We start from the raw sequence: 57,671 nt of genomic DNA, 5'->3' as shown, positions 1-57,671 counted from the left end.
AACGGATATCGTCGCGGTCTGTCCCGATACCTTTCGCGATTCGCTCGAGCCTTGGATGCTGCATCGCCAGCGAGACGGGTTATCGATCAAAGTCATCCCCAGTTCGCCTGCCGCCGCGACGTTGCATCAAGCGATTCGCGCCGCAGCCGATTCCAAGACTCGCTTTGTCGTCCTCGTCGGCGACTGTCCCGTGATTGGCACTCGCGGCGATGCCTCACGAGAAACCCCGACGAACTATTTGGCCACCACGGTGACGGCCCAGTGGGGAGCGCCCCCCACATTGTCGACGGACATGCCCTTTGGGGATTTCGACCAGGATGGAACCCCAGATGCGGTCGTCGGCCGATTGCCGGTGAACAACCCAGCCGAGCTGGATCATCTGGTCAACCGCATCATACGCTATGAAAGCAATCCCGATTTTGGTGTCTGGCGAGGCAACGTCCAATTGGTTGGCGGCCTCGGCGGCTTCGGCAGCCTGATTGACACCGCGATCGAATCGGTGACTCGAACCGTTGTGACGGGGGTGTTGCCCGCAGAAACTCGAACGTTTGTTGCCTATGCCAGTCCCAATCATCGCTTTTGTCCGAAGGACCAACCGTTCACCGATGCGGTCCTCGCAGATTACCGCCGCGGTGCAAGGTTTTGGGTCTATGCGGGGCACGGCTACGTGACCGAGCTCGACCGAGTCCCGGCCACACTGCTGGGTCGTCCCGTTCTCGATTGTGAAACGGTTTGTCGGCTGGATCGTCCCGCCTCAGCCCTGCCCATCGCTCTCTTGTTGGCCTGTTACACCGGTGCGATCGATGCACCCGAGGACTGCTTGGCCGAACGCATGCTCGTCACCGAGGGGGGCCCGATCGCGGTGTTCGCAGGCAGCCGTGTGACGATGCCCTACGGTAATGCCACCGCAGCGATCGGATTGATCGATTCGGTGTACGAGAAGAAGATGCAGCGGCTTGGTGATGCATGGCTACAAACTCAGGTTCAAATGAGCCGTGAACTCGATACGCCGCCCTCAACGGCGCGAATGATGATCGATGGTTTGGCGACGATGATCAGTCCCGCGGGAACGGATCTGCTTGATGAACGACGCGAACATGTGCGGCTCTACAATTTGCTTGGCGATCCTGCGCTGCACCTACACCCGCCGCAATCGGTTTCGCTGCGGGTCGCAACCGGTTTTGATCCCGGCGAAACGATCTCGATCGACGCCATTTCGCCGATCGACGGCGAATTGACCGTTACGCTTCACCGGCCACTCGGTAGCGTGCCCGACCACGAAGCCGACCCCAACGCGACGGCGGTTGCGTCGATCACTCGGTCGGTCACCGCAGAAGTCCCCAGCCAAAGCCGAATCGTGCTGCCCGAATCATTCCGTGGCCCGTTGACGGTGAGAGCGTTCGTTTCGGGCAGCTCGGCATGGGCCACCTCGGCTGCCAAAACGCGAATTCGCAATCTAACGCGTTAAGACGGAGTCCGGGATCTCGCATGCCTCTTGATTCGCTGCAATAATGATTCGTTTCACCCGCTTACTCGAACCATTGTATGCTGATGTCGGACCGCGAAGTCCCGTACGACTCTTTCCTGCTCGTTTCCTTCGGCGGCCCCGAAGGCCCTGACGATGTGATCCCCTTTCTCGAAAACGTGCTGAGGGGCAAACCGGTACCGCGCGAACGAATGTTGGAGGTTGCAGAACACTATCAACAATTTGGTGGCGTCAGCCCCATCAACGAGCAGAATCGCCAATTGCTTGCCGCGATCCAGGCCGATTTTGAGGCCAACGAGATCCACTTACCCGTCTATTGGGGCAACCGAAACTGGGGCCCCTATTTTGCCGAGACGCTGCAGCAAATGCGCAAGGATGGATGCAAGCGGGCGCTGGCGTTTTTCACCAGCATGTATAGTTGCAACAGCGGTTGCCGCCAATATCGTGAAGATATCGCCGCCGCCCAAGCGGAAGTCGGCGAGGGGTGCCCCTCCGTCGACAAGGTGCGAATGGGATTCAATCATCCGTTGTTCATTGAAACAATGGCGGACAACGTCCAAGCGGCAGCGGATTCAATCGAAGTCGAGTTGACCACGACACACGTCTTGTTCACGGCCCACAGCATTCCGATGGCAATGGCGGAGAACTCGGACTACGAAAAGCAGTTAAAGGAAACCTGTCGGTTGGTCGCTGAAAGGAGTGGTGCGGACCAATGGTCTTTGGTCTACCAAAGCCGTTCGGGCCCACCCCAGCAACCGTGGTTGGAACCCGACGTCTGCGACGCGATCGCGGCTATGGATGATGAATCGCACATCGATGCCTTGATCATCGTTCCCGTTGGTTTCATCAGCGATCACATGGAAGTGCTTTTTGATCTCGACCACGAAGCCGCCGACGTCTGCAAACATCGTGGGATCAAGATGGCCCGCGCTGCGACGGTGGGCACCGCGTCAAAATTCGTTACCATGATTCGCGAATTGGTCCAAGAGCGAACGATGCCGGCACCGCAGCGTCTCGCACTCGGCAACCTCGGACCCTGGCACGATGTCTGCCCCGCCGATTGTTGCTTGTACACACCCAAACGACCAGCGCATTCCTCCTGAATGCAATCCCCACCATCGACTCAGGTCCCAGAATGACTCCTTCCTTTTTGATTCGATTTGCGTTGACGTTCCTGCTCGCCACGACCACGGTGTCGCTGTGCTTTGCCAAGCCCCCGAATATCCTGCTTATCATCGGCGACGATTGCACTCACAGCGACTTGGCCATTTACGGTGGCGAAAACGCGAAGACCCCCAACCTGGATCGCTTGGCCAGTGAATCCTTGGTGTTCAATCACGCGTACCTGGCCGAGGCAATGTGCCAGCCATGCCGCGCCGAACTGTACACCGGGCTCTATCCGATGAGCAACGGTTGCAACTGGAATCACTCCGCAAGCTTGTCCAACACTCAGAGCCTTCCCCACCATCTTGGACAACTCGGATACCGGGTCGGCTTAGCAGGCAAGGTGCACGTACTGCCTAAGAAAGCGTTTCCCTTCGAATCGGTCGCCGGTTTTGATCCGAATTGCGTACGGAATCCGACCCAACCTCACGATCTCGCCCCGGCACGCGAATTTATCACGCGAAGTGACGAACCCTTTTGTTTGGTGGTCGCTCTGGTCGATCCGCACGTGCCATGGGTGATGGGAGATGCCTCGGCTTACCCACGTGACGAAATCAAATTGCCGCCGAACCTTGCCGATACCCAACAAACGCGAGAAGCGTTTTCGGATTACTTGGCGGAGATCACCTACATGGACGGTCAAGTCGGCGAACTGCTCTCGATGGTGGACGAAACCCATCATCGCGACAACACGATGGTGATCTTCACATCCGAACAAGGTGCCCAGTTTCCTGGATGCAAATGGACCAATTGGGACACTGGACTCCACACAGCCTTGGTGGCCCGTTGGCCCGGCAAGATTCCCGCTGGCACGCGCACCGATGCCTTGGTGCAATACGCTGACTTGGTACCCACCTTTCTTGAAGCAGCCGGGCAATCACCCGATGGTGATCGGTTTGATGGCATCAGCTTCTTGAACGTGTTGACGGGCGAATCCGACTCACACCGCAAGTACGTTTACGGTACGCATAACAACATTCCGGAGGGCCCCTCGTATCCCATCCGTAGCATTAGTGACGGAAAGTACCGCTACATTCGAAACCTAAGTCCCGAGAATCTCTACATTGAAAAACATGTGATGGGTCCCCCCGTCGAAGACAACATCAGCCGCTACTATTGGCGCAGCTGGGTTTGGGAATCCGGCAACAGTGAACGGACCTATGACTTGGTCGAACGATACATGCGGCGTCCCGCGGAAGAGCTTTACCATACCGCTCAGGATCGCTACGAAATGAACAACCTGATCGATCAAGATTCCGTTCAATCAATCCAACAGCAACTCAGTGCTGAGTTGGACCGTTGGATGGAATCACAAGGCGACCCGGGTGCCGAGCAAGACACGGTTGAGACACACCAGGCTGCCAAAAAAGGCGACCACCGCTTTAAGGGTCGGCTGTAACCAAGGGGCGTCGCTCCGGCGAGTGGCGGAAAAAACGGGACGGATAATACACGATCCAACGATGGCCTTCCAAGGCCGTCGCACATCGGGCGATTGGGATCCTCTCAGCGGCCGATCGCCTTAACTCTGCTCCGCTGCGACAGCGGATCGCCCCACCCCTATTTGTGCTACACAGCAAACCAATGCCAAAGCAACGAACCACTGGAAACGTGGTTGGTATTGATCGATGGTCGCCATCTCGAATTCGGTTTGCGGAACACTCGAAACGTAGCCTCGATACACATCGCCCATATCCACTTGTTTGGTCCCTGCTGGGATGAAGGCCCCGTCGGTCTCCGTCGCAATCGCTAGTAGAATCTGGCCATCGAGTCGGGACCAAACCTGTTGACCTTCGTATTGCAAGTAGTCACCTTGGCGGCGCGAATCGGCGGGGATTCTTGCTCCTTGCTCCATGTCTCCGAGCCCGATCGTAAAAATGCGAATTCCGTGATCTTGGTAGGCGCGCTGGGCCATTTGGACGGGTTCGCTTTCTTGGTCTTCGCCATCGGTCAAGATCACCATCGCTTTATGATCATTCACTTGGGTCAGAAACCCCTCCGATGCAATACGGATCGCGTCACCCAACCGCGAACCACCACGTGAAACGCTTTCTGGGGAGATACCTTTGAGTGAACGTCGAAAATCATCATAGTGGCTGGTCATCGGGACCTCTTGACGCACATCCCCCGCAAACAGCACCAACCCCACGCGGTCGCCTGCCATTGCATCGAGCATGTCGTTGATCTGCTGCTTCGCTCGTTCCAATCGGTTGGGTGTCACGTCTTGGGCCAACATCGATCGCGAGACATCGAGGACGAACATCACCTCGATCCCCTGTTGTGGGACTTGGCGTGCTTGCTTGCCCCATCGCATGTCCACCAATGCGATCGACAACAAGATCATCGCGGCCGTCAACAACAGGATCCTTAACGTTTGGCGAGCCACACTGCGACGAGGCACCAATTGATCGACCAAGTTTTCCGTGGCAAAAACTCGCCAACGTCGCCTATTGAAGATCACGCCTGCGACCATCACGCCCCAACACAACACTGCTATCCATAGCCAATGCAACGCCGCCCCGTTTCCATATTGGATGTCCATTGTTCTGTTTTGAGACCTCTACACCAGCAATCGGAACAAGAGTTGTTTCAGCAACACACTGGCCGCGAGCGAAACCAATGCCACCAGCACGATCGGCGGAAAGCCAAACGATCTCCACGTGAACGACTGGACCGCCAGTTCCTTGTAGTCGGTGAACTGGTGTGATTCGATTTTCGTCTTCTCGAGTTGGTCAATCGTTTCATAAATCGCCGCTAGTGATTCGGTATCGGTAGCACGAAAATAGGCCCCCTCGGTGGCTTCCGCAATTTGTCTTAAGGTTCCCTCGTCAATGTTGACCGGCATGGCTCGCATCACAATCTCACCGCTAAAGGGACTTCGCGTGGGATAAGGTGCATTGCCCTTGGTTCCAACGCCTATCGTATAGATTTTGATCCCCTTGCTTTTTGCCAGCTCTGCGGCTTGCACCGGATCAAAAACACCCGCATTGTTTTCGCCATCGGTCATCAAGATAATCACCTTACTGGCCTTCTCCGCGTGCGGGTCATCGGAGCGATTGACGTCAAGTGAATCCAACTTGTCCACCGCCAAACTAATCGCATCACCGATTGCCGTGCCATCCTCGGACTGCTGCGATACAATTTGCGTTCGGTTCAACTGCGCAAGCAGGAACGAATGATCGAGTGTCGGAGGGGTGATCGCGTCGGCAAAACCAGCGAACGTGACCAAGCCAATCAAATCACTCGTTCGCCCCGACAAGGGACGCAACTCGGACGTATCACCCTCGATAAAATCCGCAGCAACGTTCTTGATCGCGGACAGCCGATCCACTCGACGACCGTCAATCTGAAAGTCCATGGCCAACATGCTTCCCGATCGGTCAACGACGATCTCAATCGCGATCCCCTCGGAATCAATCACCGTCTGCTCGCGTCCCATCCGCGGCCGAGCCAACGCAAAAATCATGGCGCTGATCCCCAGCAACAACAGCGCATCAGGAAGCCAAGCGATGCGTTGACGCCACGATGGCCGAATGCCGCGAAGCGGTGTGATCGAAGGGAACCGGACCGCCTTCGCTTTTTCGGTAGCGAACAACGATCGCGCCAGAAACGGCAAACCGGCCAGCAGTAGCAAAACCCAAGGATGCTCAAGGATCATGGCGTCTCCTCCGCACGGCGGGACCGCTCAAGCGTCGACTGAACGAGATCGCGGACAAACTGTCCTGCGGTTCGATACTGCAAATCAAATCCATCCCTGTCATCTTGGTTGGCAAACCGGAGCGAGTCGGCATGATGCAGCAGGCGTGCCAGTTCTGCTCGCTGCTCAGGCCTCATCCACTGCCCCGAACCGATCGCCGCAAGGACTTCATCGGTCGTCATCGTTTCAGACCGGTGCCCGTGTTCCCTCGCAGCAAAGTCATGTGCGATCGATGCGACTTGAATGTAGGCTTGCCGGGCATCGACGTCATGGCTTTCCACTGCTGCGCGGAGATTGTCGAGGCGGTGCAGTGCCGATTCGTAAGCGGTTGGCGACTTGGGCCGTCGCCGCATCCACAGCCAAGTTGCACAGCCCACCATCGCGATCAGTCCCACGGCGAAAACGACCCAGAACAGCCTCGAAGGCGTTCGCGATGCCGGGTCGATCGGGATCTCCGATTTCATCGGGCGATAATCTTCGAGATCTTCGTCGCCATTAAGCACGCTATCGACTTGAATCGAGATCGGCTGGGTACGTGTGGAACCGTCGACCTTGTGTTCGCCTTTTCCGATCTGGTAGCGGATCTCGATCTCGGGAATCGTGAGCGTTCCAGTTTCCATGGTTTCAAGTGTCAGCGTTTGCAACCACCGTCTTTGCGAGTTAGCAAGAGGAATCGACCAGTGGCTCGTCGTTGAAACCACTTCGAACGGCCCCAGCGTTGAGTCGAGAGCCGAAAAATCGACCTGCGCATCCGCTGCCGCGTCAATGCGAAGGGTCAACACAATCGGCTCAAGAATACGGACCGCATTGCGATCGACGGAAGCGACCACATCGACGTCCGCAGCGACCGCGTAAAGCGAGCCGAGAGCCCAGCAGAGCAGAACGAATCCAACGTATTTCACCGCCCGAGTTCCCGTTGGTGAAAGTACTGCTGCAGCGGGCGGACGAAATCCTGTCCCGTTCCCAGATAGATCGCTGACATCCGCATCCGACGTAGCGATGCATCGAGGTTGTCGTTCCTGGCTCGCGTCAGCGCTTCATATTCTCGCCGCACGCGGCGGCTGGAGGTGTCAATCATTTGGGTTTGGCCTGTCTCCGCATCGCGGAAACGCACCAGCCCAACGTCGGGCATCGTCAACTCTCGCTGGTCACGAACCACCACGGGAATGATCTCATGCCGTCGCCGGGCAACCTTCAACGTGTTCTCGCTGTGATCATCTTCGAAATCGCTAATCAAAAACACCACCATGCGACGATGAGAGGTCCGATTCAAATGCTCGATCGCCGCGGTGATGTTGGTGCCACGGCCAACCGGTTCGCAATACAGCAGTTCACGAATCAGCCGTAAACAGTGCCTCGTTCCCTTGCGCGGAGGAATCGACTTCTCCACAGTGTCCGAAAACAGGGTCAGCCCTACTTTGTCGTTATTCTTGATTGCAGAAAAGGCAAGCGTCGCCCCGAGTTCCGCGACCAATTCTCGCTTGGTTTGGCTCTGAGTACCAAAGAATTGCGAGGGGCTGATGTCGACCAAGAGTTGCACGGACAATTCGCGTTCTTCGCGAAATAGCTTCACAAACGGCTCGCCCGCTCGAGCCGTCACGTTCCAGTCGATCGTTCGTACGTCGTCGCCAATCGCGTAAGGACGCACCTCCTCGAATTCAATCCCGCGTCCTTTGAACGCCGAATGCCAGCCGCCAGCCAACAAATCATCGACCACATGCGAGGTACGGATTTGAATGCGCCGAATCTTCTTGAGGACTTCAGGTGGAATCACGGTCGGGACACAAAAGAACACAGAGGATGAAGAACGAGGTGTGCTGCGAAAGATACAGCGAAGCAACGTGACCCGCTAAGGGACGGGAATGGCCTCGAGAATCATGTTCACCACGTCTTCCGAGGTTTTTTCTTCCGCTTCCGCCTCGTAGGTGATCATCACACGATGCCGCAGAACGTCCATGGCGATGTCCTTCACGTCTTGCGGAACGACAAAAGCTCGGCGATGAAGAAACGCATTGGCTTTCGCCGCCAACGTCAAGTTGATCGTCGCTCGTGGCGAGGCTCCGAATTGAATCCAGGGCCCAATTGCTAATCCATACGCCTCACATTTTCGTGTTGCCATCACCAAATCGACGATGTACTCCGCAATCTGCTGGTCGACAAAGACGGCGTCAACCAAGTCACGTGCATGCAAGATTTCCTTGGGCGTGGTCACGGTACCGATCGCGATCTGTTGGCGTGTCCGTGACATTCGGTTGAGAATCTGCAATTCCTCATGACGCGTCGGGTAGTCCACGACGACCTTCATCATGAATCGGTCCATCTGAGCTTCAGGCAGCCGGTACGTGCCCTCCTGCTCGATCGGGTTTTGAGTTGCCATGACCAAAAACGGATCGGGCAAGGAAAACGTCTCGCCACCGATCGTGACTTGACGTTCCTGCATCGATTCGAGCAACGCGCTTTGAACCTTGGCCGGAGCCCGGTTGATTTCATCCGCCAAAATGAGGTTAGCGAAGATAGGACCTTTTTGGACGACGAACTCTTGCTGCTGAGGCCGGTAGACTTGCGTCCCAATCAGATCGGCCGGCAACAGATCGGGGGTAAATTGCAGGCGTTGAAAATCGGCATCGATCGCTTTGGAAAGTGTCGCAATCGCGGTCGTTTTGGCCAGCCCGGGAACACCCTCGATCAACAAATGACCACCGGTGAGCAACCCAATGAGCAATCGGTGGACCAAAACATCTTGGCCGACGAGCGCCTTGCCCACTTCCAGCACCAATCGCTGCATCGGCTCGGCCGACGCTGTAATTTCTGCGGCAAGTTCAGCGTTGGAGTGATTCGTTTCAAGCATCGTCAAGGTTCAACCATCAGCAATCGGGTGAGTTCTATTTAACGAGCGACGCGTTTGGCCCCGGGCGGCAGTTCGCCCCGTGCGGTCACGCCGCCCTTCCTGAGAGTGGGCCTCTCCCACGGCAGGAGGCTCGTCGACACCCTCTTCAATACGAACTCGAAATCGATTGGTTCAGTATTGCGATGCCCTTTACATCATGCCACCACCCATGCCTCCCATGCCGCCGCTATTCGGGTCTTCCGCAGGCATACCCGTCAAGGGTTCCTTGGCACCCGATTGAACGCTCTGCAGAAACTGCTCAATTTTCCGGTGTGTCTGGTAGGTGGTACGAATGCCGAACCCCGAGTTTTTGAGGTCTTCGGCATTCAACAAGCTGATCGTCCCGGTTCCACCCATCACCTCCCACGAATCCGGCTCGATCAACGTTTGGATGAGTTGTGCACTCCCAGAGGATGCTTGCAAGCCAAGCTCACCGGTCCAGTAAATGCGAAGCAGGGGATGTTGGCTTTCATCTGCTTCCTTCGTCGTGATCGTCACCACCTCATTGTCAACCGTGTAGGTGAGATCGTTGCTGTTGAGCATCAAGTTCAGCGCCGAGGCAAGCGAGACGTGGCTGATGGAAAGATCAATCGGAGTATCCACGCTGAGCCCGATCTCTTCCAATGCGCGATCGTCGACCAACATTGGGATGGCGTGGTCCTGAGAAATTTTCATCACCGCTTCCTTCAGCGGCATGTCAAAAAAGTCAAACTGCACCGACTGGGAAAGAGCCTGTTCGATTCGCTGGTGAAAAGCCGCATTCCCTGTGGCCCATGTCGCTGTTCGTGGCTCCTGTTGTGGCTCCTGCGTTGGTGCGGAGCCAAACGGTTCGCCGCCGTTGTCGCCGAACGGATCGACCTCGGCGGGCTTCACTTCCGCCGCTGGTTTTACGCTCTTGGGAACCGATGGCGCGCCAAACGGATCGCTGCCCGCCCCCTGGCCACTAAACGGATCGATCGACGCAGCGCCGCCAAATGGATCGACCTCAACCCTTGCCTGCGGCGCCGAGGAAGCGTCTGCCTTCATTTCAACGGTTTGCGGGCCGGCCGTTCCCGCCGGATCCGATCCTGTTTGCACCATCATCCAACCGGCAACGGCAATGGCAGCGGCGCCCAGGGTTCCAAGAGAGGTTGTCGAGAGCAGCATCGGTGTTTCCTTTGTGAGAAGAGATTCGAGGTTAGAAGAGACTGGATTGCCAACCGATGGGCCAGCGCATCGAGCGACGGTTTGTTCGAGCAGTCCGGATGGCAGCGATTGGCCGGCCGTCGCTTGCTGCTTCGAGAGCACCGCAACCGATCCAATGACGGCCGAGAGCGAGAAACCGCGACGGGTGAGTCGCCGTTGCAACCTTGCCCGCGCCCGTTGCAAACGGCCTCGGACCGCTGGCTCGGTCGATTGCAGCATCTCGGCCGTTTGTTCATAGGTGCAACCTTCAAAGTAGTGGAGCACGATTGCCGTGCGATACGCTTTGGGCAACTGGTCCAGTTCTTCGTCGAGCGCCCGCAGCCGATGGCGGTGGGCGATTGCGGCAAGCGAATCGCGTGGATCGGGTGGTTCCTGAACGAGCGTTTCCATCATTTGACTTCGTTTCCTCGCTCGACATGCGGTTCGATAAGCAACCTGGTGCAGCCAACCCGCCAAACACTCCTGCCGCCGCAAGCGGTTCGCGTCACGAGAGAGCGTCAAAAACGTCGCTTGAAACGCATCCTCGGCATCCTCGTGCGTTCGGCACTGTCGCCGACAAACACTCATCACCAACGCGGAATATCGCTGGACCAAATGAGCCAGTGCGTCCGCATCACGATGACGAGTCCAAGCATCAAGCAACAACCGATCGCTGCAATCCGCAGCCTCCGCTGTGTCGATGTCCGAGACGATGGTGAGTTGGGGTGACGCGGTCAATGCAAGCTCCTGGGGTTTTCCATCACTATTGTAGTAGTGCAGCAGAGCAAGAAATCCTCGCGCGCCATTTTTCGTTTTTTTGAAATTCTCCACAGGTTGGGAATCGCCGAGGCCAGCAAAGACGACTGGATTGGCGATCGAATCGATCCCCGGTCGCCGGTCTCAATGCGAAAATCCTCGACTTTCTGTCGTTTTTCTTACAATTCCTTGAGGGAAAAGAAGGGATAAAAATCGCATTGTCTTACGGTCCGTTGCTCCCCGAATGGAGCAAATGGCGTTGCACACGGCGTCGCCATCGGTATTCAGCCAGCATCGTGAGTCACCCATGCGCACCGACAGCAACGAAATTCGATTCCATTCGCTTGATGCCCTGCGGGCGTATGCCATGCTGCTGGGCATCTTTTTTCACGCCGCCTGGTTCTTCGTACCACACTATTACGGCACCACTCGCACCGACGTTTCAGCCAATAACGGATTCCATTTCTTCTTCTACTGGACCCATCTGTTCCGCATGCAGATTTTCTTCCTGATCGCGGGTTTTTTCGCCCGGTTGGTTTTTAAGAAACGTGGTCGAGTCGGTTTCACCCTCCATCGGCTGCAACGTATCGCGTTGCCATTTGCCGCCGGATGGATTGTGATGTACCCCCTGTTTACCTTCCTCTACCTATGGGGCGGCATCGAATCTGGGCGAATATTGAACCGCGAACCCTTCTGGTCGCTGTGGGCACAGCATGTACGCGAGTGGGAACTCAATTGGTTTGTCCTCACCCATCTCTGGTTTCTCTATTACCTGTTGCTCCTCTACGCAATGGTGCTTGCACTCGAAGCATTGCTTGCCGGGGTGGTTGATCGTCACGGAAAGATTCGCGACTGGCTGAACCGACAATTTCAAAACGTCATTCAGTCACGCTGGAACATGGCCATGTTGGCGATCCCGCTTTGGGTGACCCTTTGGTGGAACGACAACTTGTTCGGCATCACAACGCCTTCCGCCTCACTCGTGCCAATGTGGTCCGTCCTCGCAGCTTATAGCCTGTTCTTTCTCGTCGGCTGGCTTCTGAATGCAAGTCCCGAATTGCTGCGTGTCTTTGATTCCAGATGGGCAAGCAAATTAGCATTGGGCACACTGCTCTCGATTCCCCTGTTTCTCTACTTCAACGACAAAATTACTCATGGTCAAGCCAACTCACTCTATCCGATGATGTGGCCGGACGAACTCCAAGATTACTCGTCATTTCGAGATCAACTGCTAAGCGCTGAGGAGTTGCCCAGCAGTGACGTGCATGCACGAATCTGGGGTTCTTTGTCACCGGAGTACCAACGGTTTTTGAAAGAGCACGATACGACGACGCTGGACGAGCATGCCGGGTTGGTTTCCTACCTGAATCGACATGTGATCCTCGAAGCGGATCTTTCGAATTCAACGGTCAAACATGAAGGGGACACGCCTGATTCGGAGGTCGACGACCAGGGGATGGCGAACCGAGCGATCTTGGAGTCTGCTTTTCCTAGTGGCGTGATCACCCAAAACTTCTTTGGAAGACCAGAAAGCAAAAGGGAGCGATTTCTGTTCCTGGGCGCTTATGCCTTGTCGACATGGCTGTTGATCTTTGGCTTTGTGGGCCTCTCCAACCGATTGTTTGCAAATCCGAGTCCAACGGTTCGATACGTCGCGGATTCGTCGTACTGGCTATACATCATTCATCTCCCGATTCTCTTTCAAATCAACATCCTCGTCGCAGACGAACCGTGGCATTGGCTGCCAAAGTTCGTTCTCTACAACGTGGTTGCGTTCGCCATCATGCTCCCCAGCTATCACTGGCTGGTTCGATCCACCTGGATTGGAAAAATCCTGAATGGACGACGCTACCCCTAGCTCCTCACCCTTTGTTAACATCCCACACGGCCTTCAGACAACCGGTTCGTTCGAATACACTCAACGCACCAAACAACAAGAAGGTAGGCGAGATGAATCGAAGGCTGCTCACGAAACTATTGCTGACGTTGTTTTGGGGATCGACGTTGCTTGCCGACAAGATCGAGCGTGCCAACCCATCGCTACCAGAGGGCTTCCTTGACATCACGAAAGCTCCGTACTTTGCCGATGCCTCCGGCACAACGGACTCGACCGACGCGATTCAGCGAGCGGTCAACGATGCTCGCGATCAATGGAAAGCGTGTTTCTTTCCTGAGGGGACGTACCTGATTTCCGATACGATTTCTTGCGAGCAACTGGTTCGCAAGCTGGATCGGCCGCGATCGACCGACAACCGTACACAGCACTACTGGGACCTGGACAATCGCATCGTCATGATCGGGTCGACCCGGGGTAAACGTCCGGTGTTGAAGCTCTCCAACGATGCTGAGGGATTCGACGATTCCAGGAATCCAAAGCTGGCCGTTTGGATCTGGGCGCAGACTCGCGATGATGCCCCAGGGAACCAGGAGCCCATCTGGGGAAAAGAGCAACCGAATATTTCCTTCAGCCATATTTTCAAGGGAATCGACATCGACATCCGAGGTCATGCCGGCGCAATCGGGATTCGGCACTCCGGTTCGCAAGGTTCGACGCTACAGGATGTCACCGTGAACGCCGAAGGCGCGTACGCGGGATTGAGCAATTGCTGTGGCCAGGGGGGTGGCACCTACAACGTTGAAGTCGTCGGCGGAACCTACGGGATCACGATCGACCGCGAGAGTCGTTTTCCTCTACTGGTCGGCTGTTCGCTTCGTGACCAGACCGCTGCGTGCGTGCATCTCGTCAAGCCCAATCAAATGCCAACACTGATCGTAGGCAGCTCGCTCAAGCCCGCCGGGACAACCGCAATCCAGTTTCCAACGCTGGGCGATTGTGCAGGAGTCAGCTTGGTCGATTGTGTCGTCGAAATGCCTGCCGTCGGCGACTTGTGTGCATCGCTCCAGAACGAAAACATCTTTCTTGAGGATGTGATCGTGCGAGGTGTCGGTGCCGTGCGATCATCAAGAAAACCAAGACTGCCATCCGACCGTTGGACGCACATCCATCAGTACAGCGAAGCCCGTGGCGATGCCGTGCGAATGGTCAACGGCGAAACCTCCGCGGAAACCGTATTCGTTTTCGAAGCGGCAACGGAGGCGTCTGTGTTGGATGCGATGCGGCAACGTCACTACCCGCCAATGCCGTCGTTAGAAGATAATGAGGTGGTCAGCGTTCGCGATTTCGGCGCCAAGGGAGACGGTAAGACCGATGACACCCAGGCCTTTCGTTCGGCGATCGCGGCAAGCGATCAAGTGTTTGTTCCCCCGGGCAACTATCACATGACCGGGCAGCTCGCCCTACGGCACGCAACCCAGTTGTTTGGCGTCGCAGCAGGGATCACTTCGATTGGAAACATGGCCGTGACTGAGCGAGGTTCCAAACGAGTCAGCAACGCATCGGGGTTCACGATCACCACGCCCCGTGATCCGAACGCCCGTCCGCTACTGGCTTTTCTCTCCGTTCGGGGACAAGTCCAATGGAACTCCGGCAAAGGGACCTGCATGCTTGCACCGGCTCGAATGCAATTCTCGGCAACTGGGGGTGGAAAGATCTTCGGCGCCATGGCGCGCGGCGGACCGATGGTATTCAAAGGCACCAGACAACCTCTCGAGTTCTACGCACTCAACGTGGAACGAGTCAGTCAGAATCCACAGTCGATCTTCGACGACTGCCGAGACGTGCGAGTCTATTTCTTCAAAGTTGAAGCCGGCTCGCTCAATCGGGAAGAGCATCCGGACGCCAACACACCCTGTCGAATTCAGGATTCGCGAAACGTTCGCGTTTACTGTATGTACGGCGTCGTCCGGCACCTGACGCCGGATCGTCCGATGATGGAAATCGTCAACTGTGATGACGTACAAGTCTCCCAGTTGCAGGCATTTCACCCTGGCGTTTTCCCGCACCTTGTTGAAGCCAGCGGTGGTCAGCAGTTCAAGATCCCGTCATCAAGTCCCTGTGCCCTTTTCCTTCGCGATCAGGAATGAGTGCTTGAACCAATCGAGCTTGCGGCTAACAAGAAGATCGAGATCACCATCCCGGTGAGACGATTCAAAACCGCCGACGGCACTAGGTCGCAGCAACCGTCCGACTCGAGGGGACGATTCAACCTCTGCTCTCTGCACGCTTTGCTTTGACTTGATTTTTTCGGTGTTCTGGGTCGGTTAATCCGATCCAAACTCAACCTTTCGATCATTGGCAAGTTTGGGGCCGGGCGTACATCGGCCCTGTTCGACTTGCTGCCCAAGCAATGCGAGAAGCTGTTCGACCTTTTCGGGATGCTGATCCGCCACATTGGAGTGCTCGCTGGGATCGCTGTCCAAATTGAACAGTTGCATCGCAGGAAGGCCTTGCTTCTTCGCGGCCGGTTCCCTGGGATCACTCCAGCCACCACTGCCATGGGACAAGCATAGTTTCCATGGTCCGCGACGGATGGCAAAGGATCCACCGATGCTATGGCTGATCAACGAGTCGCGAGGCGTCGCGGTGGTATCTTCAAACAGCGGTGACAAGTCGAACCCATCTTCGCCGCCAGTCCCTTCGCGTGGCTGGCCCGTGATCGATTGAAGTGTCGTGTAAAGATCGGTCAGGCAGGCGACCGCGTTGGTTTGACGACCCGCCGGAATGACCTTTGGCCAACGAATGATCAGGGGAACGCGATGCCCGCCCTCATAAAGGTCCGCCTTGTGACCGCGAAATCCCGCACTCGGATCGTGGTCATGCTGGGCAAGTACCTCGAAGTTGGCTTGTGGCGAACAACCGTTGTCGCTGGTAAAAATCACGAGCGTGTCCTCGTCAATGCCCGCATCAGCCAACGTTTTCATCAACTCGCCCACGTGGTGATCGACTTGAGCGACAAAGTCGGCGTAGGGATTGATCCCACTGGATCCCTTGAACGGTGGCAGCGGTACGATTGGTGTATGAGGAGCCGGCAGCGGCAGATACAGAAAGAACGGCTTGCCATTCTTAGCAGCTTCGGAGCGTTGGCGGATGTAGGTCATCGACTTGTCGAACAAGTGAGGTAGCACCTGTTCGATCTCGAAATCGTCGCCAATCGGACCGTTGCGGTACCAACCGTACGGCGATTCCGCGCGCGACACGCCCCCTTCACGCGTGGGCACCGAAGTCGGCATTCCGGTATCCACCCAAACATACGGCGGCATGTCCAGCGAACCACAGTGTCCGTAGTACTGGTCAAAACCGTTGATGTCGGGACCGTTGACGACAGGTTTGGAAAAATCAATCTTCGCACCATTCTTGTGCCAATCCCACCCCAAGTGCCACTTGCCAATCATCGCGGTGTGATAACCCGCTGATTTCATCAGGTGCCCTAACGTGGGTCGGTCCGCCGGAATCAAGTGCTCGCTGGTACCACTGAGAACTCCTTTTGCTAAACGCGACCGCCAATTGTAGCGTCCGGTTAGCAACCCGTACCGTGTTGGAGTACAGACCGAACTCGGCGTATGAGCGTCAAGGAAGGTGAGCCCTTGGTCAGCAAGTCGTTGCAAGTTGGGCGTCTGAATCTTGCAGCCGGCAGACGTCGGCGTGATGTCGCCAAGCCCCAGGTCATCCGCCATAACCAAGACAACATTGGGGTGCATGGCTGAATCGGCTGCCCGCGAGCTATTGACGGAGACAAGTGCGGATGCGAGCAGCATGAACGCGAGTAACAGACACACCGGTGCGGCGGAGTTCACTTTCCCGAGCAAGGTCACTTTTCCGAGCAAGGTCATTCGTCGTCGGGACATTTTTGACTTCATCGTTCTAGACGTCTTTCATGAGGTGGGTTGTGCAGCAGAGTGATCTACGTCGCTACGCTTGCCGTATCCGTTCCCGGTCTCCGCCGCGTACAGGTGGCCCCTAATCTTACTCGCATTCGTACTCTCAATCCAATCCGGTACAAGAAAGTGGCAAACTTACTCGCGAAAGACATCGCCGCGCAGCAGGAGCCGGCGTTCTTTGGTGCTGGAGACAACATGGTAGAGTAGCTGCTGATATGAAGCCATGACGAGATTCCTAATGGAGTGACATGTCGGCCTCCGGCCTAACGACTTGCAAATACTTCAGCAGGCTCCGTTGCCCTGGGCCAAATTTGTGGTTGCCCCCCCTTCGGCAGGTCGCGGTTTGTATCCGAAAATCACAATGCTCTTGTCAAATATCCCGGGCGGGGGTCGAAAGATGGCGATAAACACCGGGAAAAACAGCAGTCTGATTCCTCGGCGGTGTCACGGGCGGTGTCATTCGTGCAGGGAACCGACGACGAAATCGCTGAACTGCTGAGCCTTTGGCAATCGCTAAACGCCACCGCCAAGCGGGATCTACTGCAAGTGGCTCGTGGTCTTGCTCATTCCAAAGAAAGGCCGTGAGGCCATCGTGAAGCGTCCTTGTGGGTCGCTAGAACCAAGCGGCGAACCAACTGTCCAAGTCGCCAAGCCCGGGCTGTCGCGACGAATTGACGCAATACCGGCAACCGGGCGGAACGTGGCCTTGTCGTCTGCGGGAACCGATGGTGTCAGTCTGCACGCGGGCGCAACCGCGATGCCGTGCCAAGTGATTGCCAACGCCCGCACAATCATGTGTATGGTCTCCAACAAAAGCGGCGGGCACATACGTCATCCTCATCACCGAACGCACCATGCCCGCCAAGAACTCACCGCAACGATGAGCGAAATTGGCGCGACGTTGAAGCGAACAGCCAACACCGTCGGACAGATGTTGTTCCGAATCCGCAGGACACTGATCGAATGCGTCTCGGACGAAAGTGAGGTCTCAGATGTCCTTGGATGAAGCGACTAGCAAAGAGCTTGAAGACATTCTGGCCTTGATGGGCGGCGATGCATTTGACGACGACGCCAGGCAGCGGCTGAACATGCTGGTGTCAGGGTCGGACGACGCCCGACGTATCTACCTGGAAAACTGTCAGATGCAGGCGATGCTGCAGCAATCGACACTGCTAGCATCGCTTGATGCGGAGAAGCGTCCGGCAAAGTCCGAAGTCAGTGGTCGCAGTCAGCGCTCGTTGTTTTCATGGGTGGGCTGGGCTGTTGCGGCGAGTGTCGTTTTCGTCATTGGCCTGGCAGCCGCCGGATTTTTTGGTGATTCCGGTGGGACGGTCTCGGCGCCTTCGACAATGATTGCCTGCGTCGAAGAGCTGGATGGTCTTGCCTGGTTCGATGAGTCCGAACTGTCACGAGGAGAAAACGTGCCCAGCGGAGCCGTTCGCCTTGAGTCGGGTTCCATGGAGCTGCGATTTGATCATGGGACGAGACTGCTGGTTCACGGGCCCGCGCAGCTATCGATTGATTCGGACATGCAGGTATCGCTGGTGCGCGGCCAGATCGCGGCGCAGGTAACGGAGGTCGCTCTCGGGTTCACGGTCCTCGGTCCCGATGCTGCCGTTGTTGATCTCGGGACGGAATTCGCGATGGCTGTGACCGGCGGTGAAAGCTGGGTGGAAGTCTACGACGGAGAAGTCGAAGTCGTGCTGCTCGACGAGGACGGACGCGCATGGAAGAGTCGCGAACTACTGACGTCGGACGCTGTTCGGATCGATGCCTCCAAAGGTCAGATTATCGATGAAGCATCCCCGGTTGCGCTGCCGCGTCTTGCTGAGGCTTCCTTGGAACCGCTTAGCGTTCCGGGCGAGTACGTAGAGAGTGTCCAAAACGCCGATCCCACACATTACTGGCGATTCGAGACGACAAATGAGAGGGGAATCACTGACACCATGGGCGATGCGGACGCCGTTCTTCATGGCGGGGCACGACTGCAGAATGGCGGTGTGTATTTTCCACCTGGTCGTCGAAACCACGGCTACGTGTTGATAGACAGACCGATGACTTCACTGCTGAACGACGAATTCACTCTGGAGATGTGGATGAACCCGTCCTTCACGCAGCGGACAACGCTCATCGATATCAACCATCGTCAACCCGAATCCGGGTCGCGTGAAAAGCTGTACCGCATTTCCCTGATGCCGATGCACGATCAACGAGTTTTCCCGGACCAATCCGTCCGCTTCATCAGTCAATTGTGGCCGTACGGTGAGCAGGAGTCGGTGAATGACTTTTCATCGCAGCGATACACACCTGGCTCCTGGCATCATGTGGTTGCGGTGCGGCGTGACAATCAGATTGAGATTTATTTGAACGGCAATGCGGTCGAAAGCGCGCTAGCGCCGCCAACCGGCGACCCGCTTGATGCGATGATTGCCATCGGAGCATTTCTGCGATCAGAAGGCTCAGACTCCTTAACCGGCCAGATATATTTCAAAGGGATGATCGACGAATTGGCACTGTATCCGAGGGCTCTTGCTGCCGAGGACGTGGCCGAACATTACCGCCTGATGCGCGGCGAATAGCTGCGGCCCGGCACGACTTGGCTTCTCGGCGAAGAATTCTTTGTCCAATTTTCGTAAAGATCTTTTGTCTCGTGCTATTTCCCTGGGACAAACCTGGACGCGTGGCCACACACGAATTAGCACCAAAGAGAAAAGTAATGAGAACGACACTTCTTGCCATTGCGATGTTTGCATGCACTGGTGCAGCAAACGGTGCCGATTCACGACCAAACATCATTCTGTTCCTGGCCGACGACATGGGACAGGGGGACACGTCGGCATATCAGGACTTCACCCGCAATCCGGACAAGTCACAGGTTCATACACCGACGATGGAACGACTTGCGGCCAGTGGGTTGCTATTTACCGACGGTCATTCGCCAGCAGCATACTGCAATCCCACCCGCATCAGCCTGTTGCGGGGTCGTCGTACGGTGAGCAAACCGGAGCAATTCGGTACGCCTCTCCCGGCGATGTTGCAACGAGCGGGGTATCGAACCTACGGCGTTGGGAAGTGGCATGTATTTTTTCAGAAGGGCGCAGATTTTCATGCCAGCTCTCCAATCAAACTGTGCGCCCTGGACTTCGGCTTCGATCACTACACGGGCACGCAACACAACATCACCAAGAGCCCTGCGTTTCATGTTGATCGCGCGTACCAGCGGTATGACGCGCAAACCAGGTCGCTCGTGCCCAATCACTCCAAAGACGCGCCGGGCTATGGAAATCCCGGTGGACCGCATGAGCCAATCTGCCAACAGATTTGGCTGAATACTGCACGTGGTTACATGGACGCGCATGCGGCTGCGGGCGGTCACGCCGATCAACCGTTCTTCCTCTATTACCCATCCCACGCGAACCATAACAAGCTGCTTCCGGCAAGCGACCTGGATGGCGTCCCGGTCAAGGGAGCCTGCCAAACTGCGGACGGCCGTGCGCTGTCGACAGATCGCGATTCGCTGAGGCTCGATCGATCGGAGATGATCTACGAGAACGATGTGGCCATTGGGCGATTGCTGAAGTGGCTTGGCGAGACCGACGATCCGCGAAATCCGGGCGAGAAGATGCTTGCCAATACGCTGTTCATCTTCAGCAGCGACAACGGGGCCAATGAACAAGCTGGCAGGCTGGCCAATGGACGACTATCGGAAAATAAAGGCAGCATCGAAGAAGGCGGGCATCGTGAGCCATTCATCGTTTCCTGGCCGAAGCGAATTCCGGCAGGCGTGACTTCGTCAACGCAGATCAGTTTGCTCGACATGTTCGCCACGCTGGCGGCGGTTGCCGGCGAAGAACTTGCCGACGACGAAGCACTCGACAGCTTCAACATGTTGGACGCGTTTCTTCACCCCGAGACCGCACAACCGCGGCCAAAGGGCATTTACGCGGCGCAGTCGTTGCGCCCTGCTCATCTGATGATTCGCGACGGAGATTTCAAGATCGTCTGGGAGACAACCAAACCACTTACGTTCACGGGCTTGTATGACCTGCGGAAAGACCTCGCCGAATCCCGCAACCTGCTGGGTAATCCCGAATTTGCTCAAGTCGAAAAGAAACTGAAACAACAGGCGAGAACCTTCCTGAAAGACGGTCGTTCGCGTCCTCGCAACGGCGCTGCCAACCAGCACAATTAAGCCGATGGAAGATGAGCATGAGACTTGATTTCATGAACCGAAAACTGTTTGTCGCGACGGTGACTTGCCTTGCAGCAGTCTCAGATCTGCCGCTTCAGGCAGCCGAGCAAAAGCCGAATGTTATTCTCATTCTGGCCGATGATTTGGGTTATGAAGACCTGGGGTTTCAGGGTTCCGATCGAATCAAGACGCCTCACCTTGATCGCTTGGCGAACATGGGAACGCGTTTCTCGGATGGTCATGTCAGTGCCTCCGTTTGCAGTCCCAGTCGGGCCGGACTGATGACGGGGCGCTATCAGCAACGATTCGGTCACGAAGGCAACTCGCCGCGTCGCCCAGATGGGATGGACACCAGGGAACAAGCAATAGGGCAGGCGTTTCAATCTCTCGGTTACCGCACAGCTATCTTCGGAAAGTGGCACCTGGGCAGTGAAGAGAAACACTACCCAACCCGGCGCGGCTTTGACGTATTCTGGGGTTTGCGGGAAGGTTCGCGAACGTATTGGTACGACGAGAAAAAAACCGACAAACCCGGCAGCGACAAAGCCATCGAACATAACGGGACGCAGGTGACATTTGATGGTCATCTGACAGATCGTCTCGGCGACCAGACAGTCAGCTTCATCGAAGACAGCAAAGACAAACCGTTTTTTGTTTACCTCTCATTCACTGCTCCGCATGGGCCGCTGCAATCCAAGCCTGAAGATATGGAGGCGTTAGGCACGGACGACCATTACCTCGGCTTGATCTACGGGATGGATCGCAATATCGGCAAAGTGCTCAGTGCGCTCGAAAGACACCAGTTGATGGACAACACGATCATCTGGTTCCTGAGCGGCAACGGCGGGATTGGTCCAACTTTCTCGAACTATCCACTGGGAGGAAAGAAGGGATTCAAATTCGAGGGCGGACATCGCGTCCCGTTCCTTCTGTATTGGAAGGACCACGTTCCCGCCGGGAAAACGTACGACCGGATGGTGTCTGCTCTGGATATCTATCCCACGAGTCTGGTCGCGGCGGGTGGTTCACTGATTCAGCCGCGCGAAGTCGATGGCGTCGATTTGATGCCGTATGTGACGGGCGAAAACGATGGTACCCCGCACCAGCGGCTTTATTGGCGCAAGCTGGAATGTGCCGCCATGCGCGACGGGCATTGGAAACTCATTCGCGTCGATGGCTATGGCCACGCGCTCTACAACCTGAAGGACGACATTGCTGAGCGAAAGGATCTTGCCGCGCAGCAGCCGGAACGAGTCAGTCAGCTGAACGGGCTGCTGGAAGCATGGGAGCGGGACAAGATGGAACCGCTGTGGGAGGAAGTCGCACGCTACACGGTCATGCGATATCAATACCACACCCAGCGATTCAAGACCGGTGAGATCGATCCGATGGTTAGTGGAAACGCTCCCAAGCGGAACTCCGGCAATACTAACAAGCAGTGATGAGTGTCGTGGGCATTGACCTTGACCTTCGACGCAGCACCTGGATATCGAAATGAAACAGACAACCTACATCACATCAATCCGTTTGCTTCTCATTACGATCGTCACGACGTCGTTGGTCGACTCGATACATGCAGCAAGCGAACAGAAGAATCGACCCAACATCGTTCTCTGCATGGCGGATGACCTTGGCTGGGGGGGATGTTGGATACAACGGGCATCCGCACATCAAAACGCCGGATCTGGATCAAATGGCAAAGTCCGGGGCGCGGCTCGATCGTTTTTACGTCGGTTCACCGCTGTGTGTACCGTCGCGAGCGGGATTGCTAACCGGACGCATCGCGACCCGTTGTGGCATCAGCAATCATCGCGGTGCTGTCAGTCATTTAAAAGCCGACGAGTTCACCATCGCTGAACTCGTCAAAGCTAAAGGCTACGCGACGGGGCACTTCGGGAAGTGGCATCTCGGCATGCTGACGCCGGACTACAAGGGGGACAAAAGCGTCCTGATGACGCCGGGTATGGCCGGCTTCGACGAGTGGTTTGCGAGTCCGTCGTCGGTCCCGACGCACAACCCTTACACCGATCCTGGAGGGATCGGGCGAGCGCTCAGCGGCGTCTCTTCGCCAACGGCGATTGATCTGCGAGCTGGCTACGTTCACAACGGCAGGCCATTGGAAAAACCAATCGAAGGCTGTGCGGCCGAGATCGTGATGGATCGAGCGATTCCCTTCATCCGTGACGCCGCAAAAAGGAAGCAGCCGTCTCGAAGTCATCGATCGTTAGGCCATCGATGCTCAACCGTCTGTTGTGCAAGACGACGGTTCGTCGTGGATATCTGCGAAAATAAGGGGCCTTTACTCTGGTTTCGGAAATACTATTGGCTCGCATCTCGGGCGAGCCCCTGCGACGCGGTGGATGAGCGATGGCGCCCGAGGATGGCTGAAAAAAAACAATGGACCGTAAAGAACTCTGGAATTGCAGAATTCACCCATCTGCCGCGATTCCCATCGTGATTGGCGGTTTACGGCCTTCGCCGTTCTCCGCTATTATTCGCGGCTATCGGTTTAGCTGTGACTATCCTTCAGACAAGGGATGGTTGATTTTGGCACCCACCCGCTGATTCAAGTAAGCAGTAGCAGGGCCATATTCCCGCTAGATCTGAGCACAAATTTCAACAACTCTGCGACCACCGATCGATTTGTGACCTAGAGTTTAGGTTGTGGAGACCGAGTCGCCACGACGTGTCGCTTTCCCTAATCAAATCAACCCCTTTCTATTTCACCTCCGAAGAAAGTCACGATGTCCCGAAAACCACTGCGTAAGCGATCAGGTCAACAACAGAAAGTCCGTCGTCGGCTGTTTGCCTTCCAGACTCTGGAGCCGCGTGTCGTGTTGAGTGCGATGTCGCTAGTTGACCATGATTTTCCCGTGGACGATGGATTGGGCGAGTATCATCATGACATTTATGGCAACGAGTATCACCAACTGCCCACGGCGATCGGCCACGCAGAGGCTGCTGGGGCGACCGAGGGGCCGGCGAGTCTCGACGGGATGACGCTGGCCGACACGTTCTCGCTTCACAGCAATCCTGGCGCATCTCACACTGTTTTTCTTGATTTTGACGGACACGTCACGTCCGGAACGTCCTGGAACAGTTTCAATGGCGGAGCGGACATCGTCACGCCCGCCTTCAATACCACCGGTGACGCCACGCTTGCCGACTCGGAGCTGAGTCGAATTCAAGCCATCTGGCAGCGAGTCGCCGAAGATTTCATTCCCTTCGATGTCGATGTCACCACCGAAGAACCTAGTTTGGATCGTCTGATCAAGAGCGGGTCGGGCGATAATGAATGGGGAGTCCGCGTGTCCATTGGTGGCAACGGATCGTGGTACGGAAGCGCCGGTGGCGTGGCCTATATCGGCTCGTTCAACTGGAGCAGCGATACGCCGGTCTTCGTGTTCGAAGACAACTTGGGCAATGGCAACGAAAAGTACACCGCCGAAGCGATCACCCACGAGGCTGGCCACGCATTGGGGCTCAACCATGACGGACGCACCTCGCCTTCGGAGGGCTATTATCAAGGTCACGGCAGCGGTGCGACTGGATGGGCGCCGATCATGGGGGTCGGCTACTACAAGGCGTTGACTCAGTGGAGTCGCGGCGAATACGCCTACGCCAACAACACTCAAGATGATCTTGCGATCATCACCGGTAACAACGGCTTCGGATATCGCGCGGACGATCACGGCAACACGACACTGACCGCGTCGGTGTTGTCCGCGGAGCAAGGCTCCGTTGCCGATTCGGGAATCGTCGAACGGAATGATGACGTCGATGTGTTCACCTTCCTGACCGACGCGGGCACAGTCAGTTTTGACGTCACGCCGTTTGAGCGAGGGCCGAACCTCGATATTTACGCGGCGCTGCTCGATGCAACCGGGGCCTTGATCGTCTCGTCCAATCCAATCGGATCGCTGTCCGCGACCGTTTCGGCAACGTTGGCGGCGGGGCAATACTTCGTCCAGGTCAACGGTGCCGGACAGGGCGACCCCGCATCCCTCGGCTACAGCGATTATGGCAGCCTTGGATCGTATTCGATCAGCGGATCGCTGGTGCATACCAATGCGGGATACGTCTCCATCAGCGCGACCAGCGGCGATCAAACGGAAGGCGATGCCGGTGCCAAGACGTTTACGTTTACGGTGACGCGAAGTGGTGATACGTCATCCGCAACCGAGGTCACCTGGGCGGTCAGCGGCAGCGGGGTGTCCGCCGCGGATGCATCCGATTTCGCTGGCGGGGCCTTGCCGAGTGGGATCGTCGCATTCGCAGCGGGAGAGACATCGAAGACGATTTCAATTGACGTGTCGGGCGATACCGATTCTGAGTCGGATGAGTCGTTCGTGGTCGCTCTTTCCAACCCGACAGCGGGAACTCTGATCGCGACTTCAACAGCCAATGGCATGATTGTCAACGACGACGCGGCTCCAAAACCTCCCGGAATCACGGTCTCGCCCACAAGTGGGCTGACGACCAGCGAAGCCGGGGGATGGGCTACGTTCAGCATCGTCCTTGACTCGGCACCGACTTCCGATGTCACGGTCTCACTTTCATCCAGCGACGTCAGTGAAGGGATTGTCGACAAAACGACTTTGACCTTTACACCTGGAAATTGGGGGACCGCTCAAATTGTGACCGTCACGGGCGTGGATGATGCGGTTCGCGATCGCAACGTTTCGTACGTGATTCAAACCGGCTCGGCCCAAAGCAGCGACGAGGCCTATAGCGGACTCAACGTGGACGATGTCCAGCTCACCAACCAGGACAACGAAAAAGGCGGAGGTGGTGGTAAAGGGAAGAAGAAAACGCCGGCGGCGGCGTTAACGATCGAGGTGGTCGCCCCGACGGACCTTCATCCATCGATCGAGGCGGTCGCCCCGACCGATACTCAACGATCGATCGATCGAATATCCAGCGCCCCAGATCGCTTCGAAGAAGAGGTGAATCGAACCTTCATGGGGACGTCGAAAGCGAAAGCGAGCAAGTTCGAGCAAGTCGATACCTTATTCGCGGCCAGGACCGCCAATGATGCCAGCGAAACCGAAGTTGATGAGACATCAGAAAAAAAAGAATCGAGTCTCTCTTTCGAGCGACTCGATTCCCTTTGGGCAATGTGGGGGTCGTGAGTGACACGACCAATAACTCAGACCGTCTAAGCGTTTTTCTTGCGGCGTCGTCGAACGTCTGCGCCGCAGCCAACTGCTAGCAGCGACCAAATCGCAAGCGTCGCGGGTTCGGGAACGGTAACAACTGGGGATGGGCTCGCATCTACATACAAGCCAAACGCAAATCCGCTATCGGTGTTTGTGCCGTCTCCGGGGTTTTGGGTCAAGCTTTGTAAGTGCGCCCCTAACTGTCCGAATCCAGCATCGTCGTTCCCGATCTCGGTGTTGGCCTCCGTGAATATCGACGTACTCCAATACCCGGATAAAAGCGTCGAAGTAAATGTTAGGTTCGTTGAATCGTTAACGTCATTATTCGGTTGCCCGGGCTGATCATTGGCTATGAAGGTGAAGGCTGTACCACCAACCCCCGGGTTGCTATCCTCCACGGTAATATTCCAGCCAGCCGGTGAAAAATTAGAGAAACTTACGTTGGAAGACGACACGTCCAAGTTGAAAAGGAACGCATCGAGTTTGATACCGGGATGAAGCGGAGAGTTGATGTCGATAACCCAATCCGCTGTCGTATCTAGCGCATCGTCAAACGTCACCTTGACATTGACAATCAAATTGTCGGGATTTTCTGGTCGTAAGTCGCCAGTCAGCGTCGAAGTGATCATACCAGCCGACGCCGCGGAACTGGAGAACAGAAACGCTACAACGAACAATGAAGCTGCCCGTCCATACTGAATTTTAATTAGTCTTTTCATCTGACAATCGCCCCGTTAAGAAGGATCAAAAAATTGACTACAACAAGAGGTTGCAGCCATCGCGATGGGGATTTTCAGTAACTCGATAGGTACTGGGGCGGGTAGTTTAGGATCTAGCGACAGCGTCACTTGCTCACTCGACACACGCGCGGCAGCCTGCCAATCACCCATCCCTAATAAGTCAGGGAATTGTGGCCCATTTGCAGACGAATCTGCTTGCATCGTACCCAGCAAGGATGCACCGACTGAGTCATCTGCATCTGTTGATTCAATGACCAATTCATGAGCGATAACTTCCAGCGACGAACACTTGCAGCTGATTTCCGTATCGTCCAACCGGTTTGTGACCAGCATCACGCCAGCTTGTCCGCTCGTTACCCAGGCAAGAGCCAACGCTACCGACGTCACGGCCTGCTTGATTTTCGCTATGCGAGGTTGTTGGCTGTTCACAGGAGATAAACTGAATATCGGGGGGGACTGAAGTGGCCATCTTCGTTTTACTACGAACGATCTGACTCTGCAAGCATTTTTCGCCTGCTGTCGCGGATACACGCTTTACGAGGAAAACGTCCATTCACTACAGCGGTGTCTTTTTTGCCACTAATGCCAGTGGGGGGAGCATCGGATGCTTTGAGTAGGCCCCATTGTGGTGCTGGAAGAACCCTAAAAAGGGCAGTCTGGATGTTTACCTGCGGAGGCTGGGTGATTTTGGCAACTTGGGCCAGGTTCCCTTAGACGTTGCCGAGTGTTTGGAGAATTATTTGGAAATTTACGTTTCGCGTAGCTCAGAGTGGTCGCATTCGAGTCGATTACGCTTGCACTCTTCCGCTAAGATGTTCGGCGAGCGAGCGTGATTATTGTCGACGCCAAGGACCTTGAAGAAGACGAAGCAATCGTGACGATCCTGCACGAAGCGGGACACGCCTATTTACAGTACGGTTCTTGTCCGAATGTTCCGAAGGCCTTGATGGAACGGCAGGAACATGAGTACTGGGACTTGGTTCGTAAATGGCTTTCTGATCGCTTCGGCTCTTGCATCGATCAAGCTGAGCGACAGGGCAGTGGTAGCAGAGGAATCGCAGAATAATCATTGCTGCGAAAGTTTTGATGAGGATTGCCTCGCTGCGTCACCGGATCCTGTGGGAAGCCTGGTACACAGAAAATGATGGGTTGGTAAATTCGACAGCAAGCGGGCTTGATCACCCGCCTTCAACGCCGTCGTGGCGACCGTCTCCCAGCGGCCCCTCTGTATTACAAACTGTTGAAAGCTTGTTTTGGCAGCAAAGATTATGCGGTCATTGCGAGAAGTTCGGTATCGCGAATTTTCTGAGCCGCCGTCATAACTTTCTGCCCTTTTTGTGTAATTCGATAGTAGAACGTGCCTGAGACTTTTCGGATCAATCCGTGCGCGCGAAGCAACCGTAGCAACCGAGTGATACGCCAAGCGGCCCGCTTCCGCTCGTTGTCATTGCGATTGACATGTGGAAAGAGCCTTGACCGTAGGTCTTTATTGCGGAACCCTTGCAAGAGAAAGGTCCCTTCCTGCAGAACCGAGAACATGCGAACTTCGTTCGGTTCGATCGGGCGCAGTCCCCGATATGGTCGTCCCTGTCGGATGATCCGGCGACTTACTGGATCAAGTATTTTGTGCGCGGGAGATGATTCTCCCACGACAGCGAGTGCCTCAAGATAGCGCTCATTCGCGGCGTGACATATTTCCACACGCCGGGCAACGTCAGCGACGCTCTTTCGCATCGGAAACCATGCAACAACAACTTCGCCGCCACGGGTCGCTTTTCTCCGAACGTTGAAGCGTCTCGGATTGTTAATCGTGGTCTCGATTCTCAGTACGCTGCCCGCCTTGTCGTACATTTTGATCGAGTTCTCATCGACCCAGTGCTTCATTCTTACTCCTTCCACACGATGCTTCACATCGCTTGTCTCTTCCCCGTCAAATTCAGAATGAAAACGACGGCCCATAGATCGCATCACATCGCGACAGCTGAAGTGCTGAACTGCGTGATTGACAAGAGCGGGGTAGATGGCATTAAGAGATGCCTCATTAGCGAACATCACATCAGTCGCGTATTCACTTTCGCGCATGCTCCAGTAATACGCTGGGAACTTCAGTTGACTTTTCAGTTTGAGCCAGGGATTGAACCGACGGGCCAACGCATTCAGGAAGTGAACCCAGTTTCGCTGGTGCAGATCGTCAATCATCTGCTGCGCCTTGGCGAGGTCATCAATATGGGTAAAGCAATTGCTCTGTTTGTTGTAACCGATGCCAGCCTTATCCAGTCGACGCGCAAGGTATTCACGCCCATTCAAACAAACCTGGATGGTCATGGGAAGCCAAGTCTGCAGTCGGATGTGCATCAGGCCAAAGTCCCGATCGACAAAGTAGAAATAGAGGAACAAGCATTTCCTTCGGGCATATGCCAGTTCAAGACGTTTCCCTTTCCGATCTTTGCGAAGCTCGTAGGTTTGGCACGATTCCACACATGACAAAACGCAAACCAATCCCTGCTGAATTGAGTCTTGCCCCATGATGCTTCGCGCGCAGTCTTCTTTGGAAATGGATGAAGACGCCAAGTATCGGAACGGCCGGCCATGTGCCGCAGCATATTCAGCCGCGTGTTCCTTGATTTTGTTTGAGATGCGTTGGACGAAACCGCCGAAATGATTGTAGAGGACCCCATGTACGTTCAGATACTTATCCATCCCGTCCACGTAACTCAACGCCCGTATGGTCCCACGAAAAAGAATTCGGTCGAATCCCGACAAAACACCGATGATGCGTTCAAGATCCACCGTAACGATGAGTGGCAACTCGGCGGTCACGGATGCCGCCGCATGAAGCCCACCGATGTCATGGAAGGCAGTCAGAGTGCAGGCCCAAGGATGGGCCGTAGCGAACGACCGAGGCGAGCGCAGCGTGACGAGTCGGTGGTGGTGAGTCGGCCACCAGTGAAGCGAAGGATGAGCGGAACGCTGAGTGAGGGAGATCGGCATCGGTGGTAGGAGTCCAAGACTATCCATAGCGAAACGTGATCCGAGTACCGTCGATGGTGGTCGACCGTGCGAATGGCGGACGAACGAGGGCAGGATGCCCGATCAGGGCGGGAGGCAGGATGCCGTACGCCGCTAAATAGAGCGCACGTAACGCAACACCGCCCGCCGCAAGTCGAACGCGACGCGGAACAAGCTCGGAAGGGAGGAACGAACTGCGGTTGCGAAGGCGAAGCGGTCTACCGGACAAAGGACTCGGAGGCGAAACGACTGGCCGCGAGAGATGGATTCGCTGAGACGATCTTCAATCCCAAGGCGGACGCACGAATGTCCTGTTGCAGACGGAAGGCCGTGCCCCGACCCCAAGCCGTGATCAAGAAACGTGAAACATGCACTGTCGGCAACGATTCACGAGCTCGGGCTTGGCAAACGCAGCTTTCAGGACGAGATCGAATCTGAGTCCGATGCTGCGACAGCACGGCGACGACGGAGTCTGTTGTTGGATCATTCGACTAATGCGGGCGTGGTATACGCTCCTTCGATGACCCCTTCGGTGACGCTCAAGTCGGAACTTGGCTTCAGTATTCCATTGTATGTGTAGGATTTTTGGATTTCGACATAGGTGTTTTTGGAACCATGAAAATGTGAGTCAAACACCACACACACGGCCCATCCGGTGATGTGGAACTCCAACACGCTTCCCTGGTTGGTCACGCCATCGAACAGGGGAATCAGCTTGGTTTCGCCCTTCACCGTATGGAGTGAGGACTTCATCCCACCGGAGAGCCCTTGGTCACCATTTGCATTGAAGTCATGGCTGCTCCTGATCTGGTTGCTCTGAGGAATGCGGCCCTCTGCGTAGAGTCCATCCAGGTGCACCTGTTGGAGACCGTTGAGAACTTGATCATTGATTGTTGCCGTCGAGTTTGCAGACGTGCCGAGGTTGAGAGTCCCCCAGTTGCCGGGGAGTTGACCCCCAGAGCTGTCCTCCATACGTCCGTCGCCGTAAATACTCCAAACATTACCGTCAGGCGTTGCCTTCCAAAGATCCTCTGGGATAGAGAAAGGCAGCACGCCCACACCGGGTTCCAGAATGCTTGCCTTTTGCAGCACTGCCGTCGCCGTCGCACTCACGTCCGAATCATCCATGCCAAAGATCCTCGCGAAAAACAGCGAGACGGGGGAGTTGGCGGAAGAATCACGACGAAAGGTGACACGAACCGTGTCAAAGACACCCGTATCCAGAAGCTGAACGTCACTATAAATGGTTTCTGGATCGTATCGCCCGATCTCAATATCGGAGCCAAGAACAGTAAAGCTCCCCACATCCCTTACGTTCAAATTGGCAAAACTTCGGATCGTCGCACGGACCTTATCCAAGTCTTGATCCCCATAGGCGTCCGGCACCAGATCGCGAACGGCTGCAAGTGCGGCAGCATCGGCGGCGTGTTGCAGTCTGGATCGTTTCTTCAACAGGTATCCGCTATCGACGGCGAATGCCAGCATGGCGATGAAAATTGGAAATAGAATAGCCGCGATTACAACGATCGCGCCCTTGCGTTGCGAACGACGCCGCATGGATGGTCTGTGTAACATGGTTTCTGTTCCTCTTAGTCCGGAATGACAAATCCAACGAAGCCGATGACAAACTTGATTACTCTCGCCGCATCACGGTCGTGGCCGTGATGGTGGAAGTGCCAAAACCTGGCAGGCCTCCCATCCAGCGAACTGTTTCGTAATCAAGGGCTACCTGAACCGAAACGTTGGCACCGGACTCAATGGTTGTCAGGTCTCCCCCGGAAACCACCGAACCGGCATCGCTACCAACATTGACTGTCAGTGCCATGCCTAAATCGCCGCTCGAAGTACTTGCAAATGCATCTGCTACGTAAGCCTGAACGGCAGATTCCACTTGCTGTTGAGTTGTGGTTTCCAGGCGAGAAGCAAATCGGGCGCCCTCGCGAGATGCATTATCTAAGATCTGCGCCACATTGATACTTTGACCGACGTCGATCGCCCCCAAAACGATAAGCATCAACACGGGTGCAATCACAGCAAATTCAACCGCTGCCACTGCTCTGCGATCATGATGTCGCACCGTCGAGAATCTGATTTTAGATTTCCTGGTCATTGGAGACTCCAGTACAAAATGAATGGCCGATTGATTACTCACGCTTCATGGTTGACTTCGCCCGCAACATCACGTCGTCGCCGAAACGCGGGGCTATCCACGAGATGTCGGAGCAATTCACTTCGACGGAAGTGGTAATTTCCGTTCCCCGCTCCACGCTACTGAGATCGCCGGGGCTGATCGAAACATGACACCGATCGGCCATCGCGTCATTGAGAAGAACCGCCCTCAAGTGATCGCGGACTTTCGATTCCGCATCTTTGCGGTTGAGCGTGGTGGCAAGAATCGCTTCGCGACAACCTGCGCGAGTTGCATCGGTCAATCCCTGCTTCACCATTGAAATGCGGCTAAACTCAACCAATGCGAAGGTGAACAGGAAGAACAATGGGGCGACAATGGCCATCTCGACGGCAGTGGCACCGCGACGGTGCCTCGACTGAGGCGATCGGTATCGTGTGCGCATGATGCTCGATTCCCATTTCCAAACGAATTGTAAAACTCAACCGGCACTGGCGAAAGAAGCGAATATGCGATTCCTCGACAGCGCCCCGAATCAAGGACGTGGTTGCGACGCAATATCGCCCTTGTTTTCAGCACGGTGGTCATTCGGTTGCCACGATCTCGCATTCACGCCCTTCGGTAACCTGGCGATCCACGTTCTCATGGACCCATGGCTTTGCGTCCCAACCTCGCGATTGGTTTGCCTATTAAGGAGAAATGACCGATAGGTAGAGGAGAGATGAAGAGCAAGTATGACAGGTCAACATTAAACCTAGCTCCGATTTCCCCCGAAGCACGCGGGATCGAGCGACTTTGCATGAAGGAATTCTCCCGTATGTCCTTCGTCGCGTCCGAATGATCCAATCGAATGGATTATGCTGGCGGCTGCGTGCGTGTTCGTCCATTACACAGTTGTGACGATGTTTTATGACACGATGCCCGCATCGAGCGGCCATCTTCGGAAATGATTCGTCAGCGTTCTATCTGTTCGGGGCGGTGAGGTCAATTAGTTCCTCGACAACGACTCGTCACGCCGCTTTCGGAGACCGTGCAATTCACGCCCGAACATAAACCGATTTTCTACCTGGTTCAAGTTAAGTAGCGGTGTGGCGAAGGTAGCTCGCTTCTCGACACAATACAATTTGGAATCGAGAAATGACATCGGCAGCATCCGCCTGCGGCGAAGCGGAAAGCCGCACAAACTCCATTCGTGGTCAGCCATGGTCGTCGGTCGGAAGTTTAAATGAACGCAGTGCTAACGCCCCAATCGGAACCATTCCAGATCATCGCTCCCAACAGTTTTTGGCGCGTCGGCTGGACCAGCTTAAGCGAGTTACTGAATCGATAAACTGCTGGCGGTCTAGACACCGACGCGTCCAAGCGGATTGCAGAAAACTGCAAGGAGGCAGCCAGAGAAATACCCTACCTACAGGGATGGGAACAACAGTTGGAAGCGGTTGTCATTGCTTCTCCTGGATTCCCCGGTCTTTCGCGGCAGCGGATCGGGCCGCTGCCGCTTTCTTCACCGACTCCGCCCACGGTTGCCCGTAAACTGGCTCTTCCAATACTCCCCTGAAGCGGTAGGATTTCCTGAACGCGGGATTAGCTACCCGCCTTCAACGCCGTCGTGGTGCGACTCATCCCCGTGGGTTGCACGCGATGGCATCTTTCAACGGGGAGCAATGGAATGAGCAAGCAATCGCTACCAAGCTGGGCGAATCAACCGGCAACCAAGGCTGCGCTACTTACTGAACTATCAGCATACTTGGATGACGTGTCACGTCTTGCGAGTGTCGCGAATCGCAACGTTTCCGATGGTATGAAGTGCGGATTCTGCGAACCCGAGCCGCCGCTTAGGGCACCGCGACTAGTAAGAAAGCTTGCGGACGATTTGCCTAGATTGAAAGCGGCGATCGCGGCAAGCCCTAGCCGAGCAGACCTAGATGAGTTTCTTGGCAATACCAGACCCGAGCTTGCGCGACCAAAAGCAAAAGAACATGCTGACCACATTGCTGCGTTAGCAGTAGCATCGGAACAGCTGAAACAATTGGTAGCGGACTGTATCGCTGTGATTGAAAAGCGGGGACCGATGACTGCTGAGGAAATCGCTGTTGAGGCAAACGGTATCTTGGCTACCGAAACGAAATCGAAGAGAAGCGTACCGATCAAGAACGAATTAGCCCGCCGTGTAGGATGCTCGCCAAACGCACCAACGCTAATCAAAGCGTGGGATGACTATCGGAAAGTGGGCGGCGGTTCGCACGCCAAACCAAAATCGCTAGCAATCGATGACGGCATCGGCGGCGAAGACAAGGAACTGGAAAGGCTGATCCGCGAGCAAGAAGCGGAGGTGAAAGCAGACCTGCGAATGCCCCGGGGAAAGCAGCGTGCGCGCACGGTAATGGACGACTGATACCGATTTTGCAAGGCGATTTGCGACGTTTTGCGATTTTTGCGCGCATGATCTGACGACTACTGAAACCCCACATCAGTACTCGTACATGAGCAATCGCAGTGTCAGACCCTCCTACCCTACTCACATCGGGCCGCATGGCCCATCTACTGGGCGTGCCGCCTGATCGGGTGCGCCACGTCCTAGCGACTCGTGAGGACATCCACCCATCGGCATACGCGGGGCACGTCCGCCTGTATGACCGTCAGGCACTTGCCCGTGTACGTCACGAGCTCGCCGCTATTGCTGCCCGTCGTGGGCGCCAGGCGGTGGACAATGGCTGATTTGATCTTACGGGACACTGATCCCGATCAATTTCGTGAGCAGATCGTCTCCGACGTGATGCGACAATTGGGGAGCCTTCTGCACGAGTCATCCGAACCCCGCCTCGTCGACGGCGACCGGTTGGCGGAGTTGCTTGGCGTTAGTCGTTGCAGCGTGGACCGACTGCGAGCTGATGGCAAGATCCCATCCGTGATGATCGGTCGGCGTCGGCTGTACCGACCCGATGCTGCGATTGCTGCCCTGGAGACCAGGGACGAAAAAAGGGAGGCAACCAAAAATGGCTAACTCCCAAAGCGTTTTTGACGATGCGACCCGTCATTCACATTCTAACAACCAGTACTCGGCAGGCAAGATAGACGAACTGCGTTGGGAAGCCGAGGTCGCTGTATGGCGTGCCGTATCGTGTACCCATCATGCTTGCGTCGAGGATGGCCAACTGGTCGTCGCGGGTGGTCACGCATGCGAAATGCAGGCGCGGCTAGCGCGTTTTAATGTAGTGCGAGATGGATTTTGTCGCAGTCTCGCGGCCTATTTTTTTATTCGTGATTTTGGGGGTTCAGACAATGGCTCCTGAGATAACCAATCGGATTGATAGTTTGCTGCGAGGTGCAATGGATGCAGGGTTCGCGCTGGTGCCGCACGAGTGGGGTGTAGAGGTTGTTGGGCAAGGTGAGGGTAATAGCTGGGACTTTTCACAGCCGTTGTTCGATGATTTTGCACCCGAGGATGTATTGGAGCGTTACCGGGTTTTGGGTATTGCTCCTTCGCAGGTTCCCGAGGGGTTTACATTACCGGGTGAGGTTTCTGAGTCGGTTCAATGCTTGGATTCATTATTGGATCGATTGAGACGCAAGGAGGGCGATTACCTTTATCCGACTGGTGATTGGATTGATGGTTTTGAGTGTGGGCCAAATAAGATCACCATTGTTGCTGCCCCCCCTGGTTTCGGCAAAACGACCTTTGCAATGCAGTATGTGTTCGATGTATTGGATCACGATAGTGAGATCACTGTATTCGTTGCAAACGCTGAGACTAGTTTTGACGTACTGCTGGGTAGGGAATTGACACGTCGTTCAGGGGTGCCCGCGAAGGCACTCCGGTTTGCGGATTTGACTCCCTCCCAGATGCAAGCGGTTGAAGATGCGGCTGATGACATTAGACCCTACTTGGATCGTATAGAGGTTATGCCTGGGCCTTTTGGTTTAGGTGACTTGCAGAGCTTTACCGAAGGGCGTTGTGGGTTGTTGTTGCTCGACTACTTGCAATTGTTCGCGCCCGGGGATGATGCCCGCGTCGGTGTCAATCAGGTGATGAGGTCGCTACGGCAGTTGGCGAATCAGGGATGGGGTGTCTTAGCTGTCTCGGCAGTCACTCGCGGGCGTAATAAGAACGGTTCGAGTTACGAGTCGAATCAGCTATCGATGGCTTCGCTGAAGGAATCGGGCGAAATCGAGTTCATGGCCGATTCGATCTACTTGCTACGCGACGAGGGGCCAGTCGATGACAACGACAAGGTTCGCAAGGTAGACCTGCACTGCGGTAAGAACCGGCACGGAGAACGTGTTTCGCATGACTTGGTGTAACATGCCAGCGATGCGTTTTGAGCTTCCTGGGCCGATTGTGGAGCCACACAGCGAGTTCCTTGGGTACGGCGACGCGAATCCGTTTGCTGCTGAGAGCTACGAGGAGGCGTCCTTTTAATGGCTACGTCAAAATCAAAATCTCAGCGACGATTCGAACAGTTGAATCACATCGTTGACAAGCTGTTGCGTCAGCTACCGGCACGGCATGGGGTGGCGCTGTTGGTGTGCTACCGGCACGCGCAGGCCAACCGGCAATTCCGAGTTTCCGAATCGGACTTGGCAAAAGCTCTTGGAGTTGATCGACGAACCGCGCGACGGTTGTTCGATGACCTCGAACGATGGCAGGCAATCAAGCTCGTCAAACCGAAGCAGGGGACGATCCCGAGGGTGTTCGTCATCACGGGAAAAGTGATTAGTGAGGACACCACCGCGCCTACTAAGGCTAGACGGCGCTCTCATGTCCAATAGACGGCGCTCTCATGTCCGCTAGTGGGGACACCACCGCGCCTACATACAGACACATTACGAGCGTCACTCATGCACGCTTCGCTATGAGTCCTCTCGACTACGGAATCGACGACGACCGTTCACGCGGTTGACCAAAAGGAGTTGAACAATGATCAAACCGAAAGACCGAACTCTTTGGGCGGTCACCCTTCGGCCCGAGCCGTGGGTGGGCGATGACGATGCGGTGCTTCGCTCGATGCGCCGCTTCCTGAAAGCCGCATTGCGATCCTACGGGCTCCGGTGCGTCGATGTGAGACAGATTGCACCCGAACAGGCCGAGGGCCTTACGCGTGATTCTCGACGCCCTGATGGCTCGATGCGATTGACCGACACGATGGAGGACTACCGATGCGGACCTTGATGTGTTTCTTGTCTCGATGGATCTGGGTTCTTGCACTGGGGTTTACGGTTGTTGACGTAGGTGGTGGTTTTGGGTGGATGCTTTGGGTGGTCGTTTTATGTGCGTGCTGGTGATGCACGCAAACGCTATTGAACCATCAGGAAGCGTCACGAGACGTCCTGATGCACGAGACGTATCTGAAACGGGCGAAAAAGGTTGTGGCTGATGGGTGGTGATTGGCCCTGAGGGAATTGGATGTATACATTTCTTTACGCAGCGGCTAGCCCGACGGGGCGAACACTGGTTCCCATGACCAGCCCGCCGTTGTGTTTCTTGTTCATGGGTTTAACTGATGGGAGTTGATAGATGGCGAGTCTACGAAAAGAATCTGACCGGGGGCGCACGGGTTGGCGGTTACAGTTTCGGCGTGAAAAGAAGCGGCGTTCGCTGTGGCTGGGACCATTTAGCAAACGGGCGGCAGATGCGGTGGCTCGGCATTTGGAGGAACTTGTTAGGTCGAGTGCTGCTAATGTTGCGCCGTCTTCAGAGGCGGATAGTTGGGCAAAAGGTGTTGATGAGCGTATTCACAAGTCGCTTGTGAAGTGGGGGCTTACAGACGCTCGCATTGCGGCAGACTGCGATTCCCGATTGTGCGGACCCTTCTTTAGACTCTTGGATCAAAGAGCGTACGGATCTTAAATGGCGCACCCGAGATTGCTATGGGCAAGCGAAACGCTGGTTCTGCGAACTGTTTGGCGAGAAACGCCCGCTATCGTCCATTACACCGGCTGATTTTGACCGCTGGCATCGTTGGATGGTGAGTGATGCGAAGTTAGCACAATCGACCGCCAACAAGCACGCAAAGCGTGTTAGGACGTTTTTCAGACATGCCGTTCGTGCGAGACTCCTTAACGAGAATCCAGCTGCTGAAACAAAACTGGGCGGCGAGGTGAACCGAGATAGGGACCACTATGTATCACGCATTGATGCAAACAAGATCCTCAAACAATGCGACACAGAATGGGCGTTGACCTTTGGGCTATGTCGCTTCGCTGGGTTCCGTTGTCCGTCGGAAGTGATTGGCTTGCAGTGGTCCGACCTACAATGGGATGAAAAGCGGCTTCGGATCGATTCGCAAAAGACCGGCTTACGTTTCTGCCCCATCTTTCCCGAGCTTCGTTCACTGCTTGATTCGGCATGGGATGCAGCACCCGAGGGTTCCCGCTACGTCATCGGTCATTATCGGGACAACACTTGCAATCTTCGGACCCAGCTACATCGATTGATTGAACGGGCGGGCATGGAACCTTGGCCCAAGACGTTTGTGAATCTGCGGGCTTCATGCCGAACGGACCTTGAAGACAGGTTCCCGAGTCACGTTGTGGACAAGTGGCTAGGACACTCAAACAAGGTTGCTCAAAAGCATTATCTGCAAGTCACAGAGGCACACTGGGAACGAGCAGTTACCGAACTTGATCCTACTGGAAATAACACCGGCACCAAGGACGGCGGTGTCATGGGCGGTGTCATCTCTGCCGCTACTGACCAATCCCAGGAAATCGGCAAAGTAGAAAACACCGTAAAAAGCGTGGTCCTGAGTGGTCTGGATCAACAGGGATTGCCCCAACAGTATCCCGGGCGGGGGTCGAACCCACAACCTTCGGCTTCGGAGGCCGACACTCTATCCAATTGAGCTACCGGGACGCAGAGTCCACTTGATTGGGTCATCGTACTGCGACCGGTCAGTGATGGCAACGGTTGTCGTGATCGGTCGGGGCGAAGCTTGGGATCACGTGACATTCTCAGCTGCCTCGACATTCTCACTGGCGACGTTAGTTGGTATAAAGACCTCGGTGTTTTCGACGTTTTTCAACCTTTCGTAGGCGACGGGGCTTTGACGAATCTTTCGCAGTGGATCGGATGGTTGGTCGTGGTGTCGGTGCTGCCGGCCATGCTGGTCACTTGGTTGTCGCTCTATCCGGTTCGCCGGTTTGCATCGGCGCTCGGCTTGGTCGCCAAGCCCGGGGGTCACAGCACTCACGCCAAGGTGACCCCTCTAGGCGGCGGCATCGGCATCTGGGTGGGCATCATGGTGACGTTTTCCGCTGCCTCGGTTGCGATAGGGCTATTGCGTCATTACCCCGAACTGCAAGCAAGGTTTCCAGAGGCACTGCAGCCTTACCTCGAAGGCGCCTGGTCGCGTCTGGGACAGTTGTGGTCGCTGCTGGGGGCTGCGACGGTTTTGGTGGCCTTGGGCGTGACCGATGATCGTCGCGGTGGCGTGAATCCGTTCTTCCGTTTGGCCGTTGAGTTTGCGGTGGCCGCGTTTGTGGTCTACGGACTTGGATTTGGGCTGACGGCGTTCATCGGGATCACCTGGTTGACCAACGTGTTGTCAGTGATTTGGATCGTTGGGTTGATCAATTCGTTTAACATGCTCGACAACATGGATGGGCTGAGCGGTGGTGTAGCGGCCATCATCGCGGCGTCGATGGCGATCGTGATGTTAACGACCGCGGATCCGGAAACCAGTCGCCCACAGGTTTTCGTTGCGGCGCTGCTGATGGTGGTTTGCGGATCGCTGTTGGGGTTTCTTTGGCACAACCGCCCCCCTGCAAAAATCTTCATGGGGGACGGCGGTAGTTACCTGGTCGGTTTTCTGATCGCCGTCGCAATGTTGATGGCGACGTTCGCCAGTAACAACGGCCCACGACCACACGCGATGTTGGCTCCGTTGTGTGTCATGGCGGTGCCTCTGTATGACATGACCACGGTATTGTGGATTCGAATCCGTCAAGGCCGAAGCCCCTTTGTCGGCGACCGCAGCCATTTTTCTCATCGTTTGGTCGAGCTTGGGCTCTCTCGCACGCAAGCGGTTTTGACGATTTACCTTGTAACCGCAACGTGTGGCTTGGCATCCATTTTGTTGACGCATGTCGAAATTGTGCAAGCGATCACAGTCATCGGGATTGTGGCTTGCATGTTGTTGCTCGTGATCATCCTGGAATCGACTCAGTGGGAAAGCAGCGACAAATAGCGGCCTGTGCGTTGGCAGCCCTTTTGGTGTATTCGCAATACGATCCGAGTGATAGCACGTCGGTCGAACAAGGCGATGCGCTGTGGTTTGCACTGTTCGCATTGTTGGTGTTGGGTGGTTGGTTTGCCATGAACATTGCCCGTCGATGGTCGGCGGAAAAGGCTTCTCCGTTGGCGAGCGGTGAACCCAACGGATGGACTTCGATGTTGATTGAAGTGATCCCCTGGTTGATGGCTGCATGGATGGTGATCGCAGCCTTTGGCTCATCGCCGCCGGGGAATCTTCGCTACAGCACCAATGAAGCCTGGTTTTGGATCAGCGCCGCAGCGATCTTTTTCGTCAGCCGGAGGGTCTTGACGACCTCATCGATTCGGCGTGCGATGTTGGGGATCATGCTGGGGTGTGCGATCGCACAATCGGTGCATGGGCTTCATCAACAATTTGTGAGCTTGCCGCAAACTCGCGCGGAATACGAAGCGGATCCTGACGCGGTGCTAGCCGAAATTGGCATCGATGCCCCGCTGGGATCGTCGGAGCGGAACGTCTTTGAAAATCGGTTGCGTGATGGCGGACCCACGGGCACGTTTGCACTTGCCAACTCGCTTGCAGCCGTTTTGCTCGTTGGTGTTTTAATCGCCGTGGGAATTCTACGTTTTCTCTGGATTCCCCTTAAACCATCGGGGCGAATCGCGTGGTTGATTGTTCTATCGCTAACGATGGCGACCTTGCTGGCAACGCGCAGTCGTTCGGCTTTGTTGGCGGCATTGCTTGGCGCGGGCATGATCGTCGTATTGGAGATTCGCGTTCGTGGGCCTTACCGGAAATGGTTCAAGGGCATGGCGGGATTGCTTGTCGCCGGGTTTGTTGGATTGGCGGGGCTCGCGGTGTTTGGCAACCCCGAATGGCTCGAACAAGCGCCGGCGTCTCTGATGACGCGTTTGCAGTATTGGCGGTCAACGCTGCGAATGGCGGCCGAGTTTCCATTGTTCGGTGCCGGGCCGGGTAATTTCCAGGCACTTTATGAGCGGTTTCGGGAACCGAGCGCGAGCGAACAGATCGCCGACCCACATCACTTTCTTTTTGAGACCCTTGGCAGTGGTGGGTGGATGGCGGTTGCGATGTTGATGGTGTTGTTCATCGCGATCACCGTTGTCGCCCTGCGGAGGTTGCGTCACTTCCCAATCGGACTCGAAACGGCAACACCAGACCCACCGGCTGCAAGTGAACGTTGGGTAGGGTGCGGTGCAGCAGCGTCGATCTTGTTGGTTTGGTTGATCGGACTGATCACGCTTCAGATTCCCGACCTTGATGCGCAAACCTTCGCGCTTCCCGCCGCCTTGGCGGCTGTCGTCTTGGCCACTCCGTCGCTGCGATCGCTTGATGACCATCACCTCGATTTGCTCGCCAGCGTGATGGTCGTTGCCATGATGATCCATTTGTCGATCGCCAGTGGATGGACCATTCCGGGGATTGCCATCTTCGTCTGGATGACAACCGCAATGGTCACCTCCGTTGGTCAGCAACCCTGTCCGTCAGGCCAAATGGAAACACAACCGAGCCGACGGTCGCTGAAAACCAACGTCGTTTTGTTCGCCATGGTGGTCGTCGCCATTGGCTGTCTGATCGCTTTTTCGTTGTTACCGGTCCGGCGAGAACGAGCAGCCTTTCAGTTGGCGAGCGAAGCGGCGCGACGAGGTCACCACCTGCAAGCCATCCGTTTCTTGGCGGAAGCGACACAGGCCGATCCCTGGTCCTCGTCCGCGGCTCGGTGGCAAGCCGACGCCTATCGTTGGCAATTGGTCCAGTCGCAGCGGCGCGATTTGTCGCTTCATCGAAAATGGGACCAAGGGGTGGCGCAGGCCAAGCAGCGCTGTGGTGAAGATGCAGCCGCGTATCGAGAATTGGGGATGGGCCAATTGCACGTCTATCAGCGGTTCGGAGATCGTGCCGACCTGGCTGCGGCGGAACAGACCTTTCGGCAAGCATCACAATGGAGCCCTGCGGATGAATGGATGGCGGCTCAAATGGCAGAGATCGCGCGAGCGACGGGCGATCAAGCCTTCGCCCAGCAGATGATCTCGCGAGCCGATTTCTTGTCGAAACTGGGCAGCAACTCCGAGCGAATGCTTGAGCGACAGTTGATTTTGGTGGCGGAGCCGATCGGTGCCGCCGTTGCCAATCAGCCGAATCGGGTGCCGGCGAGCGAGCGGTTTGTGAACCAACTGACCAATGTTGGCGTAGCCAATTAGTCCGATATTCGTTTTCGAGCATTCCCGTTTTTTGCCTGCATATTCTTGGTAGTACCGTGAAACGCTTCTTTTTGTTGTTAGTTGTGGCTGCGATCGCTGGAAGTGCCACTGGATGGGGGATCAATTACACCCGATATGGTCACCGAACCGCCCACTTCGGCGAAATCGGGTATCAAGGCGAGATTACGGCAGAAAACTACCAAGATCACCTCGATAAATTGGTTCAGGTCAAGAATCCCCAAGTGGAGTTGCCCGAGGGTGCTGAGTATGACTTTGGCGCGATGGCGCCGAACGACACGGGTGAGCACACCTTTATCGTCAAGAATGTTGGCGAAGGGGATTTAACGCTGCGATTGGGAGCGACAACCTGCAAATGCACGCTCGGATCGTTGAAAACCGACCGACTCAAGCCCGGGGAACAAACCGAGGTTTTGCTGGAATGGAATGTCAAAACGGACTCAAGTACCTTCGGACAATCGGCTCAAGTGCTGACGAATGACCCGAATCACTATGCAATCGATTTCAGGGTGAATGGACGGGTCGTCCGAGAAATGGAGATGGTGCCGGAGGAATTCACGTTCGGGGAGGTCGCGGCAAAGGAAAATATCGAACTGACATCGAAGATCTATAGCTATCTTTTGCCTCGGATTGAAGATCCCGAGCTGCGGTTCACCAGCGACGCGTTGAACGAGCTGGCAGAGGTCACGATCGAGCCCTTCGAGCCGTCCGAGGCCGATGGCGCGAATGCCAAAGCTGTGCAAGCATTCGATATTTCGATCAAGATCAAGCCAGGCTTGAGGCAGGGCCCCTTGTCACAGAACGCAATCCTTAGCTTTCGCCATCGTGGTGAGGGCGAAACGCTCGACCAGGGGCTGGCGGACGCCGGGGATGGAGAAACCGGTGAGAAGGGGATGAAAAAGGCATTCACGGCTGCGATCGTGGGTAAGGTCGTCGGCTCGATCAGTATGATCCCGAATCCGCGGCTGACGGTGACCGATGCGGGCAACTACGTCTACGATTTTGGCGTAGTGAAACAAGAAGACCAAAGGAAAGCCAAGACGTTTGTTGTGTTAAAGGGTGCGAATCGTGAGCATGAAAAGTTAAGTGTCCAAAGTGTTGTTCCCGAAGATGTTGTTAGGGCGAAGTTCGGTGATCCAATTCAGCGTGCGACGATGACGCTGTACCCGCTGGAAATCGAATTACAGCCGGGCGCCGAGCGGACCAAACGGCTTGCACGCGACCGTGACGATTACGGTAAAGTGCGGATCGTTTCGGATGCCCCCGATGGTGACAAACTAACCATTGGCCTAACATTTTCGCTGGAACCCATCTAGCCATTTCGTCGCTTCACGGATTTGGATCGCATGAAAATCTCAGTCAAACCAGCTTCGCTTCACGATCCTTCGCCGCTGCCCCCCAAAGGGGATGCCCCCCTTCGAGTCGCCGCTCGGATAGCCTGTGTTGCTGCGGTCGTTTTGGTTGGGATGGCATTTCGCGAATCCTCCATTGAAGCCCAAGATGCGGACGACCCCGTCGTGGAGCAACCGCGATTGGAGACGATCCCTACCGAAATCGCCGGACCACCCATAAAGGTGGAAATCATACCCACCCCGCCAGGGGTGCCTGCGCAGCAGGATTCGGTACCCGAGGAAATGTCGGAAACGGAACAGCCCGAGACCCCTCAAATCGCAGCCTCCGACGCATCGGCCAAGCAGCCGACGCCGGGCCAAGGGACTGGGGATTCGGATGGATCCGCGGCGGGTGCTGCGCAGTCCGTGGGCCCGGAAAACTATCGCGATTGGCCAACACCCGATTTGACGCTCGTCATCACCGGAAACCAACACGGCTACATCGAGCCGTGCGGCTGTACGGGACTGGACAACCAAAAAGGAGGCGTTGCGAGGCGATACACGTTTTTGAAGCAATTGCGAGACGACGGGTGGAACGTTGCCCCGATTGACGCCGGCAATCAAGTTCGTCGGTTTGGTCGTCAAGCGGAGATCAAGTTTCAACGCACCGCCGAAGCACTCAAGCAAATGCAGTATGACGCGGTAGGCTTTGGTCCCGAGGACGTCCGTTTGGGCGTGGGGGAATTGATTTCGGTCGCGGCGAGCGAGTCGGCGGAGGATGCACTGTACGTTTCCGCAAACGTCGTTTTGTTGGACCCGTCGCTGATGCCCCAGCACAAGGTGATCGATCGTGGCGGCATCCGAGTCGGGATGACCAGCATTTTGGATCCGGAATCGTTGGAAGCTTCACTCAGCGATGAGATGATCCTCGAACCGATGGTCGCCGCTGCGAAGAAGTCGCTTGAGGCGATTTTGGCCGAGTCGCCCAATTTCAAGGTACTCACCTTTTTTGGGACCGAAAAGGCTGCCGAGAATTTGGTCCGTCAAGTACCTGGGTTTGACGTTGTCGTCGTTTCAGGCGGTTATGGCGAGCCAACCTATCAGATGCAGGTGATTGAAAACTCGGAGACGAAAATGATCGTGACGGGGAACAAGGCGATGTATGTCGGGCTGGTTGGCTTGTACAAAAACTCACCAGCAAAGTATTGCCGCTTGCCGATGACGCACGAAATCCCCGATGCTCCCGAAATGCGAAAACTGATGGCCGACTATCAATTCCAGTTGCGAGACTTGGGATTGGAGGCATTGGGGCTCAAGCCGATTCCTCCGCCATCGGGACGAATGTACGTTGGCAGCGAAGCGTGTGGAAAGTGCCACACGACGGCGTTTGATATTTGGGAGAATACCCCGCACGCTCATGCCACCGATTCTTTGGTCCATCCCGGTGAACGAGGCGACGTGCCACGTCACTTTGATCCCGAGTGCATCAGTTGTCACGTCACCGGATGGAACCCTCAAGGTTTCTACCCCTACGTCTCTGGATACTTGTCACTCGAAGGAACACCTCACTTGGCCGCAGCGGGTTGCGAAGGCTGCCACGGTCCGGGTGCCGAACATGCCGCAGCCGAGGAAGCGGGATCGACCGTCAGTGAAGCAAAACGCGTGCAGCTTCGCGACGGCATGCGGTTGCTGTATGAAGACGCGAGAGAAAAGTGCATGGAGTGCCACGACTTGGACAACAGTCCCGATTTCCATATCGAGGACGCATTCGAGGATGAGTATTGGCCTCAGGTCGAGCATTACGGTTTGGACTGATTGACGAGTGATGTTTCGCTCGCAGCCCGCCAAGCTTCACGATTGCCAAGTTCATGGCAGCGGTTCAGGAGCGGAGCTATTTGTCGTCGAAGGTGACTCGGCTTCCATGGCAGTGGCCCGTGCCCGAGATGCTCGTTTTCAAGCGGTGCTGCCGATGCAGGGAAAGCCACTCAACGCACTCAAGGCAAGCAAACGCACGCTGTCCAAACACGCATGGTTCGCGGCGTTCATCGATTCGGTGGGTACCGATTGCGGCGACTACTTTCATCTCGATGCGATACGCTACGATCGCATCGTGCTGTTGTTCGATCCCGATGCTGACGGGATTCACTGTGGTGCGCTGATGATGATGTTCTTTTATCGTTGGATGAGACCGTTGCTTGAGCATGATCGCGTCGGTGTCGTCCGTGCACCGATGTTCGAGATCACAGCCCGGCGATACACCGATTCGATTCTCGCCTACAGCGAAACGCATTACCGCAAGCTCCGCGAGCAACTCGATCAGCAGGGGATCGAGGGGATCCAGGTCAACCGTTTTCGAGGGCTCGCAAGTTTGAACGAAACGATGTTGCGGGAAACCTGCATCGATCCCTTCACCCGGTCCTTGGCACCGATCGATGTCAGCGATGCAGAGACCGCAATTCGTCTGTTCGGCGGATGAGCCGTTCGCCCGGATTATTCGTTGGAGTGGGAGGCTTTAGCCGATTGCGTACTGGATCCTTGCGCAATCGGCTAAAGCCTACGACTCCAACGTGCGCAGGCTGTTTACTACTCAATCGATGTAAGCTGATTGCATACAAAGGGTTACGGGGAATAGGTTTGGACGGATGAATAATCCGGGTTAGCCACCGTATCGATCGCGGACCCGAGGCATCTTTGTAGAACACCTGCAGCGTTTCACGCGGTAACAAACGCTGATTCGCATCCACCTTGTCGTCTGATTACGGCTCGTTTTATGCAGAATCTTTGAATTTCTCTCGGTAGGCCCACAAGCCGAGTGCGGGATTGCTGATGTAGAAAATCTCTTCGCCGTCGGGCAGCGTATTGAAGCCGTCCTTGAGCGTTTCTGGATTGTAACGTGCGGCCATTTCGGCGTAGGCCTCCGCTTCGAAACCGACCGAGCGGACTTCGTCGAGCGTGACCCCGCCTTCGCCCGGACAATAGGTAATCTTGAACCGCCCCTCCGACGAACCGTGGATCAAATGCGCAGCAGCACTCAGATTGTTGCGCAGCTCTTCATCTTCCTCGACGGCCTTGAGTGTGGCGGGCGTTCCGTAATAGCCAAACTTGCGGATCATCCGGTCGATCGTCGGATCTTCACCAAACTCTTTGAGGGCCGGTGCGAGCACAATCAGCTCGCCGTCGTCGGCAATCGCCATGCGGGTGCGGTAAACCGCCTTGTTGCCCAACCAAGTGCTTTGGAACTCGTGCGGGTCGAGATAAACCACCACCTTTTTCGGCTCACGATCCAGCAGCGTAATGTTCACCTTACGTGCTAGATCGCAGGCCTCTTCGAATACCGCCGACTCTGCGCCAGCGTAAAAGCCTCGCATGTGCATTTCACGGGTGTCGTAGTCCTGTTCCATCACCGTCAACAGGTAGACGATCGGCAGGTCGGAGAGAAAGGTCTCGACCGCATGGTTGAACAGACTGCGTACCGGCGAATCGGTCTGGCCGAGAATATTTTCAATGCCCGCCACTGCACCGAGAAAGTGCGACTTGTTGATGATGTCCGAGCCACCCGCGCCCACGACGATATTCTTGGTGTAGTTGGCCATGCCGACGACTTCGTGCGGCACCACCTGGCCTACCGACAGGATCAGGTCGTAGCCCTCAAGCAGCATCTTGTTGACTTCCACGCCGACGGTGTAATCCACCTTTCCGGCGGAAAGCTCCGATAGCATTTCTGAGGCGATGACACCCTTGCGAACCACCTCGTTTCGCCAATCGTGGACCTTGAACGCGTCAAGCGGAATCGAGTCGCCAAACATCATGCGCAGTTGCGCTTCGGTCATCGGGTTGTGGGTTCCCAGCGTCGGCAGAATATCCACCTGGACGCCTTCACCGGTCAGCTTTTCATAGACCATCTCTGTGATCGGCCCGGCCATCGAATTCAATCGCGTGTGGTCGGGCGGAAGGATCAAGACCTTCTTCAGCTGCCCCGCGTTTTCGAGGCATTGAAAAACCAACCCGCGCAATTCCGCGGGTTGGATGGATACGTCTTCACCAAATCGGCTGATCATGGGGTTCTCCAATGTAGACGAAGCATCGTCTACACCATGTAGGTTGAAGCGGCGGTGTCGCCGCCGCGACCTGTCCAGTTGGTGTGGAAAAACTTGCCGCGCGGTTTATCGAGACGTTCGTAGGTATGCGCGCCGAAATAGTCGCGCTGGGCCTGCAGCAGATTCGCTGGCAAGCGGGCGGTGCGGTAACCGTCGTAGTAGGCCAATGCCGCACTGATCGCAGGCATCGGAATGCCCAGCTCAACCGCTTTGACGACCACGCGGCGCCAGGCCGCCTGGGCGTTTTCGACGGCATCCTTAAAGAACGGATCGAGCAACAGGTTGACGAGATCGGGGTTCGTGTCGAACGCTTCCTTGATCTTTCCAAGGAAGACCGAGCGAATGATGCAACCGCCGCGCCACATCAAGGCAATGCCGCCGTTGTTGAGCTTCCAGCTATGTTCCTCGGCAGCAGCCCGCATCAACTGATAGCCTTGCGCGTAGGAGACGATTTTCGAGGCATAGAGCGCCTGCTTCAGATCTTCGACCAGCGCGACCTTGTCACCGTCGAACTGGACAGCAGGTCCGCTCAGCACCTTGGCAGCTTCGACACGCTCATCCTTCAAAGCCGAGAGGCAGCGGGCAAAGACGGCTTCGCCAATCAGCGTCAGCGGCTGCCCCAGATCCAGCGCGGAAACCGCTGTCCATTTTCCGGTACCCTTTTGTCCGGCCGTGTCGAGGATCTGGTCGATGACCGCTTCGCCTTCTGGCGTTTTATAGCCGAGAATGTCGCGGGTGATTTCGATCAAATACGAGTCGAGTTCGCCCGCATTCCAATCCTTGAAGACCTCGTGCATCTCCTCGTTGGACATGCCGAGACCTTCCTTCATCATCTGGTAGGTTTCGCAGATCATCTGCATGTCACCATATTCAATCCCGTTGTGAACCATCTTCACAAAGTGGCCTGCACCATCCTGGCCAACCCAATCGCAGCAGGGCTCGCCGGCATCGGTCTGGGCAGCGATCTTTTGGAAGATCGGCTTGACGGCGTCCCATGCTGCCGGCGATCCACCGGGCATGATCGACGGACCGAGCAGCGCGCCTTCTTCGCCGCCGGAAACGCCGGTTCCGATATAAAGCAGGCCTTTGCTTTCAACATATTTCGTGCGGCGAATGGTGTCTGGATAGTGGCTGTTGCCGCCATCAATGATGATGTCACCCTCTTCGAGGAAGGGGATCACCTTTTCAATGAAATCATCAACCGCCTGTCCCGCCTTGACCAGCATCATCACCTTGCGTGGACGTTCGAGGCTGGCGCATAGCTCTTCGATGCTATGGCATCCGATAACGTTCTTGCCGGCACCGCGACCCGCGACAAACTTGTCGACCTTTTCCACCGTACGGTTGAATACCGCTACGGTGAATCCTTTGCTTTCCATGTTGAGGACGAGGTTTTCGCCCATCACGGCCAACCCGATTAATCCAATATCTGCTTTCATCACTACATCTCCGTTTGGTTATGGATGATTGGATTCTTGGACGACGGGACAAAGAACCTCTCTTTCGTCCATCAATCCGATGATCCAACACTCAGTTTTCTTATCGCTTCACTCGTGCGTTGCCGTCCCAGATGCTCCAGAGCTGAGCTTCGTCAGCAGGCTGTGCATAATCGGTCAGCATCGTCGCTGCGAGCGCGCCACTGGCCCAGCCAAATCGGGCGCACTTCTTGACATCCCAACCTTTGAGAATGCCGTAGAGCAACCCGCCCACAAAACCGTCACCACCACCGATGCGATCCAAGACACCAATCTCACGCGGCTTGATGATTTCCCACTCGTTGCCATCGGTAACCAGCGCACCCCACATATGGCTGTTCGCCGAGATCACTTCTCGCAGCGTCGTGCCAAAATAGCCGGCATTCGGGTAAGCCGCCTGAACCCGCCCGATCATCGCTTTGAAGCCGTCAATTTTTTCGTCGAGTCCCTCGCCGCCCGACTCCGGTCCTTCGATCCCGAGGCAGAGCTGAAAATCTTCTTCGTTGCCGATCAGGATATCGCTACGGGAAGCAATTTCGGAAAACGCTCGAGCCAACTCTTGTTCCCGGCCCTTCCAAAAACTCGCTCGATGGTTGAGGTCGAAAGAAACTCGCGATCCATTGGCCTTCGCAATACGGGCAACATCCAGACAGAATTGGCAGGTCTTGGGCGACAAGGCCGCAATCAGGCCGGAGAGGTGAACAATCTCAACCCCTTCTTCAGCAAAAATGCGTTCCAGGTCAAAATCATCGGCGCTGAGTTCCCGCCCCACTTCACCCGCCCGATCGTTTTGAACCCTCGGCCCCCGAGAGCCCCAACCGCTGTCGGCCATATTGATCTGGTGGCGGTAACCCCACGGATTTTCCTGTTCGAACTCAGGTCCCTCAAAGTCCATGCGGCGGCTTTTCAGGTTGTCCTTGATAAAATGGGACACGGGGCTTTCTTTGACAAATGCCGTCAGCACTTTGACCGGCAAGCCAAGATAGGAGGACACGCTCGCCACATTGCTTTCCGCACTGGTGGCCTGCATTTTAAAGGTGTCGCTGCAATGAAAAGGTTGCGAATCGACGGGCGTCAAACGAACCCCCATGCTGGTTGCAACTAGCAGGGAGTACTTTTTCGATGCGGTTTCAGTCATCTTGTTTTCCTTACGTTTTAAAGCGTTTCCACCTGGCTAGACGCCGCTGAAAGTCGAGAATCCACCGTCAACGGCTGCCACGGTTCCGGTAACGAAGGATGCCGCATCGGATACCAGATAATGGATGGTCCCAAAAACTTCCTCGGCCTCGCCGAAGCGACGGAACGGGGTATTGTTGATCACTTGTTGGCCGCGCTCGGTGAAGGAACCGTCCTCGTTGGTGAGCAGGGCGCGGTTTTGGTTGCTGATAAAGAAGCCTGGTGCAATGGCGTTCACGCGTAATTTGTCGCCATACTTCAACGCCATTTCAGCGGCCATCCAGCGTGTAAAGTTGTCGATGGCGGCTTTGGCATTGGAATAGCCCAGCACCCGCGTGAGCGCAAGGGGCGAGGACATGGAAGAGAAGTTAAGTACGCAGCCGTGGCCCTGTTCCTTGAAGATCCGCGCAAAGGCCATCGTCGGCATGACGGAACCTTTCAAGTTGAGATCAAGCACCTTGGAGTAGTCTTCCAACTTCACATCAAATACATCCTGATCCGGACCGACGGTGGCACCGGGCATGTTGCCGCCAGCCCCGTTGATCAGCACATCCACCTTTCCACAGGTTGCCATCACCTTCTTGCAAACGTCGTCGAGAGCCTGTTGGTCGAGCACGTTGCAGGCAAAGCCGCAGCATTGATCGGAGATTTTCCGGGCGTCCTCAAGGGTGGCGTCGACCTTTTCCTGAAACAGGTCGAGGTAGACCACGAAGGCACCTTGCGATTGCAAATACCGTGCGGCTCCACCGGCAAGCACGCCAGCCGCTCCGGTGACGACCATCACGCGTCCAGTGATGTCAAATAGGTTGATCTTCTTCATTTGGTATTTTTGGGATCGGGTTTTTCAAAATCCATCAATGAACACGTTTCTACACCCCCCGCCTTGACCCGACCGATTTGAACCGGCTGCCTCAGCAAGGAAGCAGGAATATAGGTAATAACCATAAATGCGGCAATCATCGCGCCGAAAAAAGGCAGCATGGCCTTGCTGACTCGGGCATAGGCGATTTGGTTACTGCCGCTTTGGGAGGACTGACGAATCGATGTGAAGACGTATCGAAAAGTTGGCCGCGCGTTCTGGACCCTCCCCCTCGCTGCGCTCGACCCCTCCCGCTGCGCGGGCAGGGGTGGTTGGATACCTAAACACTTCAGCAGTCACAACTTAAAAACTGCACGACCTCGGAGATGGGGGGACTGCGTCGCTTGTCCGATTTTTGCGAAGGTGTAAGCTTACTGAGGCTCTTGCGCACCTAGGTTTTTTGGCTCATCCGGCGGAAGCGTGCGCAGGAGGTTTTCGAGGCATCTCTCCGGTGTCCCATGATTGCTGGCAGGAGCTATTTTCACTTGTTATCGTGCAGTTGCCGGTAGAAACGGAGTCGAGCTCTACAGAGGTGCAACTTGACAAGGGAGATCCCGGTCGACGGTGCGCCAAGGGTGCTACCGGTTCCCGGCGGACGACCGACCGTCGGGGACTCTTTTCTAAGAGATCATTGGACACCGGAGCCATACCTCCAAAAAACCTTGAGTCTGGGTTCCGCGCGCTTCGGTCGGATGAGCCGGTTTTTTGACCGAGGAGTCCGAGAGCCACCCCGCCCATGAACCGCACCTCCGTGCAACAGGCTTTCCCATGTTCGCAGCACCAGCGCGAACCGCAAGGCAGCCATCATTCGCAGCGGTATGTCGAAAGTCCAGAGCGAAATCTCGTCGCCTACCCCGCAGATGTATTAGACACCACCCGAAATGCGCGGTACAACGAGCCGCGCAGCGAGGGGGAGGGCCGGTATAGTAACCGTGCTGGAATTTCATGTTGTCATCGCAGCCTGTCTTCCCTCTCCCTCGCTTAGGCTCGACCTCTCTCAAAGGGAGAGGTAAATCTTGTAAGTCTTTTTCAATCAATAACTTAACAACCGGACGACCTCAAATCGGGGGAGAAGGGAGCCAGAATATTGGGCGAAGTGAGCGCTGCACGTTCACTCCAACTTGCCTTGCAGGTAGGGTTTTTATCAGGCCTCACGCATGGAGGGTGAAGTCCGTAAAGGTTTATTTTTCAACCACTTAAAAGCTGCACAATCTGAAAACGCACCGATTCCTTCGGCTTAGAAGCGATCCTCGCTAGAAGGTTGGTGTCGAAGGTGGCGTGGGGTAACTTGTTGGAATGGCTTTTGGGTTGCTGATCGGTTGATTCGTTAGGACCAAGTAGCCCACGGCGAACATCAGCAGCGTCAGCGGCTGGGTCACGATCAGCCCAACGTAGCAGAGCAAGTTGCCGAGCATTGACAAGCCAACGGAAATGACCACGATCAGCAACGACGTCACCTTGTTGTTCATGACGATTTGGAACGCGGCACGAATCGAACCGATTGCGGACGCCTTCCCGTCGCTGACGACAAACACCCATGGCCACAACAGCCATTGGGCGGCCATGGAAACGAGAAACAGGATCAACATGCCGATTCCCACGACGCCGACGGCCACGGTTTCGTTCTGTGTGATCGCGGCGAGCAGCGCAGCGATGGCAGCAAAGGCCGCGACAACCACGGCGACAGCCAAGACCATAAGCAAACCGCCTCCGAGAAAGCGAAATACCAAATTTAGGGGAGGGATCAATTGCGAAAGGGGCTCGCTTTCGTTTCGGGCCACCGCCAAGGCGACGCGTGCGAGTCCCACGGTGACGTAGGCACCCAGGAAGATCGCGATCGGCATAAAAAACAGCATCAAAATGGCCGCTGTGAAGTCGTTTCCACCGTCAGCAATCACCATCAAGACAATGAAGGGAATGCCCGTCAACAGCCCCATTGCGAGAAAGACAATCAAACTGCTCAGGATCAAAGGCGCCCAGCGTGCACCAAAAATCGACATGGTGGGTGAGAAGATGTCCTCGATCGGCCGTTGAACGATTTCAAGTTCCCCAATTTTGGCCACAGGCGGAGGCATCTCGGTTGCGGGGTGATAAGGATTCGTAACGCCTGGTTGGTTCGCGGCAGCAGATGACGCTGCCGCAGCAGGGCCTGCGGAGGCGGGGTCCGCCGATATCGGTTGGCTGAACGGATTGTTGGCAGCCACGGAGGGAGGTGAGGGGGGCGTTGGTGTGGATGGGGGCAGCGCAGCGGTTTCCCCGATTCGAAACGTTGCTTCACAGGCGGGGCACTTCGCCACCTTACCCATCGCATCGCCCGGCAGTTCAAGTTGACGGCCACAGGAAGGACAATTTTGGCGATAGATACTCATGAAACTAGCATGCTCGGCAAGAGAAGGCAGTAGAGGGAGCTAGATGCTACCTGAAAGCGGAAGGACTCCTCCATTACATTCGTTCCCGCATCCGAGTGCAAGCACAGGCACTATGGCACTTCGCTCGCTTTCTTTCCTCGTACCTTCGTGTCCGAATTCTCAAAAACCGCGTGGCTTGCGGAGTTCGAAGCGTCTTCGCGATCACCGTGAATGAGTCGAGCGAGGCCATCGAGAATGGCAGTTGAGGTTTCGGCTTGTTGCAGCAACCGCAGGCAATTCCATTGGCGTTGATTGATCGGCACCGCGGTTCCAGCTGGTGGAAACCCATCGCCGAGCTTTTCGGCGATGGCCGCAATCAACTCTTCGACTCCCTCCCCCGTGGTGGCAACCGTTTGGATCCGCGAACAACTCACTGATCCTGCGATCAAATCACGCTTGTTCAACACCGATAGGGTCGGGATGGAAGGATCGATCTCGGTGACGGGGGGACAGTCGTGCGTCTCGACGGTCAGCACCAAATCGGCCTGTTTCGCTTCGGCGAGAGCTCGTGAAACCCCTTCTTTTTCGATTGCCTCGGCTGCGGCGTGGATTCCGGCGGTGTCGCTCAATCGGATGGGGATCCCCTCGATGACGGTTTCCGCATGCAGTACATCGCGGGTCGTCCCAGCCAGCGGAGTGATGATACTGCGATCGTAGCCAACAATCGCGTTGATCAAGCTGCTCTTTCCCACGTTCGGGCGTCCGATCAGAGCAACACGAAACGGCTGGGTCAGCCGTGCGGTGACCTGGCCATGAGTGATCATTCGGTCAACGTCGCGATGAAAAACGTCGATCCTCTGGTCCTCTGCATCGCTCAAGAATGCATCCCTCGAGCAACTGGCCCAATTCGATAAGGCCCCGCGTAACTGATCCATGGCGATGGCTGCCGTCCGTCCGGACAAGCAATGCGACAGCGTCTGGCGAGCTTCCTGATGCAGCAGGGGCTCACCACGGCTGCGGGCCCACTCGTCCGGCGTGACACGCGTGATTCCCGCCTGCTGCAAATCGCTGAGAATGCGTTCCATGGCTGCGGTACCTCCGTGGCAATGAATCTCGACTTGCTGGTCGCCACGCATCAGGACCACGACCGATTCGCCGGCAGATTCGGGCCCCCTGGCGCCCCCGTGCCAGGATCCATAACGAATCTCATTGATTTGGATCGGCCGCTTGGTTGCCGCGGTAAAACCCGAACGGATCGCGTCCATTGCTTTCACACCTCGAACGCCAATGACGGCGACTGCGGAACGCCCCTTCGCAGTCAGCAAGGTGCAAATCGAGGAGTGCATCGGACCGGTATTCGAGAGATTCATCTTGCGAGCATCGCGTTTTTTTCAGAAGGTTTCTTTTTCGGGGGTAACAAATCATGCAAGTCGAATAGACTAACGCAACACCGAGTTATCCGAACGTCCTTGAACGAGAACCATTGGCCGCGATCGAAATGGCAAAGCGAAAGCCAAAACAATCAGCGACAAGCATCAATCTATCCAGAATGACGGATGATCAACTGCTCGATATGCGGATGTGTGATCTGAAATTATCGATCCAATCAACTCCGCTGGAAAGGCGAATTGACCAGTTGGGGGAGGAATTGGCGAGCCGTGGTCTGAATTTTCGACCGCACTGCTGGCTGAGTGACGATTGGTACTCGCCCGATGACATCCCAGGTATTGCGATCCCATTCTATCTGGCTCAATCGCGTCTGATGCGTTTGGAGCGAAAGCAATTGATGGAAGTCGAAGGTGGCACCCACGAATGGTGCATGAAAATCCTCCGTCACGAGGCCGGTCATGCGATCGACACCGCCTTCCGGATTCGTAGGAAAGCACGTTATCGTCAGCTTTTCGGGCGACCCTCGTCACCCTATCGTGAATACTATCAGCCCGCGCCTTCGAGCCGCGATTATGTCTTGCACCTTGATATGTGGTACGCTCAGGCTCACCCGCTTGAGGATTTCGCCGAGACCTTTGCGGTCTGGCTACGTCCAGGATCGCGATGGAGAACGCGTTATCGCGACTGGCCCGCGATCGAGAAGTTGGAGTTTGTCGATGAGTTGATGAAATCGATCCGAGGCAAAAAGCCGCTGGTGACCAGTCGTCGGACGGTCGACCCGCTCAATCGATTGCGAAAAACCCTACGGACCCACTACCAACGAAAACGCGAGTATTACGGAGTGGAATACCCCAGCATTTATGACGCCGATTTACGTAAACTCTTCTCTTCCGAACCCGAGCATCGGCGCAATCCCACCGCGGCTGCGTTCTTGAGTCGGATTCGCAATGAACTTCGAACCGCCGTGGCACGCTGGACGGGTGAGTACACTTACACGATTGACCAAGTGATCCAAGAAATGATCGAACGCTGTCGCGAATTGAACCTGCGTTTGGGAAGCACGTCGGATGAAACGCGGCGGGACGCATTGATTTTGGTCGCGGTTCGAACCGCCAACTTTATGCACGAAGGACGCCATCGTGTTGCAATGTAATCGGATGTTTGGTGGTGGAGTGATTCGATGAGCCCACTTCGTATTCTCGTTCTCGTTCGTGACGGACATGTTCCTCCGCTTACCCTCGAGGGAGTTAGCGAAAAGGACCTCGACAATTGGAAGGCTGAGTTTGATGTCTGTGACACGCTGCGGCATCTCGGGCACGAGGTCTTGCCGCTCGGCGTCTACGACGACCTCGCCCCCATTCGCGCCTCGCTCGCCGAGTTTCAACCCAACATCACCTTCATGATGCTGGAGGAATTTCATGGGGTGGTCACCTACGATTTTGCGGTGATCAGTTACTTGGAACTGATGCAACAGCCCTACACCGGTTGCAACCCCCGCGGGCTGCTGCTGAGCAAAGACAAGGCACTCTCCAAGAAGGTTCTGACGTACCACCGCATCCCCACGCCGCGTTTTGCCGTGTTTCCCGCTGGACGCACCGTGCACCGGCCCAAGAAGCTTTCGTTCCCGCTGTTCGTGAAATCGGTGATCGAGGATGCTTCGTTTGGGATCGCACAAGCTTCGATCGTGCATGATGATGAAGCGTTGGCCGAACGAGTCAGGTTTTTACATGAAAAAACCAAAGACGACGTGATCGCAGAACAGTACATTGAAGGTCGCGAATTGTATGTGGGCGTGATTGGAAACCAGCGTTTGCAGACCTTTCCCGCGTGGGAAATGGATTTCGGAATCTTGCCGGACGACATCGCGAAGATCGCCACGCGCCAAGTGAAATGGAATCACAAGTATCAGGAAAAACATGGCATCACCACGCGTGAAGCCAAGGACCTCGATGCCGTGACGAAACAAAAGATTTCCAAGCTGTGCAAGCGAGTCTACCGAGCCTTGCATATGAGCGGTTATGCGCGAATGGATTTGCGAATGACCGATTCCGGCGAGATCTTTGTGATCGAGGCCAATGCGAATCCCAATATCGAATATGGTGAGGACTTTGCCGAATCGGCCGAGACGATTGGTGTCACCTACGAAATGCTATTGCAAAAAATCCTGAACCACGGTCTACGTTACAAAGCGGCGTGGATGACGGTTTGAGACAACTTGGATGTTTTTCGCTTTCGCATCGCGGGATCAATAACGAACGTAGATGGGGATGAAATGCTCGCTGCAGAGTAAAACCAAGTGATATCTAACTTCCCCTGATTTCACTCGGAGCAACGAGCAATGTCGAAAATAACCTATCACGTCGGACTGGACTATCACCAACACAGC

At 55.7% G+C, this 57,671-nt stretch carries 48 protein-coding genes, 1 tRNA gene, 1 pseudogene and 1 riboswitch (1 of these 51 running past the window's edge); of the genes and pseudogenes, 28 read left to right on the top strand and 22 right to left on the bottom strand.

Annotated elements, in window-relative coordinates:
• From Poly41_RS28275 to Poly41_RS28265, 3 genes are all read left to right on the top strand, one after another.
• A protein-coding gene (locus tag Poly41_RS28275; RefSeq protein WP_146530726.1) for a C25 family cysteine peptidase crosses the window boundary here: on the top strand, positions 1-1,468 show its 3' portion. Its footprint begins 71 nt before the window's first position; 1,468 of the gene's 1,539 nt are visible here — the last part of the coding sequence; its start codon lies off the left edge, out of view; it ends in the stop codon at positions 1,466-1,468.
• A gap of 83 nt (positions 1,469-1,551) precedes the next feature.
• Complete coding sequence (locus Poly41_RS28270; RefSeq protein WP_146530789.1) at positions 1,552-2,589, top strand: ferrochelatase; 1,038 nt, start codon at positions 1,552-1,554, stop codon at positions 2,587-2,589.
• A 32-nt stretch (positions 2,590-2,621) separates the two neighbouring features.
• Positions 2,622-4,049, top strand: coding sequence for a sulfatase family protein (locus Poly41_RS28265; RefSeq protein WP_146530725.1), 1,428 nt, complete (start codon positions 2,622-2,624; stop codon positions 4,047-4,049).
• Between the two features lie 120 nt (positions 4,050-4,169).
• Here the strand turns inward: Poly41_RS28265 and Poly41_RS28260 are convergent, their stop codons facing one another.
• The 6 genes from Poly41_RS28260 to Poly41_RS28235 all read right to left on the bottom strand — a co-directional run bounded on the left by Poly41_RS28260 (position 4,170) and on the right by Poly41_RS28235 (position 11,226).
• Positions 4,170-5,189, bottom strand: coding sequence for a VWA domain-containing protein (locus Poly41_RS28260; RefSeq protein WP_231616012.1), 1,020 nt, complete (start codon positions 5,187-5,189; stop codon positions 4,170-4,172).
• An 18-nt stretch (positions 5,190-5,207) separates the two neighbouring features.
• On the bottom strand, positions 5,208-6,305 hold the full coding sequence (locus Poly41_RS28255; protein WP_146530724.1) for a vWA domain-containing protein: 1,098 nt from the start codon (positions 6,303-6,305) through the stop codon (positions 5,208-5,210).
• Positions 6,302-7,246, bottom strand: a complete 945-nt coding sequence (locus Poly41_RS28250) for a BatD family protein (RefSeq protein WP_197231743.1) — start codon at positions 7,244-7,246, stop codon at positions 6,302-6,304. The genes Poly41_RS28255 and Poly41_RS28250 overlap by 4 nt, the downstream gene beginning before the upstream one ends.
• The gene (locus tag Poly41_RS28245) at positions 7,243-8,118 is read right to left on the bottom strand and encodes a DUF58 domain-containing protein (RefSeq protein WP_146530722.1); all 876 of its coding nucleotides are present in this window, start codon (positions 8,116-8,118) and stop codon (positions 7,243-7,245) included. Before Poly41_RS28245 ends, Poly41_RS28250 begins: the two co-directional genes overlap by 4 nt.
• A 75-nt stretch (positions 8,119-8,193) precedes the next feature.
• The gene (locus Poly41_RS28240) at positions 8,194-9,129 is read right to left on the bottom strand and encodes an AAA family ATPase (protein WP_390621498.1); all 936 of its coding nucleotides are present in this window, start codon (positions 9,127-9,129) and stop codon (positions 8,194-8,196) included.
• 252 nt (positions 9,130-9,381) lie between these two features.
• Entirely contained in the window at positions 9,382-11,226 is a 1,845-nt protein-coding gene (locus Poly41_RS28235; protein ID WP_231616011.1) for a sigma-70 family RNA polymerase sigma factor, read from the bottom strand.
• A 178-nt stretch (positions 11,227-11,404) separates the two neighbouring features.
• On the opposite strand from Poly41_RS28235, the gene Poly41_RS28230 reads away from it, so the two are divergent.
• The gene (locus tag Poly41_RS28230) at positions 11,405-13,009 is read left to right on the top strand and encodes an acyltransferase family protein (protein ID WP_197231742.1); all 1,605 of its coding nucleotides are present in this window, start codon (positions 11,405-11,407) and stop codon (positions 13,007-13,009) included.
• 92 nt (positions 13,010-13,101) lie between these two features.
• Positions 13,102-15,135: a glycosyl hydrolase family 28-related protein gene (locus Poly41_RS28225; protein ID WP_197231740.1), complete on the top strand. Its 2,034-nt coding sequence runs from the start codon at positions 13,102-13,104 to the stop codon at positions 15,133-15,135.
• A 177-nt stretch (positions 15,136-15,312) separates the two neighbouring features.
• Here Poly41_RS28225 and Poly41_RS28220 read toward each other — a convergent pair whose 3' ends face one another.
• Positions 15,313-16,896 carry a sulfatase family protein gene (locus Poly41_RS28220; protein ID WP_231616010.1) on the bottom strand — a complete coding sequence of 528 codons (1,584 nt, stop codon included), beginning with the start codon at positions 16,894-16,896 and terminating at the stop codon, positions 15,313-15,315.
• A gap of 625 nt (positions 16,897-17,521) precedes the next feature.
• On the opposite strand from Poly41_RS28220, the gene Poly41_RS28215 reads away from it, so the two are divergent.
• The 6 genes from Poly41_RS28215 (at position 17,522) to Poly41_RS28190 (ending at position 26,253) form a co-directional block, all read left to right on the top strand.
• Complete coding sequence (locus tag Poly41_RS28215) at positions 17,522-17,935, top strand: hypothetical protein (protein ID WP_146530717.1); 414 nt, start codon at positions 17,522-17,524, stop codon at positions 17,933-17,935.
• Positions 17,922-19,508, top strand: coding sequence for a LamG-like jellyroll fold domain-containing protein (locus Poly41_RS28210; RefSeq protein WP_146530716.1), 1,587 nt, complete (start codon positions 17,922-17,924; stop codon positions 19,506-19,508). The genes Poly41_RS28215 and Poly41_RS28210 overlap by 14 nt, the downstream gene beginning before the upstream one ends.
• Before the next feature lie 137 nt (positions 19,509-19,645).
• Positions 19,646-21,121: a sulfatase-like hydrolase/transferase gene (locus Poly41_RS28205; RefSeq protein WP_146530715.1), complete on the top strand. Its 1,476-nt coding sequence runs from the start codon at positions 19,646-19,648 to the stop codon at positions 21,119-21,121.
• 17 nt (positions 21,122-21,138) lie between these two features.
• Positions 21,139-22,563 (top strand): sulfatase-like hydrolase/transferase, encoded by a 1,425-nt coding sequence (locus tag Poly41_RS28200; RefSeq protein ID WP_197231738.1) that lies wholly within the window; start codon positions 21,139-21,141, stop codon positions 22,561-22,563.
• 131 nt (positions 22,564-22,694) lie between these two features.
• Entirely contained in the window at positions 22,695-23,579 is an 885-nt protein-coding gene (locus tag Poly41_RS28195) for a sulfatase-like hydrolase/transferase (protein ID WP_146530713.1), read from the top strand.
• Between the two features lie 286 nt (positions 23,580-23,865).
• Positions 23,866-26,253, top strand: a complete 2,388-nt coding sequence (locus Poly41_RS28190) for a Calx-beta domain-containing protein (RefSeq protein ID WP_146530712.1) — start codon at positions 23,866-23,868, stop codon at positions 26,251-26,253.
• A gap of 26 nt (positions 26,254-26,279) precedes the next feature.
• Here the strand turns inward: Poly41_RS28190 and Poly41_RS28185 are convergent, their stop codons facing one another.
• Together Poly41_RS28185 and Poly41_RS28180 are read right to left on the bottom strand one after the other, a co-directional pair.
• Positions 26,280-26,909, bottom strand: coding sequence for a hypothetical protein (locus tag Poly41_RS28185; protein WP_146530711.1), 630 nt, complete (start codon positions 26,907-26,909; stop codon positions 26,280-26,282).
• Positions 26,910-27,014: 105 nt separating this feature from the next.
• On the bottom strand, positions 27,015-27,449 hold the full coding sequence (locus tag Poly41_RS28180; RefSeq protein ID WP_146530710.1) for a hypothetical protein: 435 nt from the start codon (positions 27,447-27,449) through the stop codon (positions 27,015-27,017).
• 400 nt (positions 27,450-27,849) lie between these two features.
• Here Poly41_RS28180 and Poly41_RS28175 point away from each other — a divergent pair, with 400 nt between their 5' ends.
• Positions 27,850-28,086: a hypothetical protein gene (locus Poly41_RS28175; RefSeq protein ID WP_146530709.1), complete on the top strand. Its 237-nt coding sequence runs from the start codon at positions 27,850-27,852 to the stop codon at positions 28,084-28,086.
• A 200-nt stretch (positions 28,087-28,286) separates the two neighbouring features.
• Here the strand turns inward: Poly41_RS28175 and Poly41_RS28170 are convergent, their stop codons facing one another.
• A complete protein-coding gene (locus tag Poly41_RS28170; RefSeq protein ID WP_197231736.1) occupies positions 28,287-29,219 on the bottom strand; it encodes a hypothetical protein in 933 nt (310 codons plus the stop codon).
• Between Poly41_RS28170 and Poly41_RS28165 the strand changes: the two genes are divergently transcribed.
• Together Poly41_RS28165 and Poly41_RS28160 are read left to right on the top strand one after the other, a co-directional pair.
• Positions 29,202-29,504, top strand: a complete 303-nt coding sequence (locus Poly41_RS28165) for a hypothetical protein (protein WP_197231734.1) — start codon at positions 29,202-29,204, stop codon at positions 29,502-29,504. The genes Poly41_RS28170 and Poly41_RS28165 overlap by 18 nt on opposite strands.
• 174 nt (positions 29,505-29,678) lie before the next feature.
• Positions 29,679-30,020 carry a hypothetical protein gene (locus Poly41_RS28160; protein WP_146530706.1) on the top strand — a complete coding sequence of 114 codons (342 nt, stop codon included), beginning with the start codon at positions 29,679-29,681 and terminating at the stop codon, positions 30,018-30,020.
• A 492-nt stretch (positions 30,021-30,512) separates the two neighbouring features.
• On the opposite strand, the gene Poly41_RS28155 is transcribed toward Poly41_RS28160, so the two are convergent.
• From Poly41_RS28155 to Poly41_RS34480, 4 genes are all read right to left on the bottom strand, one after another.
• Positions 30,513-31,604, bottom strand: coding sequence for a pilus assembly protein TadG-related protein (locus Poly41_RS28155; protein WP_146530705.1), 1,092 nt, complete (start codon positions 31,602-31,604; stop codon positions 30,513-30,515).
• Positions 31,605-31,662: 58 nt separating this feature from the next.
• Positions 31,663-32,181 (bottom strand): TadE/TadG family type IV pilus assembly protein, encoded by a 519-nt coding sequence (locus Poly41_RS28150; RefSeq protein WP_146530704.1) that lies wholly within the window; start codon positions 32,179-32,181, stop codon positions 31,663-31,665.
• Positions 32,174-32,602, bottom strand: coding sequence for a TadE/TadG family type IV pilus assembly protein (locus Poly41_RS28145; RefSeq protein ID WP_146530703.1), 429 nt, complete (start codon positions 32,600-32,602; stop codon positions 32,174-32,176). Before Poly41_RS28145 ends, Poly41_RS28150 begins: the two co-directional genes overlap by 8 nt.
• A 172-nt stretch (positions 32,603-32,774) precedes the next feature.
• A riboswitch (cyclic di-GMP riboswitch) is annotated at positions 32,775-32,854 on the bottom strand.
• A gap of 291 nt (positions 32,855-33,145) precedes the next feature.
• Positions 33,146-33,361: a hypothetical protein gene (locus Poly41_RS34480; protein ID WP_197231732.1), complete on the bottom strand. Its 216-nt coding sequence runs from the start codon at positions 33,359-33,361 to the stop codon at positions 33,146-33,148.
• 465 nt (positions 33,362-33,826) lie between these two features.
• Here Poly41_RS34480 and Poly41_RS28140 point away from each other — a divergent pair, with 465 nt between their 5' ends.
• The 7 genes and pseudogenes from Poly41_RS28140 to Poly41_RS35820 form a co-directional block, all read left to right on the top strand.
• A complete protein-coding gene (locus Poly41_RS28140; RefSeq protein WP_146530702.1) occupies positions 33,827-34,552 on the top strand; it encodes a hypothetical protein in 726 nt (241 codons plus the stop codon).
• A 315-nt stretch (positions 34,553-34,867) separates the two neighbouring features.
• Entirely contained in the window at positions 34,868-35,161 is a 294-nt protein-coding gene (locus Poly41_RS28135) for a helix-turn-helix domain-containing protein (RefSeq protein WP_231616009.1), read from the top strand.
• Positions 35,154-35,450, top strand: coding sequence for a hypothetical protein (locus tag Poly41_RS34475; RefSeq protein ID WP_197231731.1), 297 nt, complete (start codon positions 35,154-35,156; stop codon positions 35,448-35,450). Before Poly41_RS28135 ends, Poly41_RS34475 begins: the two co-directional genes overlap by 8 nt.
• Positions 35,440-36,459 carry a DnaB-like helicase C-terminal domain-containing protein gene (locus tag Poly41_RS28130; RefSeq protein ID WP_197231730.1) on the top strand — a complete coding sequence of 340 codons (1,020 nt, stop codon included), beginning with the start codon at positions 35,440-35,442 and terminating at the stop codon, positions 36,457-36,459. Before Poly41_RS34475 ends, Poly41_RS28130 begins: the two co-directional genes overlap by 11 nt.
• On the top strand, positions 36,446-36,577 hold the full coding sequence (locus Poly41_RS35465) for a hypothetical protein (RefSeq protein WP_261344921.1): 132 nt from the start codon (positions 36,446-36,448) through the stop codon (positions 36,575-36,577). The genes Poly41_RS28130 and Poly41_RS35465 overlap by 14 nt, the downstream gene beginning before the upstream one ends.
• Before the next feature lie 498 nt (positions 36,578-37,075).
• Positions 37,076-37,327, top strand: coding sequence for a hypothetical protein (locus tag Poly41_RS28125; RefSeq protein ID WP_146530700.1), 252 nt, complete (start codon positions 37,076-37,078; stop codon positions 37,325-37,327).
• 604 nt (positions 37,328-37,931) lie between these two features.
• Positions 37,932-38,741: pseudogene (locus tag Poly41_RS35820) on the top strand (tyrosine-type recombinase/integrase); the annotation flags it as partial.
• Between the two features lie 195 nt (positions 38,742-38,936).
• Here Poly41_RS35820 and Poly41_RS28115 read toward each other — a convergent pair.
• Positions 38,937-39,010: transfer RNA gene (locus Poly41_RS28115), tRNA-Arg, on the bottom strand.
• 247 nt (positions 39,011-39,257) lie between these two features.
• Between Poly41_RS28115 and Poly41_RS28110 the strand changes: the two genes are divergently transcribed.
• The 5 genes from Poly41_RS28110 to Poly41_RS28090 are packed head-to-tail and all read left to right on the top strand — an operon-like array spanning position 39,258 to position 46,417.
• Positions 39,258-40,343, top strand: a complete 1,086-nt coding sequence (locus Poly41_RS28110) for an MraY family glycosyltransferase (protein WP_146530786.1) — start codon at positions 39,258-39,260, stop codon at positions 40,341-40,343.
• On the top strand, positions 40,322-42,592 hold the full coding sequence (locus Poly41_RS28105; protein ID WP_146530699.1) for an O-antigen ligase family protein: 2,271 nt from the start codon (positions 40,322-40,324) through the stop codon (positions 42,590-42,592). The genes Poly41_RS28110 and Poly41_RS28105 overlap by 22 nt, the downstream gene beginning before the upstream one ends.
• A gap of 56 nt (positions 42,593-42,648) precedes the next feature.
• On the top strand, positions 42,649-43,926 hold the full coding sequence (locus Poly41_RS28100) for a DUF1573 domain-containing protein (protein WP_146530698.1): 1,278 nt from the start codon (positions 42,649-42,651) through the stop codon (positions 43,924-43,926).
• Between the two features lie 30 nt (positions 43,927-43,956).
• A complete protein-coding gene (locus tag Poly41_RS28095; protein WP_146530697.1) occupies positions 43,957-45,756 on the top strand; it encodes a multiheme c-type cytochrome in 1,800 nt (599 codons plus the stop codon).
• A 10-nt stretch (positions 45,757-45,766) separates the two neighbouring features.
• Positions 45,767-46,417 carry a toprim domain-containing protein gene (locus Poly41_RS28090; protein ID WP_146530696.1) on the top strand — a complete coding sequence of 217 codons (651 nt, stop codon included), beginning with the start codon at positions 45,767-45,769 and terminating at the stop codon, positions 46,415-46,417.
• Positions 46,418-46,709: 292 nt separating this feature from the next.
• Here the strand turns inward: Poly41_RS28090 and Poly41_RS28085 are convergent, their stop codons facing one another.
• The 7 genes from Poly41_RS28085 to Poly41_RS28060 form a co-directional block, all read right to left on the bottom strand.
• Entirely contained in the window at positions 46,710-47,999 is a 1,290-nt protein-coding gene (locus tag Poly41_RS28085; RefSeq protein WP_146530695.1) for a lactate racemase domain-containing protein, read from the bottom strand.
• A gap of 29 nt (positions 48,000-48,028) precedes the next feature.
• On the bottom strand, positions 48,029-49,477 hold the full coding sequence (gene gnd / locus Poly41_RS28080) for a decarboxylating NADP(+)-dependent phosphogluconate dehydrogenase (RefSeq protein WP_146530694.1): 1,449 nt from the start codon (positions 49,475-49,477) through the stop codon (positions 48,029-48,031).
• A 100-nt stretch (positions 49,478-49,577) separates the two neighbouring features.
• Complete coding sequence (locus tag Poly41_RS28075; RefSeq protein ID WP_146530693.1) at positions 49,578-50,651, bottom strand: sugar kinase; 1,074 nt, start codon at positions 50,649-50,651, stop codon at positions 49,578-49,580.
• A gap of 36 nt (positions 50,652-50,687) precedes the next feature.
• Positions 50,688-51,509, bottom strand: a complete 822-nt coding sequence (locus tag Poly41_RS28070; RefSeq protein ID WP_146530692.1) for an SDR family oxidoreductase — start codon at positions 51,507-51,509, stop codon at positions 50,688-50,690.
• The gene (locus tag Poly41_RS34470) at positions 51,506-51,670 is read right to left on the bottom strand and encodes a hypothetical protein (RefSeq protein ID WP_197231728.1); all 165 of its coding nucleotides are present in this window, start codon (positions 51,668-51,670) and stop codon (positions 51,506-51,508) included. The genes Poly41_RS28070 and Poly41_RS34470 overlap by 4 nt, the downstream gene beginning before the upstream one ends.
• Before the next feature lie 1,131 nt (positions 51,671-52,801).
• The gene (locus Poly41_RS28065; protein WP_146530691.1) at positions 52,802-53,917 is read right to left on the bottom strand and encodes a hypothetical protein; all 1,116 of its coding nucleotides are present in this window, start codon (positions 53,915-53,917) and stop codon (positions 52,802-52,804) included.
• A gap of 110 nt (positions 53,918-54,027) precedes the next feature.
• Positions 54,028-55,266, bottom strand: coding sequence for a GTPase (locus Poly41_RS28060; RefSeq protein WP_146530690.1), 1,239 nt, complete (start codon positions 55,264-55,266; stop codon positions 54,028-54,030).
• Between the two features lie 179 nt (positions 55,267-55,445).
• Here Poly41_RS28060 and Poly41_RS28055 point away from each other — a divergent pair, with 179 nt between their 5' ends.
• Together Poly41_RS28055 and Poly41_RS28050 are read left to right on the top strand one after the other, a co-directional pair.
• The gene (locus tag Poly41_RS28055) at positions 55,446-56,438 is read left to right on the top strand and encodes a putative zinc-binding metallopeptidase (protein ID WP_231616007.1); all 993 of its coding nucleotides are present in this window, start codon (positions 55,446-55,448) and stop codon (positions 56,436-56,438) included.
• 27 nt (positions 56,439-56,465) lie between these two features.
• Complete coding sequence (locus tag Poly41_RS28050) at positions 56,466-57,494, top strand: D-alanine--D-alanine ligase family protein (RefSeq protein WP_146530689.1); 1,029 nt, start codon at positions 56,466-56,468, stop codon at positions 57,492-57,494.
• Positions 57,495-57,671: the final 177 nt, after the last annotated feature.

The sequence above is a fragment of the Novipirellula artificiosorum genome, from assembly GCF_007860135.1.
Taxonomy (GTDB): Bacteria; Planctomycetota; Planctomycetia; order Pirellulales; family Pirellulaceae; genus Novipirellula_A; species Novipirellula_A artificiosorum.
This window is presented reverse-complemented; position numbering and strand designations above follow the sequence as displayed.

Bases quoted from the DNA above. Each gene is read 5' to 3' on its own strand.
- Poly41_RS28270 (WP_146530789.1), top strand. From the start codon at position 1,552: ATGTCGGACCGCGAAGTCCCGTACGACTCTTTCCTGCTCGTTTCCTTC.
- Poly41_RS28265 (WP_146530725.1), top strand. From the start codon at position 2,622: ATGACTCCTTCCTTTTTGATTCGATTTGCGTTGACGTTCCTGCTCGCC.
- Poly41_RS28260 (WP_231616012.1), bottom strand. From the start codon at position 5,189: ATGGACATCCAATATGGAAACGGGGCGGCGTTGCATTGGCTATGGATA.
- Poly41_RS28255 (WP_146530724.1), bottom strand. From the start codon at position 6,305: ATGATCCTTGAGCATCCTTGGGTTTTGCTACTGCTGGCCGGTTTGCCG.
- Poly41_RS28240 (WP_390621498.1), bottom strand. From the start codon at position 9,129: ATGCAGCGATTGGTGCTGGAAGTGGGCAAGGCGCTCGTCGGCCAAGAT.
- Poly41_RS28230 (WP_197231742.1), top strand. From the start codon at position 11,405: ATGGCGTTGCACACGGCGTCGCCATCGGTATTCAGCCAGCATCGTGAG.
- Poly41_RS28225 (WP_197231740.1), top strand. From the start codon at position 13,102: ATGAATCGAAGGCTGCTCACGAAACTATTGCTGACGTTGTTTTGGGGA.
- Poly41_RS28220 (WP_231616010.1), bottom strand. From the start codon at position 16,896: ATGTCCCGACGACGAATGACCTTGCTCGGAAAAGTGACCTTGCTCGGG.
- Poly41_RS28210 (WP_146530716.1), top strand. From the start codon at position 17,922: ATGTCCTTGGATGAAGCGACTAGCAAAGAGCTTGAAGACATTCTGGCC.
- Poly41_RS28205 (WP_146530715.1), top strand. From the start codon at position 19,646: ATGAGAACGACACTTCTTGCCATTGCGATGTTTGCATGCACTGGTGCA.
- Poly41_RS28200 (WP_197231738.1), top strand. From the start codon at position 21,139: ATGAGACTTGATTTCATGAACCGAAAACTGTTTGTCGCGACGGTGACT.
- Poly41_RS28195 (WP_146530713.1), top strand. From the start codon at position 22,695: ATGCAGCAAGCGAACAGAAGAATCGACCCAACATCGTTCTCTGCATGG.
- Poly41_RS28190 (WP_146530712.1), top strand. From the start codon at position 23,866: ATGTCCCGAAAACCACTGCGTAAGCGATCAGGTCAACAACAGAAAGTC.
- Poly41_RS28185 (WP_146530711.1), bottom strand. From the start codon at position 26,909: ATGATCACTTCGACGCTGACTGGCGACTTACGACCAGAAAATCCCGAC.
- Poly41_RS28170 (WP_197231736.1), bottom strand. From the start codon at position 29,219: ATGATTGACGATCTGCACCAGCGAAACTGGGTTCACTTCCTGAATGCG.
- Poly41_RS28160 (WP_146530706.1), top strand. From the start codon at position 29,679: ATGATTGTAGAGGACCCCATGTACGTTCAGATACTTATCCATCCCGTC.
- Poly41_RS28155 (WP_146530705.1), bottom strand. From the start codon at position 31,604: ATGTTACACAGACCATCCATGCGGCGTCGTTCGCAACGCAAGGGCGCG.
- Poly41_RS28145 (WP_146530703.1), bottom strand. From the start codon at position 32,602: ATGCGCACACGATACCGATCGCCTCAGTCGAGGCACCGTCGCGGTGCC.
- Poly41_RS34480 (WP_197231732.1), bottom strand. From the start codon at position 33,361: ATGGCTGACCACGAATGGAGTTTGTGCGGCTTTCCGCTTCGCCGCAGG.
- Poly41_RS28140 (WP_146530702.1), top strand. From the start codon at position 33,827: ATGAGCAAGCAATCGCTACCAAGCTGGGCGAATCAACCGGCAACCAAG.
- Poly41_RS28135 (WP_231616009.1), top strand. From the start codon at position 34,868: ATGGCTGATTTGATCTTACGGGACACTGATCCCGATCAATTTCGTGAG.
- Poly41_RS34475 (WP_197231731.1), top strand. From the start codon at position 35,154: ATGGCTAACTCCCAAAGCGTTTTTGACGATGCGACCCGTCATTCACAT.
- Poly41_RS28130 (WP_197231730.1), top strand. From the start codon at position 35,440: ATGGCTCCTGAGATAACCAATCGGATTGATAGTTTGCTGCGAGGTGCA.
- Poly41_RS35465 (WP_261344921.1), top strand. From the start codon at position 36,446: ATGACTTGGTGTAACATGCCAGCGATGCGTTTTGAGCTTCCTGGGCCG.
- Poly41_RS28125 (WP_146530700.1), top strand. From the start codon at position 37,076: ATGATCAAACCGAAAGACCGAACTCTTTGGGCGGTCACCCTTCGGCCC.
- Poly41_RS28110 (WP_146530786.1), top strand. From the start codon at position 39,258: ATGCTGGTCACTTGGTTGTCGCTCTATCCGGTTCGCCGGTTTGCATCG.
- Poly41_RS28095 (WP_146530697.1), top strand. From the start codon at position 43,957: ATGAAAATCTCAGTCAAACCAGCTTCGCTTCACGATCCTTCGCCGCTG.
- Poly41_RS28090 (WP_146530696.1), top strand. From the start codon at position 45,767: ATGTTTCGCTCGCAGCCCGCCAAGCTTCACGATTGCCAAGTTCATGGC.
- Poly41_RS28085 (WP_146530695.1), bottom strand. From the start codon at position 47,999: ATGATCAGCCGATTTGGTGAAGACGTATCCATCCAACCCGCGGAATTG.
- gnd (WP_146530694.1), bottom strand. From the start codon at position 49,477: ATGAAAGCAGATATTGGATTAATCGGGTTGGCCGTGATGGGCGAAAAC.
- Poly41_RS28075 (WP_146530693.1), bottom strand. From the start codon at position 50,651: ATGACTGAAACCGCATCGAAAAAGTACTCCCTGCTAGTTGCAACCAGC.
- Poly41_RS28070 (WP_146530692.1), bottom strand. From the start codon at position 51,509: ATGAAGAAGATCAACCTATTTGACATCACTGGACGCGTGATGGTCGTC.
- Poly41_RS34470 (WP_197231728.1), bottom strand. From the start codon at position 51,670: ATGCTGCCTTTTTTCGGCGCGATGATTGCCGCATTTATGGTTATTACC.
- Poly41_RS28065 (WP_146530691.1), bottom strand. From the start codon at position 53,917: ATGAGTATCTATCGCCAAAATTGTCCTTCCTGTGGCCGTCAACTTGAA.
- Poly41_RS28060 (WP_146530690.1), bottom strand. From the start codon at position 55,266: ATGAATCTCTCGAATACCGGTCCGATGCACTCCTCGATTTGCACCTTG.
- Poly41_RS28055 (WP_231616007.1), top strand. From the start codon at position 55,446: ATGACGGATGATCAACTGCTCGATATGCGGATGTGTGATCTGAAATTA.
- Poly41_RS28050 (WP_146530689.1), top strand. From the start codon at position 56,466: ATGAGCCCACTTCGTATTCTCGTTCTCGTTCGTGACGGACATGTTCCT.